Below are 41308 nucleotides of genomic sequence, written 5' to 3'. Positions count from 1 at the left end.
AGCGCACGTTCTGATCGACCCTTCAGGGGTGACCAAAAAACCCGGCGGGCGACCGCCGGGTTTTTTGTTGGCCAAAGCTCCGGCGAGCATGGCTCGACGCTGCCGCGCGCCGGGCGGCGAGGGGCGCTCGCGTGGACGCCGTTGCCAATGATTCGACAATGTCGCCTTGACTTACGGTCGGGCATCCCAAGCGCTGACCACATCGCATCGCAGAGCGAGCCGGACGAAGCGGCGACGAGCCAATTCGACACCCGGTTCTACGCAGCATGCGATCTTCTGGGCTAAAAATTTAAGTTATAACAACGTTTTGTCTCGTCTGCTTCGAGTGCCCTCCGGCACGCGGAGGAGCGTCCGTATTCTGGTGGCCCGTCGATCGAACGTGGCTTTTGTGCAACGCAACTGAAAATAGCATCCGAGTTTGCCCGTCGTACCGATCGGTTTGATTGAACCGGTCGGTTCGACGAGTAAGGTGGATTCGGAGAGAAGGGATGCGAGCAATCGCATGGGAATAAAGGGTGACGGTGGGGAACGCCATCCTTCAGCAATGAAGGTTCAACCCGTACTGACTGGAGACTACCTGATGAACTTCAAGACCCTTCTGCTCGGTTCCGGCGCGGCGCTCGCCGCGGTCACCGGCGCCCGTGCGGCCGACGCCGTGGTCGTCGCCGAGCCTGAACCCGTCGAATATGTCCGTGTGTGCGACGTCTATGGTTCGGGCTTCTTCTACCTGCCCGGCACCGAGACCTGCCTGAAGATCGGCGGTTATGTCCGCGTCGACCTGCGTGGCGGCGACCTGTTCGAGCGCATCTCGAACTCGGGCGACGAGACCTACAACAACCGCGTGCGCGCCCAGCTTCGTCTCGACGCGCGCTCGGAGACGGAACTCGGCACGCTGCGCTCCTACGCGCAGGTCAATTTCAACTACCAGTCCTCGAATGCGGAGTTCAACGCAGACGGTTCCGTCGCCAGCCGCTACGACATGGATGACGACACCTTCCTGGAATTCGCCTATGTCGAACTGGGCGGCTTCCGCATCGGCAAGAACGACTCCTATTTCTCCACCTTCACCGACTATTCGTCGGGCGTGCTGAACGACGGTCTGGTCCCTTATGGTCCTTTCTCGACGCTGCAGATCGCCTACACCTATACCGGCGCGAACGGCTTTTCGGCTGGCATCGCCCTGGAACAGGGCGACGAGGACGAGGGCTTCGACGGCGCCGGCATCACCGAGGACTATGCGCCTTACGTCGTCGGCGGTATCTCGCTGACGCAGGGCTGGGGCAAGGTCGCCCTGGTCGCAGGTTACGACACCTGGCAGGAAGAAGTCGCGGTCAAGGGCCGAGTGGACTTCAACATCACCGAGACCGCTTCGGTGTTCGTGATGGCCGCCTGGGATTCGGGTGGCGACGCCGGAGATCCCGGCCCCGACAGCGGCGCGAACTGGTACGCTCCGTGGCAGGGCGACTGGGCCGTCTGGGGCGGCACGGCGGTGAAGTTCAACGAGAAGGCGACCTTCAACGCCGAAGTCGGCTATGACGACTTCGACAACTTCTCGATCGCCGCCAACGTCGCCTACGATCTGGTTCCCGGTTTCACGATCACACCGGAAATCGCCTATGTCGACAATTTCGACGTGGACGACTCCGATGCCTGGGGCGTCAACGTCCGCTTCCAGCGCACGTTCTGATCGACCTTTCAGGGGCGACCAAGGAACCCGGCGGGCGACCGCCGGGTTTTTGTAGAGTGCACGACGCTGCGCCGCCTGGCACCCGAATGCCGTTCATCGTCCTTCCGCCTGCGCGATGAAGCCGGCAATCCGTTCGGGCAGGTCGCCGGCTTCCAGCAGCGGCGGATGGCCTTGTCCGGCGACCGTGACGGTCTCCATGCCCGGATGCCGCCGCTCCATCTCCGCCACGGTTTCGGTGGAAAGCAGCCGCGTATTCTCGCCGCGGATCAGCAGCAGCGGAATGCCGGCGAGCAGGTCGAACTGGTCCCACATCGCCGGCAGGCGCTGGCGCAGGTCGAGCGCCACCACCGTATTGACCAACTCCGGGTCGTAGTCCGCGAGCGGCCGGCCGTTTTCATCACGATAAAGCGCTCGCACCAGGCGAACCCAGTCCGCGTCTGTCAGGGCGGGGAAGTCGGCCCCGTGAACCGCGCGCTGGGCGGCCTCGGCTTCCGCGAAGCTGGCGACGGGCCTTGGGTTCTCCAGATAGGAACGGATGTGGGCGAAACCTTCCGCCTCGATTTCCGGGCCGATGTCGTTGAAGACGATGGCCTTCAGCATGGTTGGTCGCATCGCCGCCAGCATATGGATGATCAGGCCGCCGCGTGACGTACCGATGAAGGCTGCCTCGCCTATTTCCAGTGCGTCCAGGCCGGCAAGGATGTCGCCGGCTTCCGTGACGATGTTATAGTTCTTCCATTCCGGGTCGTAGGCCGAGGCGCCGCGCCCGCGATAGTCGAAGGCGATGACCTTGCGCGGCGCATTCGCGGCAGTTGAGAGAAAGAGCGCAACCTCATGAAAATCCCGTGCATTCCGTGTCAGGCCGGGCAGGCAAATGATCGGTCGCCCGCCTCCCGCGTCATGCCCGTAGATCCTGGCATGCAGCCGCAGCCCGTCCTTGGAGGTGTAAAAGAAGTCGTCGAAACCTGCGCCACCTGTCATAGGAATCCTCCGGTTGCCGAAGGAGTGCTATCGGGCGAGGCTGCCGGGGTCAAACCGCCTGTTTGAGAGTTGCCGGGGGCGAGGTTCAGCGTCCGTCGACGAGGTCGCGGGCGATGTCGAATGAGCCCGTCAGGCGCATCTTGTAGACCTGATAGTTTTCCATCACCCGCTGCACATAGCTGCGTGTCTCGGCGAAGGGGATGCGCTCGATCCAGTCGACCACCGTTTCGAGATCCTTGCCGCGCGGGTCGCCATACCGCTTGATCCATTCCCGCGCGCGGCCCGGACCGGCATTGTAGCCGGCAAATGTGAGCACGTAGGAACCGCTGAACCTGCCGAGTTGTTCGCCGAGGAAAGCCGCACCCAGCGTGGCGTTGTAGCCGGCGTCTGTCGTGAGCTTTTGCGAGGAAAAAGCAAGGCCGGCCTTCTTGGCGACGTCCCTGGCGGTGTCCGGCATAAGTTGCAGGAGACCGCGTGCGCCCGCCCCGGACACCGCGCCGACATTGAACTCGCTCTCCTGGCGGGCGATCGCATAGGCCAGCGCTTTGCCGGAACCGGAAATGTTGGCGGAGGACGGAATTGCACCGACCGGGTGCGACAGCACGCCGATTTCGATGCCGCGTCCGGCGGCGGCCTTGGCGACCTTGAGTGCCAGAAAATGGTTGCCGCGGCTTTCGGCCAGCGCAGTCAACAGCGCCAGTTCACCCGGGCTGGTCAGTTGCCCGGCAAGCTCGCGGTAGAGCCTGTCGGCAAGGTTTGCGTAGCCGGCGCTCTCCAGCCGCTGGATGGCGCGCACCGCCTCGCGGGCGGCGAAGGTTTTGCGGTCGCCCTCGCTCGGTATAGGCGCGGCGGCATTGATCGTCGCCCGACCGATCTTGGCCGCCGCAAGCTGGCCGTAGAAGCTGGTGCCGTAGGTCGACGCGCGCTCGTAATAGATTCTGGCGCTCCCCGGGCCGCCGGCCTCCGCCGCACGGCCAAGCCAGTAATAGGCGCGCGCGAGCGAGATCGGCCCGTCCGCAGCCTCGGCGATGCGCGTAAAATGTTCTGAAGCGGTTTTTGCGTCGCTCAGTCCCCGCAAGGCGTACCAGCCGGCATGGAACTCCGCGTCGGCCTGGTTGACGGCGCTTTCGGCGGCATGCGCGGCGGCGACCTTGTAGGCGGTCTTGATGTCGCCCTGATCGACCAGTTCGCGCGAAATCGCCCGCCGCTCGATCCACCAGGCGTCGGGGTCGATCAGCGCCGCGCGGTCCTTCGGCGCCTTCAGCACGACGGCCGCCGCTTCCGCGATCTTGTCGCTCCGCCGCAGATATCTGGCCTTGGCGAACAGGTAGCCCGCGTCCCGCTGCGCCGCCGGAACGGCATCCAGCAGCTTGCCGGCTGCTTTGTCGTTCCTTGCCACCGCCGACCAGGCGTCGAACAAGGATTTGGCGCCCGCGACCGCAGCAACGCGCCCGGCCGACTTCACCCTGCCGGCATAAAGCATGCGCTCCATGCGGATGCGGTGATCCTCGGCCGGAATGACCGCGCCGAACTCGCCGATGATCGCAACCTCCTCCGCAGCTTCAAGCTTTTCGGTCCGCCAGAACCATGACAACACGGCGCGCGCGCCGTCGAGGTCGCCGAGTGCGACGTGGGACCGGGCGAGGATGATCACGCCTTGCGCCGTCAACGGTGGTATGCCGCCGAAGGCCTTGATCACGACTTGCGGGGAGGGCTTTTCGCGCAACAGCGCGCGCTCGCTGTTGCGCCGAAAAGCCTCGGCGCCTGGCCAGGCGCGCAGCGTTTCGGCGGCCGCGGCGATGTCGGTGCTGGGCACGAGCACACTGCCCTTCAGCGCGATCGCCCAGGCGAGGATGTGGCGGTCGAGTGCGGATTTCCGCAGGCTGTCGCGGATGGCGCGCGCCTGGGCGACGTCACCGGATGCGAGCGCGTCGAGGCCGGCCTTCAACCGGGCGCTGGTATTACCGCCGATGCGGTCGCCCTTGCCGGTTACGGCGATCGGGATGCCGGCGGTCGTCTGTCCGTCGAGCGTAGCCGCGATGGCCGGCGCAGGCACGGCCGAGGCGAGCGCTGCGACGAGCAGCGAGCGGCAATGCCTCCTGAAGCCTGTGCCCATCGGACTTCCTTGTCCTGACCCAATGCAATGAGGAACGGGTGCTGGCATGCTAGATGTCTATGGTGAATGGCCTGTAAATGCGGCCGGCCTTGGGCTGGGATTGTGCCCTGGGCGATCCTTGCGGCAGCACCATGTCAAGACTATGGTGCGCGGCCCCGCTTTCCTCTAGAACGCGGCCCGATCGAAACCATGAACGCAGCCGGCAGGTTGCCGAGGAGTTTGACCAGATGTTGAGAGGTTCGTTGACCGCGCTTGTGACGCCGTTCGACAAGAACGGGGCGCTGGCCGAGAAAACGTTCCGCGATCTGGTCGAATGGCAGATCGCGGAAGGCACCCGGGGGCTCGTGCCGGTCGGAACCACCGGCGAGTCGCCGACGCTGTCGCACGAGGAGCACCGCCAAGTGGTGAAGGCCTGCGTGGAAGCCGCCAAAGGCCGTGTGCCGGTGGTGGCCGGCGCCGGGTCCAACAACACCGAGGAAGCCATCGGCCTTGTGCAATATGCGGAGAAGGCCGGCGCCGACGCCGTTTTGGTGGTGACGCCCTACTACAACAAGCCGACGCAGCGCGGCCTCTACGCGCATTTCGCGGCCGTCGCCAAGGCGACGAAACTGCCGGTCATCATCTACAACATCCCACCGCGCTCGGTGATCGACATGACGCCGGAGACGATGGGCCGGCTTGCCCACGACTTCAAGAATATCGCTGGCGTCAAGGACGCGACCGGCAAGGTCGAGCGCGTGTCGGAGCAGCGGCTCACCTGCGGCAAGGATTTCATCCAGCTCTCCGGCGAGGATGCATCGGCGCTCGGCTTCAACGCCCATGGCGGGGTCGGCTGCATCTCGGTGACATCGAATGTTGCGCCGCGGCTCTGCGCCGAGTTCCAGGAGGCGACGCTCGCCAACGACAAGAACAAGGCGCTGGAACTGCAGGACCGGCTGATGCCGCTGCACAAGGCGATCTTCATCGAGCCGGGCCTTGCTGGCGCGAAATACGCGCTGTCGCGGCTGGGCAGGGTGGAGAATGTCGTGCGCTCGCCGCTGACCACGGTGGAACAGGGCACCGCCGAGCAGATCGAAGCGGCGATGAAGCACGCCGGCTTGATCAATTGACGCCGGCGCATCATTTGATGGCACGATGAACCAGGTCAGGAAAGCCGACCCAAACAACAAGACCGTGGCCGAGAACCGGAAGGCGCGGTTCTCCTACGAGATTCTCGACACGGTCGAGGCTGGTCTCGTGCTGACCGGCACCGAGGTGAAATCGCTGCGCCAGGGACAGGCGAACATCCAGGATTCTTACGCCTCGAATGAAGGCGGCGAGATCTGGCTGATCAATTCCTACCTGCCCGAATATCTGCAGGCCAATCGCTTCAACCACGAGCCGCGCCGACGTCGCAAGCTGCTGCTCAACAAGCGCCAGATGTCGCGGCTGACCCAGAGCGTCGAACGCGACGGCATGACCATGGTGCCGTTGAAGATCTATTTCAACGACAAGGGCCGCGCGAAGCTTTTGCTCGGCGTGGCGCGTGGCAAGAAACTTCATGACAAGCGCGAGACCGAAAAGCAGCGCGACTGGTCGCGCGAAAAAGGCCGGCTGCTGAAGGAGCGCGGCTGAGGGACCCGGCCGTCCGGAGACTTTGTCCGCGCTGACCCGGCCCCTCTGATTCGGGCCAAGAGATTTCCCCACAGAAGATTTTCGCGTCGATTTCGGTTGTCGCGCGTGCGCTTTCGCCGTGGGTGCGAGACGATTTTTGCCCACGTCGGCAGGCAGCGTTTGCTTGACACGGTCATCAAAACCAGCCAGCAAATCGATTCGAAAAAGGGGTTCTTGTCAGGTTCTGGAGGTTCGAGGGCCATCGTAGCGATGCGCCCTGCGTCGGAAAGACGTTTGGGTAAAGGGATTGGTTAACCATCATTGTCCATCTTTTGAGTCGATGAGCGACAGGCAAGGCGCGCCGACGGCGCACCGGGGGATCACTCCTCGGACTGGTGATCATGACGGTTTGGCGGCCGGTTGCCGCGAAATCGGCTCAAACAAGACGGGTGCGTAATGGCGTTCGTGAGTAAGAAAGGCCGCGATAGCGGCACCGCAGGGCAGTCGCCTTCCGGCAAGTTCGGTCCCGATCGCATGCTCCGCTGGGTGGCGCTGCCATGCGTTGGTGCGGCGCTTGCCGTCTGGTCCGTAACCTTGCTGGCCGGCGTCAGCTCCATAGGCGCGTCGTTCGCGTCATCTCCGAACCTCATGCCGCAAGGTCTTGGCGCATCGACGGAAGTCGCCGCGCTGGATCCGGCCAAGCGGGAAACGCTGCTTCGCCAGGCGCGCGCCTCGCTCGTGCCGAACACCGGCCTGTCCGAAAAATCCCCGCGCCTGGCCACCGGCGCACTTCCGCCCATTGCCGGCCACGTGGCCGGGAAGGGCGACCATGGCTTCGAGAAGGTCGTTGCCAGTGCTGCGTTGACGCCACGGAAGATCGCTGCCGCCTTCGCGCGCGCCGGGCTCGGCGCAAAGGCGCAAGTAACCGCCAATGCCAGGGTGGTGAAGCGCTCGCCCACGGCGCACCGCGCTTCCCTGCCGAAGGTGGCCGAAGAACGCTTCGCGCGGCTGCCGAGCCAGGCCGTGCCGGTGCTGGAGCGTTTCGCCCGTGGCGGCGGTGCCGAGATTCAGCCCAATTCCGAGATACTGCTGGCCTATGCCGATCCGTCGCCCTTCGGGGCCGGCGGTGCGTTGTCGGACGCCAGCGTGCTGGAAAACAACGGTCTCGTCATGCAGAGCCCGCTTGAAGACGGCAGCGAGGACAGCGCCGCTTTGCCGGGGTACGAGGATACGCCGGACTCGACGCCGCTGCCGCTGCGGCGTCCGAAAGCCGACGCTGGCAAGCGTTCAGACGATTCGGGGCGCTCGGACGACGACAAGCCCAGGAACGACGGCAAGCGGGTGGACGACGATCGCCGCAAGGACGACGACCGTCGCCCGGTCCGCAGCCGCACGGCGGTTGACGATCGGGACGACGACGACCGGTCGCGAATCACGCAGTCGCAGCGTGGCGCGCCGTCGATGCTCGCCTTCGCCAAGCCCGACGATCCGGCCGAGCAAAAGGGCGGCGGCATCTTCAAGAACTTTTCGAACACGCCGAAGGCCGGCGGCGGCACGGCCGTTTACGACATCAGTGCCAAGACGGTTTATATGCCGGACGGCACCCGGCTCGAGGCGCATTCCGGCATCGGGGCGATGGCGGACAACCCGCGCTACGTGCACGTCAAGATGAAGGGGCCGACGCCGCCCGGCACGTACAACCTGGTCATGCGCGAGAAGCGGTTTCACGGCGTGGAGGCGGTGCGGATGTTGCCCGCCAACGGAAAGGTGGCGCACAACCGCACCGGCATACTGGCACATTCCTATCTTCTGCGCGGCGGCCGCGCCGAGTCGCACGGCTGCGTCGCGTTCAAGGATTACAACCGCTTTCTAACAGCGTTCAAGAGGGGCAAAATCACGCGCATTGTCGTGGTGCCTGGCGGCGGCAAGTCGAAGAACCCGGTGCGTGTCGCCTCGGCTGGACGCGGCGCGTAGGCGCAGCGGCGCGATCGTTTTCAGCCGGCGGCTTTGCCGGCGAAAAGCTGCAGGAGGCCGCCCCAGCCGCCGTCGAGTGAGGCCGTGACCTGTTCGGCGCGTTCGCCGTAATTCTCAAGCTTGCGATGCTCCAGTGACACCCGCGTGCGGCCCGGGCTCTCCTCCGAAAAGCTCACGTCCACCTCGGTCAGCAGGGCAGGGTCGTAGGTCCAGTCGGCGCCGATCCGCCAGGCGAGCAGAACCCGGTGCGGCCGATCCCATGCGAGCACGTCGCCCCACGGGCATTCGCTTCCGTCTTCCCCAATCTCGTACCAGCGGCCGCCGGCCCGCGGTTCCATCACGACCTCCTTCTGCGGTGATCTTCCGATGGAATGGGTGGCCGGCCACCAGGTGCCCATGCCGCGGGTGAAGACATCGAAGGCCTTTTCGATCGGTGCGTCGACGATCATCTGCTTGCGGATCGGGGCCGCTTTGGTAAGCGTCGTCATGGCCGTGCTTCCTCCTTTTTGTTGAATTCCTCCGAGAAGCCTTTGAGTGCGTCGTCCCACATGCGGTCGAGCCAGGCGCGCATCAGGCCGAGCCCATGCGGGTCGACTTGATAGATGTTACTCGCGCCGCGCGGTTCGGCTCTCACCAGCCTGGCCTCCCTCAGGATCCGCAGATGATGTGATACTGCAGGCTGCGACACCGGCAGCAGGCGGACAAGCTGGGCAACCGAGCGTGGATGCTCGCTTACCAGTTCGAACACCCGTTTGCGCGTCGGATCGGCCAGCGCCGCGAAAGCCTGCGCATCATAAACCATGATTTATGATAAACAGTTATTGATAGTATGGCAAGCGGCAGACCGTTTCCACGCGCTCCTGAGCGGCACCTGTCCAACTTCAGTCCTGCGTACGAAGAAATTCTGCGATCTGTGCGAACACGCCGACGAACATCTCTTCCGTCAGAACGCCGGTGTTGGTGTTGTAGCGCGAGCAGTGGTAGCTCGAAAAAAGCCTGACATCCGCAATCTCTGCCGTCGCGCCGTGCTTGAACGGGAAGGCGGCGACCCGGCCGCCCAGCGTCCGCACGGTCGATTGGTGGGCGATCGCTCCGAGTGTCAGCACGGCCCGAATGTTCGGAAAGCGCGAGAAGGCGGGCGAGAGGAACGTCCGGCAGGTCGTGATCTCGCCCGGCGTCGGCTTGTTTTCCGGCGGCACGCAGCGCACCGCGTTGACGATCGCCGTGCCGACCAGTTCGAGCCCGTCGTCAGGGCGGGCCTCGTAGATGCCGCGCGCCAGCCCGAAGCGGATCAGCGTCCGGTAGAGCAGGTCGCCGGCATAGTCGCCGGTGAAGGGGCGGCCGGTGCGGTTGGCTCCCCGCAGCCCGGGCGCAAGTCCCACGATCAGCAGCCGCACCGTATCCTCGCCTTCGGGCGGCATGAAGGTCGGCACAGGTGCGTTGAACCAGCTTGGCTCGCGCAAACGCCACTCGGCGATGAAGTCATGCAGGCGCGGGCAGAGTGGGCAGTCGCGCGTCGGTTCGGCGTTCACCGCCGATCCCGTTAGTACTCTTCCTCGGTGCCGACGGGTTCGACACGGCGCGGAGGCCGTTCGGACGGATCGCGCCCAACTTCGCTCTTCAGCGTCGCCAAGTCGATGAAATGGTCTGCTTGGCGACGCAGGTCGTCGGAGATCATCGGCGGCTGCGAGGTCATGGTGGAAACGATGCTGACCTTGCGGCCGCGCCGCTGCAGCGCTTCGACCAGGGTGCGAAAGTCGCCGTCGCCGGAAAAGATCACATAGTGGTCGACATAATCGGCAAGCTCCATCGCGTCGATGGTGAGTTCGATGTCCATGTTGCCTTTGATCTTGCGCCGGCCGGTCGAGTCCGTGAACTCCTTGGCCGGCTTGGTGACGACCTTGTAGCCGTTGTAGTCGAGCCAGTCGATCAGCGGCCGGATCGACGAATATTCCTGATCCTCGACCAGAGCGGTGTAATAATAGGCACGCAGCAGATAGCCGCGCTTCTGGAACGATGAGAGAAGTTTGCGATAGTCGATGTCGAAGCCTAGCGACCGCGAGGTCGCATACAAGTTCGCGCCGTCGATGAACAAGGCGATCTTTTCACGCGGGTCGAACATGACTGGAATGTCCTTGGTCAAAAACAATCGGTCGTTGCAACAATCATCAGGCGGATGCGGCTTGCAGGCGAAAACGTGCGTCGCATCGTCTATGAGAATGAGATATCGTCTTAACGTCGCCTTTCCAAGGTGGGTCACGAAAATGTAATGGGCTTTGGTCCCGCGCCTTTTGCGGCGGCTTGACTGGACCGGTGGTCCGGACGAGAAGCTTCCTGTTGCAATGCTTGTTTTTCGCTGTCTTTCGGGTTATGGACCGCGCCGGCTTTCCGTCACATCCAGGTATGAAAGGGGCAGTTCATGGCCCGCGTAACCGTTGAAGACTGCATCGACAAGGTCGACAACCGCTTCGAACTCGTTCTGCTTGCCGGCCACCGCGCCCGCCAGATCAGCCAGGGCGCGGCCATCACCGTGCCGCGCGACAACGACAAGAACCCGGTCATCGCGCTGCGCGAGATTGCCGACGAGACGCTGTCGCCAGGCGATCTCAAGGAGGACCTGATCCACTCGCTGCAGAAGCACGTCGAGGTTGACGAGCCAGAGAGCGACGGCGCCGAAATCACCGATCAGACCGCCGTCGCCGCCGGCGAAACGGTCGAGCAGGACGACGACAGCAACATCGCTTTCGACCGCATGTCGGAAGAAGAGCTGCTGGCCGGTATCGAAGGCCTCGTCGCCCCGGAAAAAAGCGACGATTTCTAGGACTTGGCTTATGCGGCGGGTCTTTCGTGCCCCGCCGATCGTGGCTATCTATCGAATGCGCCGTGTCCTCGACGCGGCGCATGATTTTTTTGGCGGGTGCGGACGATTGAGCCATGATGCGTCAATATGAGCTTGTCGAGCGCGTGCAGCGCTACAAGCCGGACGTGAACGAGACGCTGCTCAACAAGGCCTATGTCTATGCCATGCAGAAGCATGGCCACCAGAAGCGCGCTTCCGGCGATCCTTATTTCTCGCATCCGCTCGAAGTTGCCGCGATCCTCACCGACATGCATCTGGACGAGTCGACGGTCGCGGTTGCGCTGCTGCACGACACGATCGAGGATACCTCGGCCACCCGCCAGGAAATAGACCAGTTATTTGGCCCGGACATCGGCAAGCTGGTGGAGGGTCTGACCAAGCTGAAGAAACTCGACCTCGTCTCGAAGAAGGCCGAGCAGGCGGAGAACCTGCGCAAGCTTCTGCTGGCGATCTCCGAGGACGTGCGCGTCCTGCTGGTCAAGCTCGCCGACCGGCTGCACAACATGCGCACGCTGGATCACGTGCCGGAAGGCAAGCGGCTGCGCATCGCCGAGGAGACGATGGACATCTATGCGCCGCTTGCCGGCCGCATGGGCATGCAGGGCATGCGCGAGGAACTTGAGGAACTCGCCTTCCGCCACATAAATCCCGAAGCGCACCGCATGATCACGGCGCGGCTGACCGACATTTTCGAGCGCAACCGCGGTGTGGTGGCCGAGATCGAGGCGTCGCTGTCGGCGCTGTTCGAAAAGCGGTCGATCAAGGCCAAGGTGAAGAGCCGGCAGAAGAAGCCGTGGTCGGTGTTCCGCAAGATGGAATCGAAGGGGCTCTCGTTGGAGCAACTCTCGGACCTGTTCGGTTTTCGCGTCGTCGTCGACACAGTCGAGGATTGCTATCGGGCGCTGGGTGCGATCCACACGACCTGGTCGGTGGTGCCGGGCCGCTTCAAGGACTACATCTCCACCCCGAAGCAGAACGACTACCGCTCGATCCACACCACCATCGTCGGGCCGTCGCGCCAGCGCGTCGAGCTGCAGATCCGCACCTACGAGATGAATACCGTGGCCGAATACGGCGTTGCCGCGCACGCCCTCTACAAGGACGGGCGCGCAAGAACCAACGGCGCCGGCCATACCATTTCCAAGGAGACCAACGCCTATGCCTGGCTGCGCCGCACCATCGAGCAGCTTGCCGAGGGCGACAATCCCGAGGATTTCCTCGAGAACACCAAGCTGGAGCTGTTTCAGGACCAGGTTTTCTGCTTCACGCCCAAGGGCATGCTGATTGCCCTGCCGCGTGGCGCCACGCCGATCGACTTCGCTTATGCCGTCCACACCGAGGTCGGCGATACCTGCGTCGGCGCAAAGATCAACGGCCGCATCATGCCGCTGATGACCGAATTGAAGAACGGCGACGAGGTCGAGATCGTCCGCTCCAAAGGACAGGTGCCGCCGGCCGCCTGGGAAGCGATCGTCGTCACCGGCAAGGCGCGGGCGGCGATCCGCCGCGCCACCAAGAACGCCATCCGCAAGCAGTATTCGGGTCTCGGCCTGCGCATCCTGGAACGTGTCTTCGCCCGTGCCGGCAAGGAGTACAGCAAGGAGAGTCTCAAGCCGGTGCTGGCCCGCCTGGCGCGCAAGGACGTCGAGGACGTGCTGACCGCTGTCGGCCGCGGCGAGCTTGCTTCGGGCGACGTGCTGCGCGCCGTGCACCCGGACTACAAGGAAGAGCGCGTCACCACGCCGCTGCCGACGCGGCGCGAGGAGGGCTGGTCAAAAATCCGCAATGCGGCGGGCATGCTGTTTCAGTTGCCCGGCCGCGCCGCCCGCAAGGACCGCAAGGAGCAGAAGGAGGAAGGCGCAGTGCCGATCCGCGGCGTCCGCGGCGATTTGCCCGTGCGCTTCGCGCCGGACGGCGCCGTGCCGGGCGACCGCATCGTCGGCATCATGCAGCCCGGCGTCGGCATCACCATCTATCCGATCCAGTCACCGGCGCTGACCGATTTCGACGACCAGCCGGAACGCTGGATAGACGTGCGCTGGGACATCGACGAGAGCAACCGCGAGCGCTTTCCCGCCCGCATCTCGGTGACCGCAATCAACGCGCCGGGCTCGCTTGCCGAAATCGCGCAGACCGTCGCGGTCAACGACGCCAACATCCATTCGCTGTCGATGGTGCGCACCGCTCCGGATTTCACCGAGATGCTGATCGACCTCGAAGTATGGGACCTCAAGCATCTCAACCGGCTACTGTCGCAGTTGAAGGAATCGCCCGCCGTCAGCGAGGCAAAGCGGGTCAATGGCTGAAGGTTTGGAGCAGGTATGACCACGGACGAAGTCTTGTCGATCTTCCGCGAGGCAGGCGCGGTGCTGGAAGGGCATTTCATCCTGACGTCGGGCCTGCGCAGTCCGGTATTCCTGCAGAAGGCGCGGGTCTTCATGCATGCGGACAAGACCGAGCGGCTGTGCAAGGCGCTGGCAGGGAAGATCCGGGAACAGGTGCTCGGCCGCATCGACTATCTCGTCGGACCGGCGGTCGGCGGCCTCATCCCCGCCTACGAGACCTCGCGCCATCTCGGCGTGCCGGCCATCTGGGTCGAGCGCGAACAGGGCGTGTTCCGCCTCCGCCGCTTCGAGATCGAGACGGGCGCGAGGGTCGTCATCGTCGAGGACATCGTGACCACCGGCCTGTCCATCCGTGAGACGATAGACTGCCTGCGGGAGATTGGCGCGGAAGTGCTGGCGGCCGCCTGCATCATCGACCGCTCCGCCGGCAAGACCGATGTCGGAGTGCCGCTGGTGGCGCTGGCCGAATACGAGGTGCCGGCCTATCCGCCCGACAAGCTGCCGCCGGAACTCGCGGCGATCCCGGCGGTGAAGCCCGGCAGCCGGAACATCTGAGGCGCTGGCTCATGATCATCGGTATCGGCAGCGACCTGATCGACATCCGCCGCATCGAGAGTTCCCTCGAGCGCTACGGCGAACGTTTCGTCAAGCGCATCTTCACCGATTTGGAGCAGCAGAAAGCCGAAGGCAGGCGCGAACGCGCCGCCACCTACGCCAAACGCTTCGCGGCCAAGGAGGCCTGTTCCAAGGCGCTCGGCACCGGCATGGCGCGCGGCGTATTCTGGCGCGACATGGGCGTTGTCAACCTGCCCGGCGGCAAGCCCACGATGCACCTGACGGGCGGCGCCGCGAAACGGCTGAAATCGATGCTGCCGCAGGGCCATCGCGCCGAGATCCACCTGACCATCACCGACGATCACCCGCTCGCTCAGGCATTTGTGATCATCGAGGCGCTGCCTGCCGAACGATAGCCATTATTATGACATCTGGACGGACCGCGCGGCGTTGCCCCGCTTGATGCGAGCCCTTATACCGGAACGACGACGACCGAGGACGACATGAGCGTGGCCGAAAAAACTGCAAAGAAGTCCGGTGGACTTGGCGAGATCGTCAACGTCATCGTCCAGGCGCTGATCCTCGCCCTCGTCATCCGCACGCTGCTGTTCCAGCCCTTCTCCATTCCGTCAGGCTCGATGCGCCCGACCTTGCTCGAAGGCGACTACCTCTTCGTCACCAAATGGGCCTACGGCTATTCGCGTTTTTCGCTGCCGTTCTCGCCGAACCTGTTTTCCGGCCGCATCTTCGGCAGCCCGCCCAAGCGCGGCGACGTCGCCGTCTTCAAGTTCCCGCCAAACCCGTCGCTCGACTACATCAAGCGGGTGATCGGCCTGCCCGGCGACCGCATCCAGATGCGCGAGGGCGTGCTTTACATCAACGGCGAGGCCGTGCCGCGCGAGAAGGTCGGCGAGATCAACAACCGTGACGTGACCGAGGTTGACCGGCCTGTCGACGTTTATCGCGAGACTTTGCCCAACGGCGTCTCCTACGACACGCTCGACCTGACGCCGAACAGCATCGACGACAATACCCGCGAGTTCATCGTGCCGCCCGGCCACTACTTCATGATGGGCGACAACCGCGACAATTCCTCCGACAGCCGCCGCTCGGTCGGCTTCGTGCCGGAGGAAAACCTGGTCGGCCGCGCCAACATCATCTTCTTCTCGATCGCAGGTGGCGCCAGCCCGCTGGAGATCTGGAAGTGGCCGACCGAGATGCGCCCGACGCGCCTCTTCAACTTCGTCCGCTAAGGCGACGATGGGTCTGAAACGGCCGACCGGGAATGCTCTGGCCGCCGCGCTCCAGGATCGCATCGGCTATGCCTTCCGCGATTCTGCGCTGCTGCAGACGGCGCTGACCCATTCCAGCGCGGTCAAGGCCAAGACCAACAATGAGCGGCTGGAGTTCCTGGGCGACCGGGTGCTCGGCCTGGTGGTTGCGGACATGCTGTTTTCGCTGTTTCCCGAAGCCCGCGAAGGCGATCTTGCACCGCGCTTCAACGCCCTGGTCGACGCCCGCACCTGCGGCGCCATCGGGCTGGAACTTGGCCTCGACACGCTGATCCGCGCCGACGCGGCGCTGAAGGCGGCCAAGGGCGGCCGGACGGGCAACTACCTGTCAGACGCGGTCGAGGCGCTGATCGCCGCCATCTATCTCGACGGCGGCATGGAGCCAGCGCGCGCCTTCATTCGCCGCTATTGGGAGCCGCGCTCGCGCCATGTCGTCGAGAAGCCACGCAATCCAAAGTCCGAATTGCAGGAATGGGTGGCGCAGGCGAATGGCACGCGGCCCGAATACAGTATAGACGCAAGGGAGGGCCCGGACCACCAGCCGGTGTTCACCGTGTCCGTGCGCGTTGACGGTTTTGCGCCCACCAGCGCCAGCGGCCCGTCGCGCCGCGCCGCCGAGGAGGCGGCCGCCACCGAATTCCTGTTGCGCGAGGGTGTCTGGAGCCGCGAAGGAGCCGTGTCATGACCGAAGGCGAAATGCAGACCCACTCCGGCTTCGTCGCCCTCATCGGCGCGCCCAACGCCGGCAAGTCGACCCTGGTCAACCGGCTGGTCGGCGCGAAAGTGTCGATCGTCACCCACAAGGTGCAGACGACCCGCGCCATCGTGCGCGGCATCGCCACGCACGGGCAGGCGCAGATCGTCTTCGTCGACACGCCCGGCATCTTTAAGCCGCGCCGCCGCCTCGACCAGGCGATGGTCACCACAGCCTGGGGCGGCGCCAAGGACGCCGACGTCGTGGCACTGCTGGTCGACGCCGAGCGCGGTATCCGCGGCGACGGCGAAACCATCCTCGACAATCTGAAGGATGTGCGCCAGCCGAAGATCCTGATCCTCAACAAGGTCGACCGGGTAAAACCGGAGGCGCTGCTGACCATGGCCAAGGATGCCAACGAGCGCGTCGCCTTCGAGCGCACCTTCATGGTCTCGGCGCTCACCGGAACCGGCTGCAACGACATCCTGGACTATCTTGCCGCCTCGCTGCCGGCCGGGCCGTGGTATTATCCCGAGGACCAGCTCTCCGACCTGCCGATGCGCCAGCTCGCGGCCGAGATCACCCGCGAAAAGCTGTTTCTGCGCCTGCACCAGGAGCTTCCCTACTCGTCGCACGTCGAGACCGAAAAATGGGAGGAGAAGAAGGACGGCTCGGTGCGCATAGAGCAGACCATCTATGTCGAGCGCGAGAGCCAGAAAAAGATCGTGCTGGGGGCGAAGGGCGAGACCATCCGCGCCATCGGCCAGGCCTCGCGAAAAGACCTTGCCGAAATCCTGGAACAGCCGGTCCACCTGTTCCTGTTCGTGAAAGTGCGCGAGAACTGGAGCGACGATCCGGAGCGCTATCGCGAGATGGGACTGGATTTCCCGACTTAGCGCGACAATGAGGTCTTGAGCCAACCGGCTTTCAAGTTCCCGGAAGGCCAGCCGCTTTCTGCCGGACCCGACGGCAGATGAATCTGGCCGTCGGGTTGGAACTGCGGAACAGACCTCCTTTGGACGCGCTCGTTACGCCGGAGGTGTGGGCTTGCGCTTCGTGTGAAAGCGATAGTGCAAGGCCCGTATCTCTTCTGCAAGTTCCGGCGCAGGACCTTTCACTGCAACGTTCGGGGCTACCTGCTGGATCGGCAGCGGTGCGACTGGAGAGCCGGAAGCACCCAGTTCAGCAAGCCAGTCGACGAGCTGGGCGGAGGACGCTGCGTAGACGATGCGGCCGAGCCCCACCCAGCCATGAGCCGCCGAACACATCGGGCAATGCTCACCGGAGGTGAAGACAGTCGCCTTTGCGCGGTCCTCTGGCGTCATGTTGGTGGCTGCCCACCGCGCCAGTTCGAACTCCGGATGCCGCGTTTGGTCACCACCGGCGACGCGATTGTGGTCTTCCGCCAATACGGTGCCATCGGCTCCCACGAGCACCGACCCAAACGGCTCGTCTCCCTTTGCCAAAGCTTCGGCGGCCAGTTCCACGCAGCGGCGCAGGTGCTGCAACTCAACGTCATCGAACATCGTCATATTCAACCGTTCTCAAGAAATCGGATCGTCAGACCGTAACCCTCGTCCCGGCAAAGTATGCATCGGTTTCGGGAGAAACACATGAGCGAATCCGAAACACCTGCCACGCCGAGCAGCTAGAGCGTTTCTTGCTTAGATTGAATCATTCTGTTTGTCGTTTGGCGAGGCGATCCACAAGGAAGGCCGCGCAGATCGGGCTGGTTGCCCGGGCAAGCGGGCTGACGAAGTGGGCGTCCGCCAAACGCAAACCCGAAGGGCCGGGCTGGTTTGGGACAAATCCTTCGGGCTTCGTCTCGTCCGGGCCACCAGCCCGAACTTCGTCGAAGCCCTCGACCTTGTCCCAAACCATCGCCGGCAGAATGGTTCAATCTAAGCAAGAAGCGCTCTAAGCTACAGCCATGCGTCTGTGCCTGGCCCAGTCGCCAGGCGGCCCAGGCGATCAGACCAGCAGCGTCGCGCCGCCCCATATGATCAGGGCGATGCCGGTCGCGCGGCGGACCCACTGGCCGGCGGGAAACACCTTTTCAACCAGCACCAGAATGGCGAGCGCGGCAATCCACGCCAGATTCATCACGCCGCCGACGAACAACAGCGCCATCAGCATCCAGCAGCATCCGACGCAATAAGCCCCATGCAGGATGCCCAGCCGCAGCGCGCCAAGGGCGCGGGGGCGCCAGTGGCGGGAAAGGAACGCCGCCGGCGCCCGGCAATGCGACAGGCAGGCGTTCTTCAACGGCGAGAGTTGATATAGGCCCGCGGCGATAAGGACGACGGCCGAAAGCCAGCGGCTCTGCGAACCCATCGTCGTCGCGGAGACGATTTCGCTGCGTTCCAGCAGCCAGTACAGAACGGCCGCGGCGACGGAGAATCCTAGCCAGACCAGAAGGTAGCCTACCACGAAGACGCCGGTGGGAGCGAGGCGGTCCTGGCTCTGACGCACGGCGAGCGCATGACGATGCACGCGCGCATAGAGCAGGGCGGTCGGCGCAGCACTCGGGGACATCATGGCGATCATCATGATCCACCACATGGCGATCATCAGCGTCCAGATCGCGGCGCCCCAGGTCCGCGGTTCCGCTGCCGTCGCGCTCATGTCCATGCCGGACATTTCCATGCCGGACATCTCCATTCCAGGCATATCGGGGATCACGCCGGCGGCTTGCTGGTGAGGGAACAGCGCGAGCCTCGTCATCTCCCACACATCCATGCCGAGGCCGGCACCTGTTACGATATAAAGCCATGCCAGCAGACACAGGGCCGCAAGCCCTGCAATCGTAACGAGACGGTCGCGTTCGAGCAGGCGTTCGAGCGGCGACGCGCCGTCCATGCGACGCGTCAGCCCCGCACCACCCCGTGATTGTTGAGGTGCAGCCGCGCGAACTGGGCGTAGGTGTCCTTCGTTTCCACCAGAACCGACCCGCCGGTCCTGCTCGAAGCGCTGCCGATCTCGGCGACCGCATATTCGAAACCGTTCGGCAACACGATCTGATGGCGCGATTCGGCGCCTGTCACCTTGTTGCGGATCGGCTCCCCGACCGTTTCGATATAGTCCTTGACGAAGATGCGGCCCCTGCGGCCATCGATATCGAGTTCAAGATCGATCCTGGTGAAAACAGGCTCGTTCACTTTGGTCACGGTCGTAGCGAAAACGGCGAACATCGTCGCGAACGGGTCGGTGTCCTGGCCCGACATGATGCGCAGCAGCGCCTCGCGCTGCCGCTCAGTCGCCTTCTCGTCGACAAAGGCGATGCATTCGCCATGGCCTTCGTGGATCGGGCCGGGCCACTTGAAGATCGCGGCGATCCTGAGGCCGTCGAGACGGGTTTCGCCATGATGGCCTTCGTCGATCTGGATGCCGGCCACGGCATGGCAATGGCCCTTGTCGGGCAGCGCATTAAATTGGCAGTTGCAACCATATTCGCAGGTGCAATTGACCAGCTCGCGTCCCTTGAACTCCCACGACGTCATGACAACCTCCCGGATCCTCAAAGTATAATTTCTATAATATACCTGCGGACGCCACGTCACCACCCTGGATCACCAGGAAAATTTCAGCCCATCAGCCCGCTCTTGAAAAAGTGGATGAGAATTCACTTCGTAGATCGTGAGGATGACTTACGACGAGCGGAAATCGGCAGGCACGGTCATCGATCGGTTGGCAGCGCCGGTCGCGGCTCCTCGATCCCCCTCCTTGATCTCGCCGCTCTTTCCATGAAAGTCTCCGCCGCATGGAATGGCGCGACGAAGGCATAATTCTCGGCACCCGCCGTCACGGCGAGACATCGGTCATCCTCGAAGTGATGACGCGGGCGCATGGCCGTCATCTCGGCATGGTGCGCGGCGGCCGCTCGCGAAAGCAGCAGCCGGTGTTGCAAGCCGGAAACCGCGTCGACCTCGTCTGGCGGGCGCGGCTGGACGAGCATCTCGGCACGTTCCAGGCCGAGGCGATCGAACTCAATGCCGCCCGCCTGTTCGACAGCGCCGCCGCCGTCTTCGGCCTCCAGACCATCGCAGCGCATTTGCGCCTGATGCCTGAGCGCGACGTGCATCCCGCGCTGTTCGAGACGCTGGCCGTGCTGATAACCCATCTCGACGAGCCGCTGCTGGCGGGCGAACTGGTGGCTCGTTTCGAGCTGATGGTGCTGGAGGAACTCGGCTTCGGCCTCGACCTGTCGGAATGCGCGGCCACAGGCGCGCGCGTCGACCTCGTCTACGTCTCGCCGAAATCCGGCCGCGCTGTGTCGCGCGAGGCCGGCGCGCCGTGGCGCGACAAGATGCTGGTCCTGCCGGATTTCCTCGTCGCCGGTCCCGGCCGGCGCGCCGACGCGGCGGCGATCGACCATGCCTTCCGGCTGACCGGCTTCTTCCTGGCGCGGCATGTCTACGAGCCGCGCGGCATTTCCGAACCCGAGGCACGCGCCGGCTTTTTGGCGGCGCTGCGCAAGCTGAATAACGGTGCGCCCGCGCCTGGAGAACACGCCGCATGAGTGAAGTCGAACTGTTTCCCGGCCATGTTTCGCGACTTGGGCTGGGCACGATCCCGCATGAGGATCTGGCCGGCCAGCCGGGCCTCGTGCTGCTCAAAAGGCTGATCGCGGGCGAATACCCCGCCCCGCCGATCGCCGGCACGCTCAGTTTCACGCTGACCGAGGCCGAGCCGGGCAGGGCGGTGTTCCGCGGCCTGCCCAACGAACACCATCTCAACCCGCTCGGCGGCGTCCATGGCGGCTGGACGGCGACCATCATGGATTCAGCGCTCGCCTGCGCGGTCCACACGACGCTGGAGGCGGGCGAGGCTTACACCACCGCCGAGTTCAAGGTGAATTTCCTGCGGCCGATCACCCCGAAGACAGGCGAGGTTGTCTGCGAGGGCCGTGTCGTCCATCGCGGCCGCACGCTGGCGGTCTCCGAGGCAACGCTGAAGGACCAGGCCGGCAAACTTCTGGCCTTCGGCACCGAAACCTGTTCCATCTTCCCCGCCGCCAATCTGGCGGGGCGATAGCTCCGGCCGGGCGGGCGAGCGACCGCGATGCTCGACAGTTTTTCCGGCCTGCTCGGCGCCATTGCCATCGTCGCTCTGGTTGTCGTTGCGATGCGCCAGCAACGGCGCGTGGCTGCGCTGGAGCGCGAGATCACGGCGCTGCGCTCGTTGATCATGCCGGGCGAGGGCAGGGCGGCCACGAAACCGGCAGCCGCCGCGTCCGCTCGCGTGTCGTCCCCCGCATCCTTGTCGCCTTCCACCGCCGAAACCGCTTCCGCCGCAACTGCCGGGTCAGCCGCCATGCCGGACCAGGCGGACACGGGGGCATCGGATGAACCCGGCCTTGCCGCCTTGCGTCCAAAATCGGTCGAAACCGCCGCCGCGACGGAAAGCGACGCCAAAGCCTCCGCCGAGGCCGACGAGGCCGGCGCGTCGGAAAGCGAAAAGGCGCTTGCCGAAGTGCCGGCAGCGCCTGCCGCCGGATCGGTCGCCAAGCCCGGCATAGCTGCAAAAGCCCCGCCGAAGACGCAAGACCTCGAAACCGCACTCGGCACACGCTGGGCCGTGTGGGTCGGCGGCGTGGCGCTGGCGCTGGGCGGCATCTTCCTCGTCCGCTATTCCATCGAGGCCGGCTGGTTCGGGCCGGGCACGCGGCTGATCCTCGCGGGCCTGTTCGGCCTGCTGCTGGTCGCAGGCGGCGAGCTGATCCGCCGCACCGGCTTCGCCGTACCGGTGCCGGGCATCGCCGGGGCCTACATCCCGGCCATCCTCACCGCCGCCGGCGCCTTCACCCTGTTCGGCACGGTCTATGCCGCCCACGGCATCTACGGTTTTATCGGGCCTGCCGCTGCTTTCACGCTGCTCGGCGCCATCGGCATCGCCACCATCGCGCTGGCGCTGGTCCACGGTCAGGCGCTGGCCGGCGTCGGCCTGCTCGGCTCCTTCGTCACGCCGGTGCTGGTCTCCTCGCAGGCGCCCAACGCCTGGGCGCTGTTCGGTTATCTGGCGATCGTGCTGGTCAGCGCGGTCGCCATTGCCCGCATCCGGCTTTGGCGTTTGCTCGCCTCCGCCGCCTTCGCCGGCACGGGCCTGTGGTGCTTGCTATACATGGCCGACGTCAGGCCGCCCGACCTTGCCGTCGTCGGTTTCATCAACGCGGTCACGCTCGCCAGCCTTGCCGTCATCTGGTGCCGGGGCGAGCAGGGGACAGGCCCGGGCTACCATTCCTTCCCAGCCTCGGTTCCGGCCTTCTTTGTCGCCGTGGCGGCCATGGGCCTCATGATCGATCCCGAGTTCCAGGCGCTCGGCGGCATTTTCTACGGCACGGCGCTGTTCATCGCCATGTTGGCGCTGGCCGCCTGGCGCGCCGGCGCGCTGCCGCTGCTCTATGGCGCCGGCATCGCCATCGTTCTCGTCTATCTCCGGCTCGGCCTCGCCGGTTTGTTTGAATTCGAGGTGATGGGCGAGCCTGTCTCGGTCGAAGGGTTTTCGGTCGCGCCTTCGGCCGGCGCGCTGTTCTATCCCGGCCTGATCCTCTCGGCCGTCTTCATCGCCGCCGGTGTCCTCATGGCCCGGATACTCGCTGCCAGCCGCGCCGGCGGGGCAAGCTGGGCCGCCTCGGCGGCAATCGTGCCCATCGTCGTCCTGTGCGCGCTGTGGAACGCCTTCGGCAATCCGGATGTGGATTATCCCTACGCGGTTGGCGCCCTTGTACTTGCGTTCGCGCTGGTCGCAGGCGCCGAATTCGTCTCCCGCGCCGAACCGCCACCGCTTGCAGGCGGCACCGCGATATCCTTCCTGCTGGCGGGCGCCGGCGCGGCCCTGGTCGGCGCCATCCATATGGGTTTCGGCCCTGCGCTCACCACAATCCTGGTCGGCGCCGCCGCCGTCCTGCCAGCGCTGGCGACGCGCTGGCGCTCCTGGCCGGCGCTTGGCTGGCTGTCGGTCGGCGCCGTCGTCGTCGTGCTGGCGCGTGCCGCGATCGATCCGACTATCGTCGGGGCGGCGGCGCTCGGCACGACGCCGATCTTCAACGCCCTGCTGCCCGGCTACGGCATCCCGGCGCTGGCCTTCGGCTTCGCCGCCTGGCAACTGGGACGCACCACAGCCGGCCGACCGCGCCTGGCGATGCAAGGCGCGGCGATCTTCTTCGCGCTGCTGGCGCTCGCCATGCTTACGCGCCACGCCATGCATGGCGGCATCCTCGACACGGGTGAGGTCACGCTCGCCGAGCAGGCCATCTATTCGCTGATCGCGCTCGCCGCCGGCGGTATCCTGATCTCGCTCGACCTGCGCGCGCCGAGTTCGGTGCTGCGTTACGGCTCGCTCGCCATCGGCGTGCTGTCGGTCGCCATGATTGCGATGCAGCACTTCCTGCTGCTCGACCCGCTGTTCACCGACGAATCGACCGGCAAAATTCCCGTCTTCAACCTGCTTTTCCTTGCCTATCTGCTGCCGGCGATCGCGGCGGCGCTGCTCGCCTGGTATGCGCGGGAAAAACGCCCGCAATGGTACGGCATGATGCTTGGCGTCACCGCCGCCGCGCTCGCCTTCATGTACGCCACCCTGTCGGTGCGCCGTGTCTTCAAGGGCGAGTTCATCGGCCTGTGGAAGGGCCTGGAGCCGCTGGAGACCTACACCTATTCCGCGCTCTGGCTGGTCATGGGCGTGGCGCTGCTGGTCGCCGGCGTGAGGACGGGTTCCTTCGTCATGCGCGTCGCCTCCGGCGCGCTGATCGCCATTGCGGTGGCAAAGGTCTTCCTGTTCGACATGTCGGAACTGGAAGGCGTGCTGCGCGCTTTGTCCTTCATCGGTCTCGGCGCCGTGCTGATCGGCATCGGCCTGTTCTACCAGCGGCTCTTGACGCGGGCGGCGGCGCGATAAGTGCGGGGAAGGGTTCCCCTTTTCGGCCGCGCGACTTCGCCTGCCGTTCAGTTTCATTGATGGATTGGAAGAATCCGCCCCCCTCCGTCGTTGACCTCGGCAGCAGGCGCAGGCGGCGCCGCCGGACCGTGGGCTTGAACAAGACACCGAAATCGGATTTCTAGGGTCGGCGGAACGGCAGCGGTGCAAGCGTCGCGCATGGACGACAGGCGAAGAGCGATCCTGGAGGAGATCCCGAAGCTGCGGCGCTATGCGCGCGCGCTGCTGCGCGACCGCGACAGGGCGGACGATCTCGTCCAGGATTGTCTCGAGCGCGCCCTGGAGCATCTCGACAACTGGCGCACCGGCGAAAGCCCGCGCAAATGGCTGTTCACCATCATGCATCATCTCTTCGTCGACCAGATGCGCAAGGAGAAGCGGCGCGGCGAGGCAGCGATGCAACCGCTCGACGGGTTCGAGGCGATGGCGGTGCCGGCCCAGCAGGACGAAGATGCCGGTTCCCGCGAGGTGCTGCAGGCGTTGCAGACCATCAGCCCCGAGCGCCGCGCCGCGATCCTCATGGTCTCGGTCGAAGGCTTTTCCTACGCCGAGGCCTCGACCATTCTCGGCGTGCCGGCGGGAACGCTGATGTCGCGCATCGCGCGCGGCCGCGACGATTTGCGTGCGCTGCTCGACGACGGGTCGCGCCGCCGCGCCATCAGGGTGGTCGACCGATGATCGCGCGCGACTTTTCCGACCGCGACATCCACCTGGCGCTCGACGGCGAGCTGCCGGAGGACGAGCGTGCCCTGTATCAGTCGTGGCTCGACGCCAACCCCGACATGAACGCGCGCGCCACCCGCTATTCGGACGACCTGGCGCTGATCCGCGGCGCGGTTTCCGGCCTCGCCGAGGAGCCGGTGCCGGCGCGCCTGGCTGCGATCGTCACCGGCGAGGGCAAGCGCGTCCAGCCGGCCGCCCGCTCCGCCTGGTGGCGGCAGGCCGCGGCCGCGGCCTTGATCTTCGTCGTCGGCGGCGCCGCCGGCTATTTCGGGGCGGTCGGGTCCGCCGGTGACGCGGCGGGGCCGGCCGACCGCCTCGCCGACAGCGCCATCGGTGCCTACGTCACCTTCGCTGTCGACCAGCCGCGCCCGGTGGAGGTCAAGGGCGTCGACAAGACCTATCTTGAAAGCTGGCTGTCGAAACGCACCGGCCTGAAGCTCGTCGCGCCGGATCTGTCGGCGCAAGGTTTTGAGCTTCTGGGCGGACGCATCCTGCCGGCCGGACGTCATGTTGCGGCCTTGCTGGTCTATGCCGACCACGCCGGAAACCAGGTGTCGATCTATCTCTCCGCCGAGGGCAAGGCCAAGACCAAGGGCGTCTACACGCCTGTCGGCGGCGGTCCGAGCGCCGTCTACTGGCTGGACGAAGGGTTTGGCTGCGCCATCGTCAGCGCCGCGCCCAAGGAGGTTCTCGACGCCGTCGCCGGCAATGCCTGGCGGCAGATCAAGGAAGGGCTGGCGAGCTAGGTCGCCTGAAACGCGATATCACCTCGTCCCCTCTCTGCGACTTCCTCCTCCTGCAATGGGGAAAGTCCACGCGCGCCGATCACGTCACAATTCAGCCCAATTCCGGGAGCGAAAGCGCATGGATGCCGGCGCGGAATCATGTCCTGGCGGCAATTTGTTTGCTTGCGTCCCCCGCTCCGCGACCGAGGTCTTTCCTACTCCCGATGCCTCCCAAAATTCGCCCGGCCCGCGTTTCGGACCTCGATGCTCTCGTCGCGGTCGAGCAGGCCGTTTTCGACGCCGACCGCATATCCCGCCGCTCCTGGCGGACGCTTCTGGCAAGACCCTCCGCCGCTGTTCTGGTCGCCGCGGATGGCGGCCAAATCGCCGGCTGCTGCGTGATCCTGTTCCGCGCCGGCAGCGATGTTTCTCGGCTCTATTCGATCGCCGCAGCGCCCGGCCGCTCCGGCATCGGCCGCGCCCTGCTGGCCGAAGCCGAGCAGGCGGCGGCGCGGCGCGGCGCGAAAACGATGCGCCTGGAAGTGCGCGAGGACAATGTTCGCGCCATCGGCCTCTACGAAAAATCCGGCTATCGCCGGTTCGGCCGCAAGCCGGACTATTATGCCGACGGCGCCGCGGCCCTGCGTTTCGAAAGGCCGCTCGCGGCGGAGGACCGGCACGGCTCGCCGCCAGGTGCCGAGCGCGGAACCACGCCGCCGTGACCGCGTTGACCCTGCCCCTTCGAAGACCATCCGCCCCTTTGCCGCAACGCCCTCGCACACGGGATTTTCGATGACCTGGGTCATCCTCACCGGCCGCAACAGCGACATCGACCAGGTCGACACGCCGCACAAGGTGATCACCAACCGCGACTACCTTGCCCATCCGGCGTTGTTTTCCGGCCAGCGGCCGAAGGTCATCAACCTGTCGAACAGCTACGCCTATCAGAGCCGCGGCTACTACGCCTCGCTGCTCGCCGGTTCGCGCGGCCACAAGGTCATCCCCACCGTCGAGACGATGATCGACCTGTCGGAGCGAAAACTCTACGAGCATGCGTTGCCGGAACTCGAACTGGCGCTCAACAAGTGCCGAAAAGATCTCGGCGGCGCGTTTCCTGCAAAAGTCTCGTTCTTCTTCGGCATCGGCCCGTCGAAGGCCTGGGACCGTTTTGCAAAGCTGCTGTTCGACTGGTTTCGCGCCCCGGCGCTGGAGGTGGCGATCAAGGACAGTCAGCAATGGGCCTCGATCCACAGGATCGGCTTCTGTCCGCTGGGCCGCCTGCCGCTGGAGGACAAGCAGCGTTTCCTGTCCGGCCTGCAAGCCTACACCAGCCGTGAATGGCGCGACGGCAAGGCGCGCACCCCGGCGCGTTACAGTTTCGCCACGCTGGTCGACCCCGCCGAGCAGCTTCCGCCGTCGGAGATCAGCTCGCTGCGCCATTGGGCGCGCATCGCCGAGAAGATGGGCGTCGAGGTCGAGCCGATCACCAAGCGGGACCTCGCGAAACTCGCCAATTACGACGCGCTGTTCATCCGCGAGACCACGGCGATTTCAAACCACACCTATCGCTTCGCGCGGCGCGCCGAGCAGGAGGGAATGCCGGTCATCGATGACCCGCTGTCGATGATCCGCTGCACCAACAAGGTCTATCTCAACGAACTGATGACCTTCAACAAGGTGCCGGTGCCGCCCACGGTGATGATCGCCGGCCCGTCCGATCTGCAACTCGCCGCCGACATGCTCGGCTTCCCGCTGGTGCTGAAGATCCCCGATAGTTCGTTCTCGCGCGGCGTCAAGAAGGCGTCGAATTTCGAGGAACTGAAGGCGCTTGCCGTCGAGTGGCTGGAGGATTCCGACCTCTTGATCGCCCAGAAATTCATCCCGACCGATTATGACTGGCGGGTCGGCGTGCTCGGCGGCCAGCCGCTGTTCGCCGTGCACTACCTTATGGCGAAAAAGCATTGGCAGATCGTCAACCACAAGGCCAACGGCAAGCCCGACCAGGGCGGCATAAAAACCTTCACGCTGAAGGAGGCGCCGCCGCATGTCGTCGAGACGGCGGTCAGGGCGGCGCGCTGCATCGGCGACGGGCTCTACGGCGTCGACATCAAGGAGACCAAGGACGGCGTCTTCGTCATCGAGGTCAACGACAATCCCAATCTCGACCATGGCTGCGAGGACACCGGCGAGAAGGACGAGGTGTGGGTGCGGCTGACGCAGTGGTTTCTCGACCGGCTGGAACGGCAGGGGCGCTGACAAGCCGGGCTGCCGGACGGCGGTTGTACACCCCACAGTTTTCGTGCCCTACTTGTTTCGTTTTGAGAGAGGGCATCATGAAATCCGCCGTCCGTCTGCGCCTGGCGTTCTTGACCATGTCAGTCTTGGCCGGGCTGTCCGCCGCCCACGCCGCCGAGCGCCGCTGCGGCTGGTATTCCAATCCGACCCCCGGCAACCTCTGGCTGATCGACAGGGACGCCACCTGGACGATCGCCTCGCAGGGCGAGGCCGATGGCCCCGACGCCGCCGGCGTCGACAACGCGCCCGACTTCGACCCAAAACAGTTCGTCAAGACGCAGCACCCCGAACAGGATTATGGCTACGGCTGCGCCTGCATGACGGTGGAGACCGATGCCGGCAAGCAGCGCATCACCCGCGTCTTTGCCGGCAAGATTCTGCCGCTCGCCAAATGCAGGAGCGACAAGGGCCTGCCGCCGCCTTCATGAGACGGCTGGCACCGGATTTCGGCGCCGCATCGAGCCGTCTTGCCGGCCACAAAAAAATCCCGTCCTTCACGGAATAGACGCCTGCCCGTCGCGTTTCCCGCCTTGCAACGGCGATGACGGTCGAGCCGACCCCCGGCTCGACGCCGCCGCAAAGCGGACGGAGAAAAGACATGGCGACCATCATTGGCAATGACGACGCGAATCGCATCGTCGGTACTTCGGCGGCGGACAAGCTCTACGGCCGCAGCGGTGACGATTTGATCTACGGCCGCGACGGCAACGACCTGATCTATGGCGAGGCTGGCAACGACCGCCTCTTCGGCGGCGAAGGCCACGACACCTTCCGTGGCGGCGGCGAGGACGACCGCATCTATGGCGAGAACGGCGATGACGTCATCTACGGCGACGCCGGCAACGATCAGGCCTATGGCGGCCTCGGCATCGACCGGCTGTTCGGCGGCGAAGGCAACGACCGCCTCGACGGCGGCGACGGCAACGACACGCTTGTCGGCGGCGACGGCAATGACACGATCCTCGGCGGCAATGGCAACGACGTCATTGCTGGCGACGACGGCAACGACCGGCTCAACGGGGGATCAGGCACCGACACGATCCGCGCCGGCGAGGGCAATGACGACGCCTGGGGCGGCGCCGGGTCGGACCTGATCTATCTCGGCGTCGACAACGACCGCGCCTGGGGTGGCTCCGGCAACGACCGAATCTATGGCGAGAACGGCGACGATTTTCTCGACGGCGGCAGCGGCAACGATGTGCTCAGCGCCGGTGCCGACGACGACACGCTGGTCGGCGGCGCGGGCCATGACCGTTTGGCCGGCGGCGAGGGCGACGACACCGCCGTCTGGGTCAATGCGATCGGCGAATTCACCTTCCGCGACACTTCGGGCGGCATCCAGGTGATCCATGCGCGCGGCGGACGGGAGGAGGGCACCGATCTGCTGGTCTCCGGCGTCGAGACTCTGAAGTTCGCCGGGCAGGAGATCTCCATCGACGACGTCGAAACCCTGCTTGCCCGCTCCTCGACGGTCTCCGGAATGGAGTTCATCTGAGCATTCGCAACACGCGGCGCCGGCATTCCTCTGCCGGCGCCGCCGATCTAGGGTGTGTTGATATTCAGGTCAGGCTGAGCCGAAAATGGTGGATTTCGAGAACCGGAACGGAGCGTACGTGCTGGTACGTGAGTACCGGAAGCGCAGAAAACCGCCATTTGCAGGCCAGCATCACCTGAATATCAACGCACCCTAGTCCGGCCTATGCCTTCTCTCTGCGTGCCTTCTCGATCACCTCGAAGCGTCTGAGGAATGCTGTCTGCACCGCCTTGGCGGGCCGCAGCCGCAAATCCAGCCCGTCGGCGGAAATGCCGTTCGGGCGGCCGAAATAGCGCACCGCCTCCGTCGTGCCGAATCCGGCAAGCACCGTCGCCTCGAAATAGGCGGCGATTTGGTCGGCGCGCTTGATAGCGCTCTTCGTCTTGGCGTCGAGTTTCGGCGGCAGTGAAAAGCGCAGGTGGATTGCGTGCTGCAGTCTCTCCTCCACCATCCTGTAGTCGCCGCCCACCACGGCCTTGAACGGCGAGATCATGTCGCCGATGACGTATTCCGGCGCATCGTGCAGCAGCGTCGCCATCCGCTGGTCAGGTGAAGCCGCAGGCATCTGCGCGCAAAAAATCGCCTCGACGAGTAGAGAGTGCTGGGCGACCGAAAAGGCATGGTCGCCGAACGTCTGGCCGTTCCAGCGGGCGACCCGCGCCAGCCCGTGCGCGATGTCGGAAATCTCGATGTCGAGCGGCGAGGGGTCGAGCAGGTCGAGCCGCCGGCCTGAAAGCATGCGCTGCCAGGCGCGCGGCGGCGCTCCCGCCCGGTCCGGCGCCATCAGGCCTCCTCCGCCGTGGCCGCGTCCTGCGGGAAGGTGAATGTTGCCCATGCCGGAATGGCGAGCGTCAACTTTGCCTCGCCCGCGGTGATCGGAATGCCGGCGTCCATCGCCGCCTTCACCTTGTCGATGCGTACGATCGCGATGGCTAGGCGTCCGGCGCTCGAACCGAGCGTGCCGACCGGACGTCCTGCCGCCTGGATGTCTGTGCCTGCCGAAGGAAGGTCGGCGTCGCCGGTGGCGACCAGCACGCGTCGCCGCGCCGTGCCGCGATGCTGCATGCGTGAGACAACTTCCTGGCCGACGTAGCATCCTTTTCTGAAGCCTACGCCACCGGTCTGATCCAGCAAAACGTCGTGCGGAAAAACATCATTCAGGGAAAAGTCACTGCCACTCTCGGCTATGCCGTTGAGAATGCGAAATCTTTCCCACTTCACGCGATCTTCGAGGCTGCTGGTGGCGCTGCCCCCATAGCTCCGCCATGCCGCGGAGGAGTCTGGAAATCGCCGGTCTCGCAGCGCGCCATCCGGTGTCGAATCGGCTTCTGAGCCGCTTGATTCATCCCGCCATGAAACCAGCACAAGCTGTTGATCCAGCTTTCTTAGTTCCGCTTTGGCGCGCAGCCGGTAAAGCGTCAGCCGGCGCACCAGGTCGTCGGCGACGTCGGCGCGGCAGTCGAGCAGCAACGCATTTTCGCCCGCCCGAGATACGAGGAAATCGAACAGGATCTTTCCCTGAGGTGTCAGGAGCGCCCCGGGCATGATCTCGCCAGGCAAAAGCTGTTCGAGATCGGTGGTGATCACGTTCTGCAGCAGGTGCTCCGCGTCGAGTCCGGAGACGGAGATCAGCGCGCGGTCGTCGAGGAGTGCGGTTGGCATGGCGTCAGTCTGGCTGCTTGCAATCGGCGAGATCCTTAACTAAGCCCCGGAAAACCCTTGAACAAGAGTGGTTGGTCACATGGCGGCGTCCTACGATCTTCTCCTGACGGGCGGCATTGTCGTCAATCACGACGGCACCGGCCACCGTGACATTGGCGTCACCGCCGGTCGCATCGCCGCCATCGGTGATCTTTCCCGCGCCTCCGCCGGCGAGACCATCGACTGCACCGGCCTGCACATTCTGCCAGGCGTAGTCGACAGCCAGGTTCATTTCCGCGAGCCAGGGCTGGAGCACAAGGAGGACCTCGAGACCGGCTCGCGCGCCGCGGTTCTCGGCGGCGTCAGCGCCGTCTTCGAGATGCCCAACACCAACCCGCTGACCACCAGCGAGGCTGCCCTGGCGGACAAGATCTCGCACGCAACCAATAGAATGCATTGCGATTTCGCTTTCTGGGTCGGCGGCACGCGCGACAACGCGGCAGACGTCGGCGAACTAGAACGTTTGCCGGGAGCGGCCGGCATAAAGGTCTTCATGGGCTCGTCCACCGGGGACCTGCTGGTCGAGGACGACGACGGCGTGTACTCGATCCTCAGGAACACCCGCCGCCGCGCCGCCTTCCATTCCGAGGACGAATTTCGCCTACGCGAACGGGCCTCATTGCGTGTGCCCGGCGATCCGTCCTCGCATCCGGTCTGGCGCGACGAGATCGCAGCACTTCGCTGCACCGAGCGGCTGGTCAGGGTGGCGCGGCGGGCGCGGGCGCGCATCCACGTCTTGCACATCTCGACGGCGGAGGAGATCGCCTTCCTGCGCGACCACAAGGACGTCGCCACCTGCGAGGCGACGCCGCATCACCTGACGCTGACGGCCGACGACTACGCGAGCCTGGGCACGCTGATCCAGATGAACCCGCCAGTGCGCGCGGCCCGTCACCGCCTCGGTGTCTGGCTCGGCATTTCAGACGGCGTGGTCGACGTGCTCGGCTCCGACCATGCTCCGCACACGCTGGAAGAGAAGGCGAAACCCTATCCGGCCTCGCCTTCCGGCATGACCGGCGTGCAGACGCTGGTGCCGATCATGCTCGACCATGTGAATGCGGGGAGGCTCACGCTGGAACGTCTCGTCGACCTCACCAGCCACGGCCCGAACCGGCTGTTCGGCATGGCCGGCAAGGGCCGCATCGCCGCGGGATACGACGCCGACTTCACCATCGTCGACCTGAAGCGCTCAGAGACGATCACCAATGCCCAGGCCGGCTCGAAGGCCGGCTGGACGCCCTATGACGGCAGGCAGGTGACCGGCTGGCCGGTCGGCACTATCGTGCGCGGCCAGCGCATCATGTGGGAAGGCGAGATCGTCGCGCCGGGGAGAGGACAGCCGGTGCGGTTTTCCGAGGCGCTGCCTCTGTAGGACTACTCTCCGGCGACGAAAAACGCCCACCGGCCCTGCGGCGTGATGCCGACGCGGTAGAAGATGTAGGAGCCGAAGTTCTTCATCTCCTCGTAGTCGCCAGCGGTCACGATCTTGAACAATTCGACCCGCTGCGGGCCGGTGAGCTTGTCCAGCGGCACGGCGAAGAAATACGGCCAGACATAGAGTTCTTCCGGCTTGCCGGCGTCGAGATGCACGTAGCCGGCCGACAGCACCTCTTCCAGGATCGCAAGGATTTCCTGCCCGTCCTCGTCGCCGGCGAGGCTCTTCAGGTAGTCGATCGGATCGCCTTCGACGGCGATCAGCGACAGTTGCGTCATGTCGTCGCCCATGCCGAGCAGCGGCCGCAGCTTTTCGATGTCGCCGCTCTTGGCGACTTCGAGCATCTGGTTGCGCAGCTTCTGCACGTCCGGCGGCAATTGGCTAACGTCGTAAAGCACTTCCGGTGCCGGCTCGTCCGGATCCGGCCTGGCCTGCCCGGCGGGCTCGGTCGTGTCGTCCGAATCGGCAGGGGTCGTTTCGTCCGGTTGCTCGGTCGTGGAGGGCGATGTGGCCTCCGGCAGCGGCACGGTCTTTTCGGTGTCGTCGCCCTGCGGCTGCTGGGTGGAAGGCGCCGGCAGTTCCTCGCGCTTGATCTCGCTCAGCGCCAGCGCCGGGACGCCGCTCAGAGAAAGCGCCACGCCGATCGTCAGGCAAAGCAGGGCGGGCCGGCAAATGCTAAAAATTCCCGCGACCGCCGCGGGGTGCCCCCTCCGGGCCGCTAGGAACCTCATCAACAATTCTCCGCGAATGCGCCGTCCGCCGTCAGTCCTATAGCACGGATCGTGGATTTGCGTGACGACTCAATGTCGCGACTGCGAAGGTGCGAAATCGCCGGCGACGACCCGCTCGCGCATTCGGTCGATAAGCGACAGCGTGACATTCTCCCCGCTGCAGCGGAAAATCTCCCCGAGCGCCGTGGCCAGCGCGGCTTCTGCGATGATGTCCGTCTCGATGCCTGCCGAAAGCCCTTCGGCCCAGGCTTCCGTGTGGCATTCGACGGCGGTCAGGCGCTTTTCCTCGCGTACCAGCGCATCGATGTCACTCGTGTTATGCTCGATACTCACATCCTCACCCTTCAAATCCATGGCCGCGAACGGCCAACTTGATTCAAATTTTTAATGTCCCATTAAGGGTTCTACCACACTTGTCCCGCACTGCACGCTCGCATTGGCGAAAAAGTTAACGCGTTCCTAATTTCCATAGCGGACCGCTGTTTCACGAGAAAGCTGCTCGCCTTCCTTGATGTAACGGCCAGTCGCTTCCACCGCCGCGGCGGTGCAGACCGTGTAGTTGCCGGCGAAAGCCCGATACCCGCGGTTAAAGCGCGCCACCAGCCGCGCCTTGCGCTCCGGATCGGGGTTTTCGATTGCAAGCAGGGTTCCCATCTCGCCGCGCCACCTGCCGCCCTTCTCGCCACACAGATTGCGCAGGAAGTGCAGCGAACCCAGGATTTCCGAGAGCCGCAACAAATTGTCCTCGAAGGGGCTTTCGGTCGTTTGCGCGGCGGCCGGGGTCGTGATCGTGACGCCCGCCGAAAACACCAACATCGCGAAAACCGCTCGCCCCATGACCGGCTTGTGGCCGATCATTTTGGCGGGGGCAAGGCGACCGAAACGACATCTCATCGCGTTTTCAGCTTCTTGCGAGCAATCGTTCAGAAATTTCCTCGATCATGCCGGTCAGGGGCAGGCGTTTCAGTTCGTCAAGGGTGAAGAAGACCGCTTCCTCGGCGTCGCTTGCGCTAACCGGCTCGCCGCCGATATGCTGCGCGGAAAACACCTGCAGCCGGAATTGCACCGGCGCGTCCTCCTTGCCGCCTCCGACCACAAGTTCGATCACCGGGCTGAGCGGTCCAGCCTGCAATCCAGTCTCCTCTAACAGTTCGCGCCGCGCCGCTTCCTCCAGCGTCTCGCCGGCCTCTACCCGGCCGCCGGGAAAGGCATAGAGCCCGCGCGACGGCGCCCTGCCGCGCTTGACCAGCAGCACGCGTTCGCCGCGCACCAGGGCGACCGAGACGGCGGGGATGGGCTGTGGCGCGGTCAAGCTGTCACCTTTGCGACGATGTCGCGCGATAGGGTTGCGGGCGTGGGCGAATCCCACACTATGCGTACGGGCTGAGTCTCGAACCTGCCGCTTATTCACTCCATCCGGAAGCCGGGATCAAGGAGAGCGCTTTCATGTGCGGACGCTTCACGTTGATGGCGACGCCCGACCAGGTCGCTCTGTTCCTGTCGCTCACCGATCTGGAGGATTTTCCGGCCCGCTACAATATCGCGCCGACCCAGCCGATCCTGATGGTGGCGGCTGGCCATCCGCAGCCGCCGGGCTCCAACCTGCCGGATCGCATAGCCATGCTGGTGCGCTGGGGCCTGATCCCCCGTTGGGCAAAAGACCCCAAGAGCCTGTCGCTCTTGATCAACGCTCGCTCCGAAACTGCGGATGAGCGCGGCACATTCAAGGCGGCCATGCGCCATCGCCGCGCGCTCATTCCCGCCAGCGGCTTTTACGAGTGGAAGACCGTCGACAAAACCAAGCAGCCTTTCTTCATGCGGCCGCGCGACGGGGGGCTCGTGGCTTTCGCCGGGCTTATGGAAACCTATGCCGATCCCAACGGATCGGAGATCGATACCGGCGCGATCCTGACCACGGCCGCCACGCCCGACATTGCCCATATCCACGACCGCATGCCGGTGGTCGTCGCTCCGCGAGACTTTGCCCGCTGGCTGGATTGCCGCACGCTGGAACCACGCGACGTGGCCGACATCATGCAGCCGCCGCTGCCGGCCCTGTTCGAGGCGATCCCGGTTTCCGATCTGGTCAACAAGGTGACCAATGTCGGGCCGGAGATCCAGGAGCGCGTCGCCGTCGAAGTCCCGCCTCCGCCGGCGCCGCCGAAACAGTCAAAACCATCCAGGCCGCCGCAGGACGACGACCAGTTCAGCCTGTTCTAACATAATATTGTGCGCGGCCTAAAAGCCGTATCCGGCCCGGCAATAGCCTCGCGCGACGGGCTAAGCCTCGATTGGGCGGGAGCGCATCGGCGCTCCTCGATCCGCCGGGATATTCAAGGCGCCGCTCTCCTGCCGGGTACGGCGCGGCCGAAAGCCGTTCAGGCCTTGGCGGGCGCGGCTCGTACGGGCACCGCCGGCTTGCGCTTCTTGGCGGCAGCCAGCGCACCCGCTACCGCCGCGGGGCCGATGGCGCGATAGTGCTTCACCAGGTTAGCGGCTTGAGCGCGGGCTCGTTCGGCTTCGCTCTTCAGGATGGACATTTCAGTTCCCTTGGTCACTTGTCGTTGCGCCGGCCACTTGTTCGTCGACTTGGACAAAACCGTGGCCGCGACTCCTACATACTCCGACAATTCGCTCAATTAAGTATAGACATGCTTAAGGAAAGCTTGCCGGTGTTGCTTTCCCGTCACGCCACTTGGCTCGTCGGAACGCTCTGGAGCCACGGGAGAAATCGGTTTTGCCGCCTGACCCGCGCCTCCTTGGCGCTCGCCGCTCCAAGCTTTGCCCTCTGACGCAGATGTTAGCCGGAAAATGCAACGAAAACGTGCCGCGCGTATGGCTTTGTCGTAACATTGTAAGACGCCTTGCCGCATTTTGCGATCACGCCGCTTGACGCGCGTCGCGTCCTGGCGCGATAAGGCTGGCCATGAAGACGACTTTTGCCATTTGCGGCATCTGCATTATCGGCTAGCGCTCTCGCTGGTCCGGTCGTTTTCGCTCAATCCTCTTCGATCCGAAAAACGCCCCGGCCAGCAGGCTGGTGTTTTGCGCACCCATGCGGAATGGGTGGGCGAAGGAAACGGGACGGGCGATGACGGACAAGATTCTGCGGCTTTACAACACGCTGACGCGGTCGAAGGAGGACTTTTCCCCTATCGATGCCAACAACGTGCGCATGTACGTCTGCGGGCCGACCGTCTACGACTTTGCCCATATCGGCAATGCGCGGCCGGTCATCGTGTTCGACGTGCTGTTCAGGCTGCTGCGCCATCTCTATGGCGAGGAGCACGTCACCTATGTGCGCAACATCACCGACGTCGACGACAAGATCAACAACCGGGCGCTGCGCGATTTCGGGCCTGACATCGCCGGCGGAAAGCTGTCGCTGAACGAGGCGATCCGACGCGTCACCGAAAAGACCGCCAACCAGTTCAATGACGACGTGAAGGCGCTGGGTTGCCTGCCGCCCACTTTCGAGCCGCGCGCCACGGAGTTCGTCGAGCCGCGCGCCGACGGCAGCACCGACATGATCGGCCTGATTCAAAATCTCATCGAACGCGGCCACGCCTATGAAGCCAACGGCGAAGTTTTGTTCGACACCCGCTCCATGCCGGACTACGGGCAACTGTCGAAACGCCCGCTGGAGGAGCAGCAGGCCGGTGCCCGTATTGCCGTCGACGCGCACAAGAAGAGTTCTGGCGACTTCGTCTTGTGGAAGCTTTCCTCGCCCGAGGAGCCGGGCTGGAACAGCCCGTGGGGCAGGGGCCGTCCGGGCTGGCATATCGAATGCTCGGCGATGTCGGCCGCCTATCTAGGCGAGGTTTTCGACATCCATGGCGGCGGGCTCGACCTGATTTTTCCGCACCACGAGAACGAGATTGCCCAGTCGCGCTGCGCCCACGGCACAGATGTGATGGCCAACTACTGGCTGCACAACGGTTTTCTGCAGGTCGAAGGCCGGAAAATGTCGAAGAGCGAGGGCAACTTCGTCACGATCTACGAGCTGCTGCACACCGAAAAATTCGGCGGCCGAAAATGGCCGGGCGAGGTGCTGCGGCTGGCGATGCTGATGACGCATTACCGCGAGCCGATCGATTTTTCGGTTCGCAAGCTGGAGGAGGCGGAGAACACGCTGCGCAAATGGAAACGTGTCGCCGATACCGCGACCGATACCGAGGCAGCCGTCTCCGGCGAACTCCTGTCGCGTCTGGCCGACGATCTCGGCACCTATTCGGCCTTCCAGGTCCTCAACGAACTCGCGGCCGAAGCCCCGGAGCAGTCCGAAGCGGCGAGCGTGCTGAAGGCAAGCCTCGCCTTCCTCGGCTTCGACGTCTCGAATGCCGATGTCGACGAGGCGGATGTCTCGGCGCGCATCGCCGAGCGCCTCGCTTTCATTGCGCAGAAGAACTGGATCGACGCCGACCGTGTCCGCGACGAACTCCTGGTTGAGGGGATCCAGTTGAAGGACGGCAAGGACCCCTCCACCGGCCAGCGCGTGACGACGTGGGAGGTGAAGCGGTGAGGGCCGAGGACGCAAAGCTTCAAGCGCAACGGCTTGAAATGCTAGATACTGCTCCAGCCTGAACCGCAAGCGGAGAACAGTCCCATGATCGACCACACCGGCATCACCGTTTCCGACTTCGAGGTCTCCAAAACCTTCTACGATGAGGCGATGGCGCCGCTGGGTGCGTCGTTGCTCTATGTTGTGCCGCTGCAGTTCACCGGCGGCGTGAAGGTCGGCGGCTACGGCCGCGAGCGTCCGACCTTCTGGCTGCACGAGGGCGGCAAGCCGCGGGATCGCCAGCACGTCGCCTTCACCGCCCGCAGCCGTGCCGAGGTCGACGCCTTTTACGCGGCCGCGCTCGCCGCCGGCGGCAGGGACAATGGCGCGCCGGGCCTGCGCCCGCACTATCACCCGAATTATTACGGCGCCTTCGTCATCGACCCGGATGGCAACAACATGGAGGCCGTCTGCCACGAGTTCGAGCCCGCGAAAGGCTGATGCCATGAGTCTCGACAATCTGCCCCTCTATGCCGGCGGCTGCCAGTGCGGCGCGGTGCGTTTCCGCGTCGAGGGCGCGCTGGGCGACGCTTCGATCTGTCACTGCCGCATGTGCCAGAAGGCGGCCGGCAATTTTTACCTGCCGCTGGTGTCGGTACGGAAGGCGAAGCTGACCTGGACGCGCGGCGCCCCGAAAAAATTCCGGTCGTCGAACTATGCCTGGCGCGGCTTTTGCGGCGATTGCGGCACGCCGCTGACCTACGAGGCGCCGGACGGCGTGGCGCTGGCGATTGCCGCGTTCGACAAGCCGGAAGAGATCGCACCCACCGTCCAGTGGGGCACCGAAGCAAAGCTGCCCTATGTCGATCACATTCCAGAACTGCCGGGCGAGGAGACGATGGCCGACATTTCCTCGGCGCCCTTCTTGGCCGACCTCGTCTCCTACCAGCATCCCGACCACGACACCGAAACCTGGCCACCGGAGGGCAAGACATGAGCACACTTCCGCTGACCGGCGGCTGCCAGTGCGGCGCCGTGCGCTATTCCATTGCCGATGCCGGCGAGAACGCTTTTCTCTGTCATTGCCGCATGTGCCAGAAGGCGATGGGCAACCTGTTTTCCGCAATGATCTACGTGCCGCCGGAAGCGATCACCTGGACGCGTGGAGAGCCCGCAACGTTCCGTAGCTCCGGTTCGGGCCAGCGCGGCTTTTGCGCCGCCTGCGGCACGCCGCTCTGCTACATCGGCGATTACGGCCACAGGACGATCACCATCGGCTCGCTCGACCATCCCGAGCGTCACAAGCCGAAATCGCAGGACGGCCTGCAGGGCCGCATGCCTTGGTTCGCCGAACTGACCAGCGTACCGGATGAAGGCGAGACGGGCGGCGGGCCGGACGTCGACTGGGTGGTGGCGATCCGCCACTCGAACCGCCAGCATCCCGACCACGACACCGAAACCTGGCCGCCGGAGGAAAAACCGTGAGCGCCCGGGCGATCACCGGCGGCTGCCAGTGCGGCGCGATCCGCTACCGCGTCGAGGGCGAGCTGCGCAACGCCCATATCTGCCATTGCCGCATGTGCCAGAAGGCGGCTGGAAATTACTTCATGCCGCTCGCCAAGGCGCTCAACGGTACGCTCAGGGTGACGCGCGGCGAGATCGCCTATTTCCATTCCTCCGACCCGGTACGGCGCGGTTTTTGCCGGGACTGCGGCACGCCGCTGATCTTCGAGACGCTTGGCGGCACCGGCCCGAATGTCACGCTGGGCAGCCTCGACGATCCGGCGGCGATAAAACCCGGTTTCCAGGGCGCGCCGGAATCGAAGATCGCCTGGCTGGACGAACTCGCCGCGCTGCCGCCTGACGAAGATTCTACCGCATGGTTCGATAGGATCGCGCTGTCCAACCGCCAGCATCCCGACCACGACACCGAAATCTGGCTGCAGGAGGAAAGATCATGACCGAAACCGTCCGGACCGGCGGATGCCAGTGCGGCGCCGTGCGCTTCCGCATTCGCGGTCAACTTGGGCGCGCCTCGATCTGCCACTGCCGGATGTGCCAGAAACAGTTCGGCTCGTTTTTCTCGGCGCTGGTTACCGCGCCGAAGGACGGCGTCGAATGGATGCGCGAGGAGCCCAGCTATTTCCAGTCCTCGGTCAACATCGACCGCGGTTTTTGCCCGCGCTGCGGCACGCCGCTGACCTATCGCCATCCAGACGGGCTGGAGATCGCCATCGGCGCCTTCGACGACCGGTCCGACCTCGCCCCGCAGATCCAGGTCAATTATGCGGTGCGGTTGCCTTGGGTGGAAAAGATCTTCGAGGCGCGCGTTCACGAGGATCCGGGTTATTACTCGCGGCAGGAGCAGATCATCTCCTTCCAGCATCCCGACCACGAAACCGAAAACTGGCCCGAAAGCGGACTGCAGCTATGAATTTGCGTACTCACTACCCTAAGATCGAGCCGTTCGAGACCGGCATGCTGGATGTCGGCGACGGCCACACGATCTATTGGGAACGCGTCGGCACCAGGGGCGCTAAGCCGGCGGTCTTCCTGCATGGCGGGCCGGGCGGCACCAGCCTGCCGAAATACCGCGGCTTCTTCGACCCAGAGCGCTACGACGTCATCCTGTTCGACCAGCGCGGCTGCGGGAAATCCACGCCCAACGCCTCGCTGGAAGCCAACACCACCTGGCATCTGGTCGACGACATCGAACGGCTGCGCGAGATGATGGGCGTCGACAAATGGTTGGTGTTCGGCGGCTCATGGGGCTCGACCTTGGCGCTCGCCTATGCCGAGACGCATCCCGAGCGGGTCACCGAGCTCGTTGTACGCGGAATCTACATGCTGACCCGCGCCGAGCTCGAATGGTATTACCAGTTCGGCGTGTCGCAGATGTTCCCGGAAAAGTGGGAGCGCTTTGTTGCGCCGATCCCCGAGGCCGAGCGCGGCGACATGATGGCCGCCTACCGCAAGCGGCTGACCGGCGCCGACCGCGAAAAGCAGGTGGAGGCAGCACTCGCCTGGAGCCTGTGGGAGGGCGAGACCATCACGCTTCTGCCCGAGCCGGAAACCAGCGATCCGTTCGGCGAAGTCGACTACGCCATAGCCTTTGCCCGCATCGAGAACCACTATTTCGTCCACGGAGGCTGGCTGGAGGAAGGGCAGCTTTTGCGCGATGCGGGGAAGCTCAAGGGCATTCCAGGCGTCATCGTGCATGGCCGCTACGACATGCCGTGCCCGGCAAAATATGCCTGGCAGTTGCACAAGGCCTGGCCGGACGCGGAATTTTTCCTCGTCGAGGGGGCAGGACATGCCTCTTCGGAGCCCGGCATTCTGGACCGGCTGATCTACGCGACGGACAAGTTTGCGGGGAAATGATGACACGCTGCGCCATTTCCCTCCCCCTTGAGGGGAGGGTGGCCGCGAAGCGGCCGGGTGGGGTCCTCGCGGCCACACTCCGACGTTGCTTTGCGTCGCGTACTTCCTCGACCGCCCCCCTCTGGCTGCTTCTGTCCAGCCGATGGATGGGTAACAGAATGGACCGGATACATGGGTTACAGTTCTCCCCGTTGCTGGTCCGCAAAAGCGCCGGCTGGTTTGGGTTGCAAGGCGGTTTTGCGGACCAGCC

General features: G+C 64.7%; 45 protein-coding genes. 29 read left to right on the top strand and 16 right to left on the bottom strand.

Annotated elements, in window-relative coordinates:
- Positions 1-580: 580 nt before the first annotated feature.
- Positions 581-1687 carry a porin gene (locus RB623_RS28555; RefSeq protein WP_308060521.1) on the top strand — a complete coding sequence of 369 codons (1107 nt, stop codon included), beginning with the start codon at positions 581-583 and terminating at the stop codon, positions 1685-1687.
- Between the two features lie 93 nt (positions 1688-1780).
- Here RB623_RS28555 and RB623_RS28550 read toward each other — a convergent pair whose 3' ends face one another.
- Together RB623_RS28550 and RB623_RS28545 are read right to left on the bottom strand one after the other, a co-directional pair.
- A complete protein-coding gene (locus RB623_RS28550) occupies positions 1781-2668 on the bottom strand; it encodes an alpha/beta hydrolase (protein ID WP_308060520.1) in 888 nt (295 codons plus the stop codon).
- 85 nt (positions 2669-2753) lie between these two features.
- Positions 2754-4784, bottom strand: coding sequence for a lytic transglycosylase domain-containing protein (locus RB623_RS28545; RefSeq protein WP_308060519.1), 2031 nt, complete (start codon positions 4782-4784; stop codon positions 2754-2756).
- A 227-nt stretch (positions 4785-5011) separates the two neighbouring features.
- On the opposite strand from RB623_RS28545, the gene dapA reads away from it, so the two are divergent.
- From dapA to RB623_RS28530, 3 genes are all read left to right on the top strand, one after another.
- Entirely contained in the window at positions 5012-5893 is an 882-nt protein-coding gene (gene dapA / locus RB623_RS28540) for a 4-hydroxy-tetrahydrodipicolinate synthase (protein ID WP_308060518.1), read from the top strand.
- A 25-nt stretch (positions 5894-5918) separates the two neighbouring features.
- Positions 5919-6398, top strand: coding sequence for an SsrA-binding protein SmpB (gene smpB / locus RB623_RS28535; protein WP_308060517.1), 480 nt, complete (start codon positions 5919-5921; stop codon positions 6396-6398).
- A gap of 573 nt (positions 6399-6971) precedes the next feature.
- A complete protein-coding gene (locus tag RB623_RS28530; RefSeq protein WP_308060516.1) occupies positions 6972-8351 on the top strand; it encodes a DUF2778 domain-containing protein in 1380 nt (459 codons plus the stop codon).
- A gap of 20 nt (positions 8352-8371) precedes the next feature.
- Here the strand turns inward: RB623_RS28530 and RB623_RS28525 are convergent, their stop codons facing one another.
- From RB623_RS28525 to RB623_RS28510, 4 genes are all read right to left on the bottom strand, one after another.
- A complete protein-coding gene (locus RB623_RS28525; RefSeq protein ID WP_308060515.1) occupies positions 8372-8839 on the bottom strand; it encodes an SRPBCC family protein in 468 nt (155 codons plus the stop codon).
- Complete coding sequence (locus RB623_RS28520) at positions 8836-9153, bottom strand: metalloregulator ArsR/SmtB family transcription factor (RefSeq protein WP_308060514.1); 318 nt, start codon at positions 9151-9153, stop codon at positions 8836-8838. The genes RB623_RS28525 and RB623_RS28520 overlap by 4 nt, the downstream gene beginning before the upstream one ends.
- A 79-nt stretch (positions 9154-9232) precedes the next feature.
- Entirely contained in the window at positions 9233-9883 is a 651-nt protein-coding gene (locus RB623_RS28515; protein WP_308060513.1) for a uracil-DNA glycosylase, read from the bottom strand.
- Positions 9884-9894: 11 nt separating this feature from the next.
- Positions 9895-10473: an NYN domain-containing protein gene (locus RB623_RS28510; RefSeq protein ID WP_308060512.1), complete on the bottom strand. Its 579-nt coding sequence runs from the start codon at positions 10471-10473 to the stop codon at positions 9895-9897.
- A 297-nt stretch (positions 10474-10770) separates the two neighbouring features.
- Here RB623_RS28510 and rpoZ point away from each other — a divergent pair, with 297 nt between their 5' ends.
- The 7 genes from rpoZ (at position 10771) to era (ending at position 16993) form a co-directional block, all read left to right on the top strand.
- The gene (rpoZ, locus tag RB623_RS28505) at positions 10771-11172 is read left to right on the top strand and encodes a DNA-directed RNA polymerase subunit omega (protein ID WP_308060511.1); all 402 of its coding nucleotides are present in this window, start codon (positions 10771-10773) and stop codon (positions 11170-11172) included.
- Between the two features lie 113 nt (positions 11173-11285).
- Positions 11286-13517, top strand: coding sequence for a bifunctional (p)ppGpp synthetase/guanosine-3',5'-bis(diphosphate) 3'-pyrophosphohydrolase (locus RB623_RS28500; protein ID WP_308060510.1), 2232 nt, complete (start codon positions 11286-11288; stop codon positions 13515-13517).
- Positions 13518-13532: 15 nt separating this feature from the next.
- Positions 13533-14111, top strand: coding sequence for an orotate phosphoribosyltransferase (gene pyrE / locus RB623_RS28495; protein WP_308060509.1), 579 nt, complete (start codon positions 13533-13535; stop codon positions 14109-14111).
- 11 nt (positions 14112-14122) lie between these two features.
- On the top strand, positions 14123-14527 hold the full coding sequence (gene acpS / locus RB623_RS28490; protein WP_308060508.1) for a holo-ACP synthase: 405 nt from the start codon (positions 14123-14125) through the stop codon (positions 14525-14527).
- Positions 14528-14614: 87 nt separating this feature from the next.
- Positions 14615-15364, top strand: coding sequence for a signal peptidase I (gene lepB, locus RB623_RS28485; RefSeq protein WP_308060507.1), 750 nt, complete (start codon positions 14615-14617; stop codon positions 15362-15364).
- A 7-nt stretch (positions 15365-15371) separates the two neighbouring features.
- Complete coding sequence (rnc, locus tag RB623_RS28480; protein WP_308060506.1) at positions 15372-16088, top strand: ribonuclease III; 717 nt, start codon at positions 15372-15374, stop codon at positions 16086-16088.
- Positions 16085-16993, top strand: a complete 909-nt coding sequence (gene era, locus RB623_RS28475; protein WP_308060505.1) for a GTPase Era — start codon at positions 16085-16087, stop codon at positions 16991-16993. The genes rnc and era overlap by 4 nt, the downstream gene beginning before the upstream one ends.
- Positions 16994-17125: 132 nt before the next feature.
- On the opposite strand, the gene RB623_RS28470 is transcribed toward era, so the two are convergent.
- The 3 genes from RB623_RS28470 to RB623_RS28460 all read right to left on the bottom strand — a co-directional run bounded on the left by RB623_RS28470 (position 17126) and on the right by RB623_RS28460 (position 19597).
- The gene (locus RB623_RS28470; RefSeq protein WP_308060504.1) at positions 17126-17629 is read right to left on the bottom strand and encodes a nucleoside deaminase; all 504 of its coding nucleotides are present in this window, start codon (positions 17627-17629) and stop codon (positions 17126-17128) included.
- 439 nt (positions 17630-18068) lie between these two features.
- Positions 18069-18956, bottom strand: a complete 888-nt coding sequence (locus RB623_RS28465; RefSeq protein WP_308060503.1) for a DUF2182 domain-containing protein — start codon at positions 18954-18956, stop codon at positions 18069-18071.
- A gap of 8 nt (positions 18957-18964) precedes the next feature.
- Complete coding sequence (locus tag RB623_RS28460; RefSeq protein ID WP_308060502.1) at positions 18965-19597, bottom strand: DUF1326 domain-containing protein; 633 nt, start codon at positions 19595-19597, stop codon at positions 18965-18967.
- Between the two features lie 260 nt (positions 19598-19857).
- Between RB623_RS28460 and recO the strand changes: the two genes are divergently transcribed.
- The 9 genes from recO (at position 19858) to RB623_RS28415 (ending at position 29270) form a co-directional block, all read left to right on the top strand.
- The gene (gene recO, locus RB623_RS28455) at positions 19858-20616 is read left to right on the top strand and encodes a DNA repair protein RecO (RefSeq protein ID WP_308060501.1); all 759 of its coding nucleotides are present in this window, start codon (positions 19858-19860) and stop codon (positions 20614-20616) included.
- Complete coding sequence (locus RB623_RS28450) at positions 20613-21131, top strand: PaaI family thioesterase (RefSeq protein ID WP_308060500.1); 519 nt, start codon at positions 20613-20615, stop codon at positions 21129-21131. Before recO ends, RB623_RS28450 begins: the two co-directional genes overlap by 4 nt.
- A 27-nt stretch (positions 21132-21158) precedes the next feature.
- Positions 21159-23993 carry a DUF2339 domain-containing protein gene (locus RB623_RS28445; protein ID WP_308060499.1) on the top strand — a complete coding sequence of 945 codons (2835 nt, stop codon included), beginning with the start codon at positions 21159-21161 and terminating at the stop codon, positions 23991-23993.
- A 198-nt stretch (positions 23994-24191) separates the two neighbouring features.
- Positions 24192-24710: a sigma-70 family RNA polymerase sigma factor gene (locus tag RB623_RS28440; protein ID WP_308060525.1), complete on the top strand. Its 519-nt coding sequence runs from the start codon at positions 24192-24194 to the stop codon at positions 24708-24710.
- Positions 24707-25501 carry an anti-sigma factor gene (locus RB623_RS28435; RefSeq protein ID WP_308060498.1) on the top strand — a complete coding sequence of 265 codons (795 nt, stop codon included), beginning with the start codon at positions 24707-24709 and terminating at the stop codon, positions 25499-25501. The genes RB623_RS28440 and RB623_RS28435 overlap by 4 nt, the downstream gene beginning before the upstream one ends.
- 203 nt (positions 25502-25704) lie before the next feature.
- Entirely contained in the window at positions 25705-26202 is a 498-nt protein-coding gene (locus RB623_RS28430; RefSeq protein ID WP_308060497.1) for a GNAT family N-acetyltransferase, read from the top strand.
- Positions 26203-26272: 70 nt separating this feature from the next.
- On the top strand, positions 26273-27736 hold the full coding sequence (locus tag RB623_RS28425) for a RimK family protein (protein WP_308060496.1): 1464 nt from the start codon (positions 26273-26275) through the stop codon (positions 27734-27736).
- 116 nt (positions 27737-27852) lie between these two features.
- Positions 27853-28203, top strand: coding sequence for a DUF4087 domain-containing protein (locus RB623_RS28420; RefSeq protein WP_374121754.1), 351 nt, complete (start codon positions 27853-27855; stop codon positions 28201-28203).
- Positions 28204-28373: 170 nt separating this feature from the next.
- A complete protein-coding gene (locus tag RB623_RS28415) occupies positions 28374-29270 on the top strand; it encodes a calcium-binding protein (RefSeq protein ID WP_308060494.1) in 897 nt (298 codons plus the stop codon).
- A gap of 202 nt (positions 29271-29472) precedes the next feature.
- Here the strand turns inward: RB623_RS28415 and RB623_RS28410 are convergent, their stop codons facing one another.
- Both RB623_RS28410 and RB623_RS28405 read right to left on the bottom strand, forming a co-directional pair.
- Positions 29473-30093 (bottom strand): HD family hydrolase, encoded by a 621-nt coding sequence (locus RB623_RS28410; protein ID WP_308060493.1) that lies wholly within the window; start codon positions 30091-30093, stop codon positions 29473-29475.
- Positions 30093-30971, bottom strand: coding sequence for a folate-binding protein YgfZ (locus RB623_RS28405; protein ID WP_308060492.1), 879 nt, complete (start codon positions 30969-30971; stop codon positions 30093-30095). Before RB623_RS28405 ends, RB623_RS28410 begins: the two co-directional genes overlap by 1 nt.
- Before the next feature lie 79 nt (positions 30972-31050).
- Here RB623_RS28405 and RB623_RS28400 point away from each other — a divergent pair, with 79 nt between their 5' ends.
- Positions 31051-32382 (top strand): dihydroorotase, encoded by a 1332-nt coding sequence (locus RB623_RS28400; RefSeq protein WP_308060491.1) that lies wholly within the window; start codon positions 31051-31053, stop codon positions 32380-32382.
- Between the two features lie 2 nt (positions 32383-32384).
- Here the strand turns inward: RB623_RS28400 and RB623_RS28395 are convergent, their stop codons facing one another.
- The 4 genes from RB623_RS28395 to RB623_RS28380 all read right to left on the bottom strand — a co-directional run bounded on the left by RB623_RS28395 (position 32385) and on the right by RB623_RS28380 (position 34488).
- Positions 32385-33083 carry a hypothetical protein gene (locus RB623_RS28395; RefSeq protein WP_374121753.1) on the bottom strand — a complete coding sequence of 233 codons (699 nt, stop codon included), beginning with the start codon at positions 33081-33083 and terminating at the stop codon, positions 32385-32387.
- A 162-nt stretch (positions 33084-33245) separates the two neighbouring features.
- Positions 33246-33503, bottom strand: a complete 258-nt coding sequence (locus RB623_RS28390) for a hypothetical protein (RefSeq protein WP_308060523.1) — start codon at positions 33501-33503, stop codon at positions 33246-33248.
- 132 nt (positions 33504-33635) lie between these two features.
- A complete protein-coding gene (locus RB623_RS28385; protein ID WP_308060522.1) occupies positions 33636-33992 on the bottom strand; it encodes a TIGR02301 family protein in 357 nt (118 codons plus the stop codon).
- An 85-nt stretch (positions 33993-34077) separates the two neighbouring features.
- The gene (locus RB623_RS28380; RefSeq protein ID WP_308060490.1) at positions 34078-34488 is read right to left on the bottom strand and encodes an NUDIX hydrolase; all 411 of its coding nucleotides are present in this window, start codon (positions 34486-34488) and stop codon (positions 34078-34080) included.
- 134 nt (positions 34489-34622) lie between these two features.
- On the opposite strand from RB623_RS28380, the gene RB623_RS28375 reads away from it, so the two are divergent.
- Positions 34623-35396: an SOS response-associated peptidase gene (locus RB623_RS28375; RefSeq protein ID WP_308060489.1), complete on the top strand. Its 774-nt coding sequence runs from the start codon at positions 34623-34625 to the stop codon at positions 35394-35396.
- A gap of 158 nt (positions 35397-35554) precedes the next feature.
- On the opposite strand, the gene RB623_RS28370 is transcribed toward RB623_RS28375, so the two are convergent.
- Complete coding sequence (locus RB623_RS28370) at positions 35555-35716, bottom strand: transcriptional regulator (RefSeq protein ID WP_308060488.1); 162 nt, start codon at positions 35714-35716, stop codon at positions 35555-35557.
- Between the two features lie 551 nt (positions 35717-36267).
- On the opposite strand from RB623_RS28370, the gene cysS reads away from it, so the two are divergent.
- The 7 genes from cysS to pip all read left to right on the top strand — a co-directional run bounded on the left by cysS (position 36268) and on the right by pip (position 41058).
- Positions 36268-37698 carry a cysteine--tRNA ligase gene (gene cysS / locus RB623_RS28365; protein ID WP_308060487.1) on the top strand — a complete coding sequence of 477 codons (1431 nt, stop codon included), beginning with the start codon at positions 36268-36270 and terminating at the stop codon, positions 37696-37698.
- Positions 37699-37782: 84 nt separating this feature from the next.
- Positions 37783-38178: a VOC family protein gene (locus tag RB623_RS28360; protein ID WP_308060486.1), complete on the top strand. Its 396-nt coding sequence runs from the start codon at positions 37783-37785 to the stop codon at positions 38176-38178.
- 4 nt (positions 38179-38182) lie between these two features.
- Positions 38183-38674 (top strand): GFA family protein, encoded by a 492-nt coding sequence (locus RB623_RS28355; RefSeq protein WP_308060485.1) that lies wholly within the window; start codon positions 38183-38185, stop codon positions 38672-38674.
- Positions 38671-39162, top strand: a complete 492-nt coding sequence (locus RB623_RS28350; protein WP_308060484.1) for a GFA family protein — start codon at positions 38671-38673, stop codon at positions 39160-39162. Before RB623_RS28355 ends, RB623_RS28350 begins: the two co-directional genes overlap by 4 nt.
- Complete coding sequence (locus RB623_RS28345; RefSeq protein WP_308060483.1) at positions 39159-39638, top strand: GFA family protein; 480 nt, start codon at positions 39159-39161, stop codon at positions 39636-39638. Before RB623_RS28350 ends, RB623_RS28345 begins: the two co-directional genes overlap by 4 nt.
- On the top strand, positions 39635-40111 hold the full coding sequence (locus RB623_RS28340; RefSeq protein ID WP_308060482.1) for a GFA family protein: 477 nt from the start codon (positions 39635-39637) through the stop codon (positions 40109-40111). Before RB623_RS28345 ends, RB623_RS28340 begins: the two co-directional genes overlap by 4 nt.
- Positions 40108-41058 (top strand): prolyl aminopeptidase, encoded by a 951-nt coding sequence (pip, locus tag RB623_RS28335; protein ID WP_308060481.1) that lies wholly within the window; start codon positions 40108-40110, stop codon positions 41056-41058. The genes RB623_RS28340 and pip overlap by 4 nt, the downstream gene beginning before the upstream one ends.
- Positions 41059-41308 lie beyond the last annotated feature (250 nt).

The sequence above is a fragment of the Mesorhizobium sp. LHD-90 genome, assembly GCF_030929505.1.
Classification (GTDB): Bacteria; Pseudomonadota; Alphaproteobacteria; order Rhizobiales; family Rhizobiaceae; genus Kumtagia.
The sequence above is the reverse complement of the archived record's forward strand: the minus strand, read 5'-3'. Positions and strand labels throughout refer to the sequence as shown.

Bases quoted from the DNA above. Each gene is read 5' to 3' on its own strand.
- RB623_RS28555 (WP_308060521.1), top strand. From the start codon at position 581: ATGAACTTCAAGACCCTTCTGCTCGGTTCCGGCGCGGCGCTCGCCGCG.
- RB623_RS28550 (WP_308060520.1), bottom strand. From the start codon at position 2,668: ATGACAGGTGGCGCAGGTTTCGACGACTTCTTTTACACCTCCAAGGAC.
- RB623_RS28545 (WP_308060519.1), bottom strand. From the start codon at position 4,784: ATGGGCACAGGCTTCAGGAGGCATTGCCGCTCGCTGCTCGTCGCAGCG.
- dapA (WP_308060518.1), top strand. From the start codon at position 5,012: ATGTTGAGAGGTTCGTTGACCGCGCTTGTGACGCCGTTCGACAAGAAC.
- smpB (WP_308060517.1), top strand. From the start codon at position 5,919: ATGAACCAGGTCAGGAAAGCCGACCCAAACAACAAGACCGTGGCCGAG.
- RB623_RS28525 (WP_308060515.1), bottom strand. From the start codon at position 8,839: ATGACGACGCTTACCAAAGCGGCCCCGATCCGCAAGCAGATGATCGTC.
- RB623_RS28520 (WP_308060514.1), bottom strand. From the start codon at position 9,153: ATGGTTTATGATGCGCAGGCTTTCGCGGCGCTGGCCGATCCGACGCGC.
- RB623_RS28510 (WP_308060512.1), bottom strand. From the start codon at position 10,473: ATGTTCGACCCGCGTGAAAAGATCGCCTTGTTCATCGACGGCGCGAAC.
- rpoZ (WP_308060511.1), top strand. From the start codon at position 10,771: ATGGCCCGCGTAACCGTTGAAGACTGCATCGACAAGGTCGACAACCGC.
- RB623_RS28500 (WP_308060510.1), top strand. From the start codon at position 11,286: ATGATGCGTCAATATGAGCTTGTCGAGCGCGTGCAGCGCTACAAGCCG.
- pyrE (WP_308060509.1), top strand. From the start codon at position 13,533: ATGACCACGGACGAAGTCTTGTCGATCTTCCGCGAGGCAGGCGCGGTG.
- acpS (WP_308060508.1), top strand. From the start codon at position 14,123: ATGATCATCGGTATCGGCAGCGACCTGATCGACATCCGCCGCATCGAG.
- lepB (WP_308060507.1), top strand. From the start codon at position 14,615: ATGAGCGTGGCCGAAAAAACTGCAAAGAAGTCCGGTGGACTTGGCGAG.
- rnc (WP_308060506.1), top strand. From the start codon at position 15,372: ATGGGTCTGAAACGGCCGACCGGGAATGCTCTGGCCGCCGCGCTCCAG.
- era (WP_308060505.1), top strand. From the start codon at position 16,085: ATGACCGAAGGCGAAATGCAGACCCACTCCGGCTTCGTCGCCCTCATC.
- RB623_RS28470 (WP_308060504.1), bottom strand. From the start codon at position 17,629: ATGACGATGTTCGATGACGTTGAGTTGCAGCACCTGCGCCGCTGCGTG.
- RB623_RS28465 (WP_308060503.1), bottom strand. From the start codon at position 18,956: ATGGACGGCGCGTCGCCGCTCGAACGCCTGCTCGAACGCGACCGTCTC.
- RB623_RS28460 (WP_308060502.1), bottom strand. From the start codon at position 19,597: ATGACGTCGTGGGAGTTCAAGGGACGCGAGCTGGTCAATTGCACCTGC.
- recO (WP_308060501.1), top strand. From the start codon at position 19,858: ATGGAATGGCGCGACGAAGGCATAATTCTCGGCACCCGCCGTCACGGC.
- RB623_RS28450 (WP_308060500.1), top strand. From the start codon at position 20,613: ATGAGTGAAGTCGAACTGTTTCCCGGCCATGTTTCGCGACTTGGGCTG.
- RB623_RS28445 (WP_308060499.1), top strand. From the start codon at position 21,159: ATGCTCGACAGTTTTTCCGGCCTGCTCGGCGCCATTGCCATCGTCGCT.
- RB623_RS28440 (WP_308060525.1), top strand. From the start codon at position 24,192: ATGGACGACAGGCGAAGAGCGATCCTGGAGGAGATCCCGAAGCTGCGG.
- RB623_RS28435 (WP_308060498.1), top strand. From the start codon at position 24,707: ATGATCGCGCGCGACTTTTCCGACCGCGACATCCACCTGGCGCTCGAC.
- RB623_RS28430 (WP_308060497.1), top strand. From the start codon at position 25,705: ATGCCTCCCAAAATTCGCCCGGCCCGCGTTTCGGACCTCGATGCTCTC.
- RB623_RS28425 (WP_308060496.1), top strand. From the start codon at position 26,273: ATGACCTGGGTCATCCTCACCGGCCGCAACAGCGACATCGACCAGGTC.
- RB623_RS28420 (WP_374121754.1), top strand. From the start codon at position 27,853: ATGTCAGTCTTGGCCGGGCTGTCCGCCGCCCACGCCGCCGAGCGCCGC.
- RB623_RS28415 (WP_308060494.1), top strand. From the start codon at position 28,374: ATGGCGACCATCATTGGCAATGACGACGCGAATCGCATCGTCGGTACT.
- RB623_RS28410 (WP_308060493.1), bottom strand. From the start codon at position 30,093: ATGGCGCCGGACCGGGCGGGAGCGCCGCCGCGCGCCTGGCAGCGCATG.
- RB623_RS28405 (WP_308060492.1), bottom strand. From the start codon at position 30,971: ATGCCAACCGCACTCCTCGACGACCGCGCGCTGATCTCCGTCTCCGGA.
- RB623_RS28400 (WP_308060491.1), top strand. From the start codon at position 31,051: ATGGCGGCGTCCTACGATCTTCTCCTGACGGGCGGCATTGTCGTCAAT.
- RB623_RS28385 (WP_308060522.1), bottom strand. From the start codon at position 33,992: ATGTTGGTGTTTTCGGCGGGCGTCACGATCACGACCCCGGCCGCCGCG.
- RB623_RS28375 (WP_308060489.1), top strand. From the start codon at position 34,623: ATGTGCGGACGCTTCACGTTGATGGCGACGCCCGACCAGGTCGCTCTG.
- RB623_RS28370 (WP_308060488.1), bottom strand. From the start codon at position 35,716: ATGTCCATCCTGAAGAGCGAAGCCGAACGAGCCCGCGCTCAAGCCGCT.
- cysS (WP_308060487.1), top strand. From the start codon at position 36,268: ATGACGGACAAGATTCTGCGGCTTTACAACACGCTGACGCGGTCGAAG.
- RB623_RS28360 (WP_308060486.1), top strand. From the start codon at position 37,783: ATGATCGACCACACCGGCATCACCGTTTCCGACTTCGAGGTCTCCAAA.
- RB623_RS28355 (WP_308060485.1), top strand. From the start codon at position 38,183: ATGAGTCTCGACAATCTGCCCCTCTATGCCGGCGGCTGCCAGTGCGGC.
- RB623_RS28350 (WP_308060484.1), top strand. From the start codon at position 38,671: ATGAGCACACTTCCGCTGACCGGCGGCTGCCAGTGCGGCGCCGTGCGC.
- RB623_RS28340 (WP_308060482.1), top strand. From the start codon at position 39,635: ATGACCGAAACCGTCCGGACCGGCGGATGCCAGTGCGGCGCCGTGCGC.
- pip (WP_308060481.1), top strand. From the start codon at position 40,108: ATGAATTTGCGTACTCACTACCCTAAGATCGAGCCGTTCGAGACCGGC.